The sequence below is a fragment of the Agromyces sp. G08B096 genome (genome assembly GCF_040267705.1).
Classification (GTDB): domain Bacteria; phylum Actinomycetota; class Actinomycetes; order Actinomycetales; family Microbacteriaceae; genus Agromyces.
The window spans coordinates 55,736-111,079 of record NZ_CP158374.1; the positions used below are offsets into that span (position 1 = coordinate 55,736).

Annotated in this window: 54 protein-coding genes, 1 tRNA gene and 2 pseudogenes (2 of these 57 only partly in view); 35 read left to right on the forward strand and 22 right to left on the reverse strand. The window is 71.9% G+C overall.

The features are described from left to right. Window positions 1-1,036: the 3' portion of a dihydrolipoamide acetyltransferase family protein gene (locus ABIQ69_RS00275; RefSeq protein WP_350348400.1), read on the forward strand. It extends 437 nt beyond the left edge of the window; the window shows 1,036 of its 1,473 coding nt (coding positions 438-1,473); the start codon falls outside the window, past its left edge; it ends in the stop codon at window positions 1,034-1,036. Between the two features lie 35 nt (window positions 1,037-1,071). On the opposite strand, the gene ABIQ69_RS00280 is transcribed toward ABIQ69_RS00275, so the two are convergent. Beyond that, entirely contained in the window at window positions 1,072-1,557 is a 486-nt protein-coding gene (locus ABIQ69_RS00280) for a GNAT family N-acetyltransferase (protein WP_350348401.1), read from the reverse strand. A gap of 116 nt (window positions 1,558-1,673) precedes the next feature. Between ABIQ69_RS00280 and ABIQ69_RS00285 the strand changes: the two genes are divergently transcribed. From ABIQ69_RS00285 to ABIQ69_RS00350, 14 genes and pseudogenes are all read left to right on the forward strand, one after another. Further along, entirely contained in the window at window positions 1,674-2,753 is a 1,080-nt protein-coding gene (locus tag ABIQ69_RS00285; RefSeq protein WP_350348402.1) for a metal ABC transporter substrate-binding protein, read from the forward strand. Between the two features lie 5 nt (window positions 2,754-2,758). Beyond that, the gene (locus ABIQ69_RS00290) at window positions 2,759-3,526 is read left to right on the forward strand and encodes a metal ABC transporter ATP-binding protein (protein WP_350348403.1); all 768 of its coding nucleotides are present in this window, start codon (window positions 2,759-2,761) and stop codon (window positions 3,524-3,526) included. After that, the gene (locus tag ABIQ69_RS00295) at window positions 3,526-4,407 is read left to right on the forward strand and encodes a metal ABC transporter permease (RefSeq protein WP_350348404.1); all 882 of its coding nucleotides are present in this window, start codon (window positions 3,526-3,528) and stop codon (window positions 4,405-4,407) included. Before ABIQ69_RS00290 ends, ABIQ69_RS00295 begins: the two co-directional genes overlap by 1 nt. Continuing rightward, window positions 4,407-5,249, forward strand: coding sequence for a metal ABC transporter permease (locus ABIQ69_RS00300; protein WP_350348405.1), 843 nt, complete (start codon window positions 4,407-4,409; stop codon window positions 5,247-5,249). Before ABIQ69_RS00295 ends, ABIQ69_RS00300 begins: the two co-directional genes overlap by 1 nt. Beyond that, a complete protein-coding gene (locus tag ABIQ69_RS00305) occupies window positions 5,246-5,656 on the forward strand; it encodes a transcriptional repressor (RefSeq protein WP_350348406.1) in 411 nt (136 codons plus the stop codon). Before ABIQ69_RS00300 ends, ABIQ69_RS00305 begins: the two co-directional genes overlap by 4 nt. Before the next feature lie 132 nt (window positions 5,657-5,788). Continuing rightward, window positions 5,789-7,156, forward strand: a complete 1,368-nt coding sequence (locus ABIQ69_RS00310) for a glutamate decarboxylase (protein ID WP_350348407.1) — start codon at window positions 5,789-5,791, stop codon at window positions 7,154-7,156. 90 nt (window positions 7,157-7,246) lie between these two features. Continuing rightward, window positions 7,247-7,870, forward strand: a complete 624-nt coding sequence (locus tag ABIQ69_RS00315; RefSeq protein WP_350348408.1) for a hypothetical protein — start codon at window positions 7,247-7,249, stop codon at window positions 7,868-7,870. Window positions 7,871-7,873: 3 nt separating this feature from the next. Then, window positions 7,874-8,080, forward strand: a pseudogene (locus ABIQ69_RS00320) (DUF6578 domain-containing protein); the annotation flags it as partial. 25 nt (window positions 8,081-8,105) lie between these two features. Continuing rightward, window positions 8,106-8,390, forward strand: coding sequence for a hypothetical protein (locus ABIQ69_RS00325; protein WP_350350085.1), 285 nt, complete (start codon window positions 8,106-8,108; stop codon window positions 8,388-8,390). A gap of 143 nt (window positions 8,391-8,533) precedes the next feature. After that, on the forward strand, window positions 8,534-8,770 hold the full coding sequence (gene rpmB, locus ABIQ69_RS00330; protein ID WP_350350052.1) for a 50S ribosomal protein L28: 237 nt from the start codon (window positions 8,534-8,536) through the stop codon (window positions 8,768-8,770). Further along, window positions 8,770-8,937 (forward strand): 50S ribosomal protein L33, encoded by a 168-nt coding sequence (rpmG, locus tag ABIQ69_RS00335; protein WP_021760158.1) that lies wholly within the window; start codon window positions 8,770-8,772, stop codon window positions 8,935-8,937. The genes rpmB and rpmG overlap by 1 nt, the downstream gene beginning before the upstream one ends. A 3-nt stretch (window positions 8,938-8,940) precedes the next feature. Next, window positions 8,941-9,246 carry a 30S ribosomal protein S14 gene (gene rpsN, locus ABIQ69_RS00340; RefSeq protein ID WP_350348409.1) on the forward strand — a complete coding sequence of 102 codons (306 nt, stop codon included), beginning with the start codon at window positions 8,941-8,943 and terminating at the stop codon, window positions 9,244-9,246. Window positions 9,247-9,473: 227 nt separating this feature from the next. Then, window positions 9,474-9,761 carry an HU family DNA-binding protein gene (locus tag ABIQ69_RS00345; protein ID WP_153683521.1) on the forward strand — a complete coding sequence of 96 codons (288 nt, stop codon included), beginning with the start codon at window positions 9,474-9,476 and terminating at the stop codon, window positions 9,759-9,761. A 118-nt stretch (window positions 9,762-9,879) separates the two neighbouring features. Then, window positions 9,880-11,874: a cytochrome c oxidase assembly protein gene (locus ABIQ69_RS00350; RefSeq protein ID WP_350348410.1), complete on the forward strand. Its 1,995-nt coding sequence runs from the start codon at window positions 9,880-9,882 to the stop codon at window positions 11,872-11,874. Between the two features lie 22 nt (window positions 11,875-11,896). Here ABIQ69_RS00350 and ABIQ69_RS00355 read toward each other — a convergent pair whose 3' ends face one another. After that, entirely contained in the window at window positions 11,897-12,943 is a 1,047-nt protein-coding gene (locus ABIQ69_RS00355; RefSeq protein ID WP_350348411.1) for a hypothetical protein, read from the reverse strand. Between the two features lie 139 nt (window positions 12,944-13,082). Here ABIQ69_RS00355 and ABIQ69_RS00360 point away from each other — a divergent pair, with 139 nt between their 5' ends. The 5 genes from ABIQ69_RS00360 (at window position 13,083) to ABIQ69_RS00380 (ending at window position 17,872) form a co-directional block, all read left to right on the forward strand. Then, a complete protein-coding gene (locus ABIQ69_RS00360) occupies window positions 13,083-14,417 on the forward strand; it encodes an AAA family ATPase (RefSeq protein WP_350348412.1) in 1,335 nt (444 codons plus the stop codon). A 32-nt stretch (window positions 14,418-14,449) separates the two neighbouring features. Then, window positions 14,450-15,733, forward strand: a complete 1,284-nt coding sequence (locus tag ABIQ69_RS00365) for a serine hydrolase domain-containing protein (protein WP_350348413.1) — start codon at window positions 14,450-14,452, stop codon at window positions 15,731-15,733. 42 nt (window positions 15,734-15,775) lie between these two features. Further along, window positions 15,776-16,618: a class II glutamine amidotransferase gene (locus tag ABIQ69_RS00370; RefSeq protein ID WP_350348414.1), complete on the forward strand. Its 843-nt coding sequence runs from the start codon at window positions 15,776-15,778 to the stop codon at window positions 16,616-16,618. Window positions 16,619-16,736: 118 nt separating this feature from the next. After that, window positions 16,737-17,177, forward strand: a complete 441-nt coding sequence (locus tag ABIQ69_RS00375; RefSeq protein ID WP_350348415.1) for a hypothetical protein — start codon at window positions 16,737-16,739, stop codon at window positions 17,175-17,177. Window positions 17,178-17,233: 56 nt separating this feature from the next. After that, complete coding sequence (locus ABIQ69_RS00380; RefSeq protein ID WP_350348416.1) at window positions 17,234-17,872, forward strand: SDR family oxidoreductase; 639 nt, start codon at window positions 17,234-17,236, stop codon at window positions 17,870-17,872. A 43-nt stretch (window positions 17,873-17,915) separates the two neighbouring features. On the opposite strand, the gene ABIQ69_RS00385 is transcribed toward ABIQ69_RS00380, so the two are convergent. From ABIQ69_RS00385 to ABIQ69_RS00410, 6 genes are all read right to left on the reverse strand, one after another. Further along, window positions 17,916-17,989 (reverse strand) — tRNA-Gly (locus tag ABIQ69_RS00385). Window positions 17,990-18,029: 40 nt separating this feature from the next. Continuing rightward, on the reverse strand, window positions 18,030-18,422 hold the full coding sequence (locus ABIQ69_RS00390; RefSeq protein WP_350348417.1) for a hypothetical protein: 393 nt from the start codon (window positions 18,420-18,422) through the stop codon (window positions 18,030-18,032). Beyond that, the gene (locus ABIQ69_RS00395) at window positions 18,422-20,047 is read right to left on the reverse strand and encodes a carboxylesterase family protein (RefSeq protein WP_350348418.1); all 1,626 of its coding nucleotides are present in this window, start codon (window positions 20,045-20,047) and stop codon (window positions 18,422-18,424) included. Before ABIQ69_RS00395 ends, ABIQ69_RS00390 begins: the two co-directional genes overlap by 1 nt. Before the next feature lie 183 nt (window positions 20,048-20,230). Next, window positions 20,231-23,068 (reverse strand): AAA family ATPase, encoded by a 2,838-nt coding sequence (locus ABIQ69_RS00400; protein ID WP_350348419.1) that lies wholly within the window; start codon window positions 23,066-23,068, stop codon window positions 20,231-20,233. A gap of 60 nt (window positions 23,069-23,128) precedes the next feature. After that, window positions 23,129-23,563 carry a nuclear transport factor 2 family protein gene (locus tag ABIQ69_RS00405; protein ID WP_350348420.1) on the reverse strand — a complete coding sequence of 145 codons (435 nt, stop codon included), beginning with the start codon at window positions 23,561-23,563 and terminating at the stop codon, window positions 23,129-23,131. Next, on the reverse strand, window positions 23,560-24,228 hold the full coding sequence (locus tag ABIQ69_RS00410) for a VOC family protein (RefSeq protein ID WP_350348421.1): 669 nt from the start codon (window positions 24,226-24,228) through the stop codon (window positions 23,560-23,562). The genes ABIQ69_RS00405 and ABIQ69_RS00410 overlap by 4 nt, the downstream gene beginning before the upstream one ends. Before the next feature lie 245 nt (window positions 24,229-24,473). Here ABIQ69_RS00410 and ABIQ69_RS00415 point away from each other — a divergent pair. From ABIQ69_RS00415 to ABIQ69_RS00440, 6 genes and pseudogenes are all read left to right on the forward strand, one after another. Beyond that, window positions 24,474-25,348: pseudogene (locus tag ABIQ69_RS00415) on the forward strand (SDR family NAD(P)-dependent oxidoreductase). A 28-nt stretch (window positions 25,349-25,376) separates the two neighbouring features. Continuing rightward, on the forward strand, window positions 25,377-26,627 hold the full coding sequence (locus ABIQ69_RS00420; protein WP_350348422.1) for a low temperature requirement protein A: 1,251 nt from the start codon (window positions 25,377-25,379) through the stop codon (window positions 26,625-26,627). Further along, the gene (locus ABIQ69_RS00425; RefSeq protein ID WP_350348423.1) at window positions 26,579-27,760 is read left to right on the forward strand and encodes a low temperature requirement protein A; all 1,182 of its coding nucleotides are present in this window, start codon (window positions 26,579-26,581) and stop codon (window positions 27,758-27,760) included. The genes ABIQ69_RS00420 and ABIQ69_RS00425 overlap by 49 nt, the downstream gene beginning before the upstream one ends. A 9-nt stretch (window positions 27,761-27,769) precedes the next feature. Next, window positions 27,770-28,375: a dCTP deaminase gene (gene dcd / locus ABIQ69_RS00430; RefSeq protein ID WP_350348424.1), complete on the forward strand. Its 606-nt coding sequence runs from the start codon at window positions 27,770-27,772 to the stop codon at window positions 28,373-28,375. A gap of 21 nt (window positions 28,376-28,396) precedes the next feature. Beyond that, entirely contained in the window at window positions 28,397-28,765 is a 369-nt protein-coding gene (locus ABIQ69_RS00435) for a cupin domain-containing protein (protein WP_350348425.1), read from the forward strand. Between the two features lie 76 nt (window positions 28,766-28,841). Continuing rightward, on the forward strand, window positions 28,842-29,192 hold the full coding sequence (locus ABIQ69_RS00440; protein WP_350348426.1) for a hypothetical protein: 351 nt from the start codon (window positions 28,842-28,844) through the stop codon (window positions 29,190-29,192). Window positions 29,193-29,195: 3 nt separating this feature from the next. Here ABIQ69_RS00440 and ABIQ69_RS00445 read toward each other — a convergent pair whose 3' ends face one another. Together ABIQ69_RS00445 and ABIQ69_RS00450 are read right to left on the reverse strand one after the other, a co-directional pair. Then, complete coding sequence (locus tag ABIQ69_RS00445; protein ID WP_350348427.1) at window positions 29,196-29,981, reverse strand: hypothetical protein; 786 nt, start codon at window positions 29,979-29,981, stop codon at window positions 29,196-29,198. Between the two features lie 80 nt (window positions 29,982-30,061). Continuing rightward, on the reverse strand, window positions 30,062-30,970 hold the full coding sequence (locus tag ABIQ69_RS00450) for an alpha/beta hydrolase (RefSeq protein ID WP_350348428.1): 909 nt from the start codon (window positions 30,968-30,970) through the stop codon (window positions 30,062-30,064). Between the two features lie 113 nt (window positions 30,971-31,083). Here ABIQ69_RS00450 and ABIQ69_RS00455 point away from each other — a divergent pair, with 113 nt between their 5' ends. Next, entirely contained in the window at window positions 31,084-31,767 is a 684-nt protein-coding gene (locus ABIQ69_RS00455) for a TetR/AcrR family transcriptional regulator (RefSeq protein ID WP_350348429.1), read from the forward strand. 66 nt (window positions 31,768-31,833) lie between these two features. On the opposite strand, the gene ABIQ69_RS00460 is transcribed toward ABIQ69_RS00455, so the two are convergent. After that, a complete protein-coding gene (locus ABIQ69_RS00460; RefSeq protein ID WP_350348430.1) occupies window positions 31,834-32,616 on the reverse strand; it encodes a hypothetical protein in 783 nt (260 codons plus the stop codon). Continuing rightward, a complete protein-coding gene (locus ABIQ69_RS00465) occupies window positions 32,613-33,407 on the reverse strand; it encodes a GntR family transcriptional regulator (protein ID WP_350348431.1) in 795 nt (264 codons plus the stop codon). Before ABIQ69_RS00465 ends, ABIQ69_RS00460 begins: the two co-directional genes overlap by 4 nt. 145 nt (window positions 33,408-33,552) lie before the next feature. Between ABIQ69_RS00465 and ABIQ69_RS00470 the strand changes: the two genes are divergently transcribed. The 5 genes from ABIQ69_RS00470 to ABIQ69_RS00490 all read left to right on the forward strand — a co-directional run bounded on the left by ABIQ69_RS00470 (window position 33,553) and on the right by ABIQ69_RS00490 (window position 41,039). Next, window positions 33,553-34,614 (forward strand): ABC transporter ATP-binding protein, encoded by a 1,062-nt coding sequence (locus ABIQ69_RS00470; protein WP_350348432.1) that lies wholly within the window; start codon window positions 33,553-33,555, stop codon window positions 34,612-34,614. A gap of 61 nt (window positions 34,615-34,675) precedes the next feature. Further along, the gene (locus ABIQ69_RS00475; RefSeq protein WP_350348433.1) at window positions 34,676-35,863 is read left to right on the forward strand and encodes an ABC transporter substrate-binding protein; all 1,188 of its coding nucleotides are present in this window, start codon (window positions 34,676-34,678) and stop codon (window positions 35,861-35,863) included. Next, window positions 35,863-36,780, forward strand: coding sequence for an ABC transporter permease (locus tag ABIQ69_RS00480; RefSeq protein ID WP_350348434.1), 918 nt, complete (start codon window positions 35,863-35,865; stop codon window positions 36,778-36,780). The genes ABIQ69_RS00475 and ABIQ69_RS00480 overlap by 1 nt, the downstream gene beginning before the upstream one ends. A gap of 10 nt (window positions 36,781-36,790) precedes the next feature. Further along, window positions 36,791-37,591 carry an ABC transporter permease gene (locus ABIQ69_RS00485; RefSeq protein ID WP_350348435.1) on the forward strand — a complete coding sequence of 267 codons (801 nt, stop codon included), beginning with the start codon at window positions 36,791-36,793 and terminating at the stop codon, window positions 37,589-37,591. A gap of 172 nt (window positions 37,592-37,763) precedes the next feature. Then, complete coding sequence (locus ABIQ69_RS00490; RefSeq protein ID WP_350348436.1) at window positions 37,764-41,039, forward strand: ExeM/NucH family extracellular endonuclease; 3,276 nt, start codon at window positions 37,764-37,766, stop codon at window positions 41,037-41,039. A gap of 69 nt (window positions 41,040-41,108) precedes the next feature. Here ABIQ69_RS00490 and ABIQ69_RS00495 read toward each other — a convergent pair whose 3' ends face one another. Next, window positions 41,109-41,468 carry a DoxX family protein gene (locus ABIQ69_RS00495; protein ID WP_350348437.1) on the reverse strand — a complete coding sequence of 120 codons (360 nt, stop codon included), beginning with the start codon at window positions 41,466-41,468 and terminating at the stop codon, window positions 41,109-41,111. Between the two features lie 78 nt (window positions 41,469-41,546). Here ABIQ69_RS00495 and ABIQ69_RS00500 point away from each other — a divergent pair, with 78 nt between their 5' ends. Then, a complete protein-coding gene (locus ABIQ69_RS00500; protein WP_350348438.1) occupies window positions 41,547-42,098 on the forward strand; it encodes a TetR/AcrR family transcriptional regulator in 552 nt (183 codons plus the stop codon). Between the two features lie 79 nt (window positions 42,099-42,177). Here ABIQ69_RS00500 and ABIQ69_RS00505 read toward each other — a convergent pair whose 3' ends face one another. Continuing rightward, the gene (locus ABIQ69_RS00505; protein ID WP_350348439.1) at window positions 42,178-42,921 is read right to left on the reverse strand and encodes a hypothetical protein; all 744 of its coding nucleotides are present in this window, start codon (window positions 42,919-42,921) and stop codon (window positions 42,178-42,180) included. 389 nt (window positions 42,922-43,310) lie between these two features. Between ABIQ69_RS00505 and ABIQ69_RS00510 the strand changes: the two genes are divergently transcribed. Beyond that, a complete protein-coding gene (locus ABIQ69_RS00510) occupies window positions 43,311-43,634 on the forward strand; it encodes a MarR family winged helix-turn-helix transcriptional regulator (RefSeq protein ID WP_350348440.1) in 324 nt (107 codons plus the stop codon). 63 nt (window positions 43,635-43,697) lie between these two features. Here ABIQ69_RS00510 and ABIQ69_RS00515 read toward each other — a convergent pair whose 3' ends face one another. The 6 genes from ABIQ69_RS00515 to ABIQ69_RS00540 form a co-directional block, all read right to left on the reverse strand. Further along, a complete protein-coding gene (locus tag ABIQ69_RS00515) occupies window positions 43,698-44,792 on the reverse strand; it encodes an ABC transporter ATP-binding protein (protein WP_350348441.1) in 1,095 nt (364 codons plus the stop codon). Then, window positions 44,789-45,889, reverse strand: a complete 1,101-nt coding sequence (locus ABIQ69_RS00520) for an ABC transporter permease (protein ID WP_350348442.1) — start codon at window positions 45,887-45,889, stop codon at window positions 44,789-44,791. The genes ABIQ69_RS00515 and ABIQ69_RS00520 overlap by 4 nt, the downstream gene beginning before the upstream one ends. A gap of 1 nt (window position 45,890) precedes the next feature. Beyond that, entirely contained in the window at window positions 45,891-46,871 is a 981-nt protein-coding gene (locus ABIQ69_RS00525; RefSeq protein WP_350348443.1) for an ABC transporter permease, read from the reverse strand. Continuing rightward, on the reverse strand, window positions 46,868-47,941 hold the full coding sequence (locus ABIQ69_RS00530) for an ABC transporter ATP-binding protein (protein ID WP_350348444.1): 1,074 nt from the start codon (window positions 47,939-47,941) through the stop codon (window positions 46,868-46,870). Before ABIQ69_RS00530 ends, ABIQ69_RS00525 begins: the two co-directional genes overlap by 4 nt. Before the next feature lie 82 nt (window positions 47,942-48,023). Then, complete coding sequence (locus tag ABIQ69_RS00535) at window positions 48,024-49,682, reverse strand: ABC transporter substrate-binding protein (protein ID WP_350348445.1); 1,659 nt, start codon at window positions 49,680-49,682, stop codon at window positions 48,024-48,026. A gap of 51 nt (window positions 49,683-49,733) precedes the next feature. Continuing rightward, on the reverse strand, window positions 49,734-52,295 hold the full coding sequence (locus ABIQ69_RS00540) for a glycoside hydrolase family 3 C-terminal domain-containing protein (RefSeq protein ID WP_350348446.1): 2,562 nt from the start codon (window positions 52,293-52,295) through the stop codon (window positions 49,734-49,736). Window positions 52,296-52,475: 180 nt separating this feature from the next. On the opposite strand from ABIQ69_RS00540, the gene ABIQ69_RS00545 reads away from it, so the two are divergent. Then, window positions 52,476-53,117: a TetR/AcrR family transcriptional regulator gene (locus ABIQ69_RS00545; protein ID WP_350348447.1), complete on the forward strand. Its 642-nt coding sequence runs from the start codon at window positions 52,476-52,478 to the stop codon at window positions 53,115-53,117. Between the two features lie 24 nt (window positions 53,118-53,141). On the opposite strand, the gene ABIQ69_RS00550 is transcribed toward ABIQ69_RS00545, so the two are convergent. Next, on the reverse strand, window positions 53,142-53,564 hold the full coding sequence (locus ABIQ69_RS00550; protein ID WP_350348448.1) for a hypothetical protein: 423 nt from the start codon (window positions 53,562-53,564) through the stop codon (window positions 53,142-53,144). 39 nt (window positions 53,565-53,603) lie between these two features. Beyond that, window positions 53,604-55,344 carry the 3' portion of an alpha/beta-hydrolase family protein gene (locus ABIQ69_RS00555; RefSeq protein WP_350348449.1) on the reverse strand. 2 nt of this gene lie beyond the right edge of the window, so 1,741 of the gene's 1,743 nt are visible here — the last part of the coding sequence; its start codon straddles the right edge of the window (only 1 of its three bases is visible, at window position 55,344); it ends in the stop codon at window positions 53,604-53,606.

Sequence of the window (55,344 nt, forward strand, 5' to 3'; positions counted from 1 at the left end):
GGGCCCGTCGCGGAGCCGCCGCCGGCGGCACCCGTCGCCTGGCGGCGCGCACGAGAAGCTCGCCGCTTCGGTGCCGTCGACGCCGCCCGTCGTCGAGCAGGTCGTGCCGGAGGCCGCGCCGGCACCCGCCGGCACGGCGGCCGCCCGGCCGCTGCAGGGAGCCGCGCCGCACCACGTGCCGGTGATCGCGAAGCCGCCGATCCGGAAGCTCGCGAAGGACCTCGGCGTCGACCTGTCGAAGGTCATGCCGACCGGGCCGATCGGCGATGTGACGCGCGAAGACGTGATCCGCGAGGCGACGCAGGCCAGTGTGTTCCGAAACATCCAGACCCCCGAGACGCCCGCCGATCGCGAGAGCCGTATCCCGGTGAAGGGCGTGCGGAAGGCCATCGCCAACGCGATGGTCCAGAGTGCATACTCCGCGCCACATGTATCCGTCTTCGTCGACGTGGATGCCACGCGCACGATGGAGTACGTGAAGCGCCTGAAGGCGTCGCCCGACTACGCGGGTGTGAAGGTGTCGCCGCTGCTCATCATGGCGAAGGCGATCATCTGGGCGGTTCGCCGCAACCCGACGGTCAACGCGCAGTGGACCGACGAGGAGATCGTCGTGAAGCACTTCGTGAACCTCGGCATCGCCGCAGCGACGCCCCGTGGGCTCATCGTGCCGAACGTCAAGGAAGCGCAGGCCATGACGATGGTCGAGCTCGCCACCGCCCTCGAGCAGCTGACGCTGACCGCCCGCGAGGGCAAGACCCAGCCGGCCGAGATGCAGGGTGGGACGATCACCATCACGAACATCGGGGTGTTCGGCATGGACACGGGCACGCCGATCCTGAACCCGGGCGAGGTCGCCATCGTGGCGCTCGGCACGATCAAGCAGAAGCCCTGGGTGGTCGACGGCGAGGTACGACCCCGCTACGTGACCACGATCGGCGGGTCGTTCGATCACCGCGTGGTCGATGGGGACGTCGCGAGCCGGTTCCTCGCGGACGTGGCCTCGATCATCGAGGAGCCGGCGCTCCTGCTGGAATAGCGCTGCCGGCGCAGCTGAGGGGCGCTGCCGACCCCTCAGAGGCGGCACTCGTAGACGATGGCGTCGCCCGACCGGGCGACCTCCGACAGGCCGGCGGCCTCGAGCGCGCGCCGCGCGGGTACGTTCGCGATCTCGGCCTCGGCGCGGGCGAGCACTCCCCCGGCGTTCCGGATCAGCGCGAGCGCTTCGAGGACGGCGTGCACCGCGAGCCCCTGGCCCCTCACGGCCGGGACCAGCCCGAAGGCGAACTCGACCGCACCGTCGTCGCCGACCGGGCCGAAGATGTTGACGCCGCCGATGGCCGCGCCGTCGGCGCCCCGCCGCACGAGGTAGGGCCCGAAGGGCGCGGGATCGCCGCCTTCGCGTACGGCGGCCACGTACTGGTCGATGAGCTCGGGCTCGTCGATGAAGGAGTACCCCCCTTCCCAGCCGTCATGCGGATCGACCTCGCCGGAGCGGATGCGCTCGGCGTCGGCGAGGGTGAACGGATGCAACGTGAGGGGGGACGTCGTCGTATCCACGTGCCTCACCTTCTCACCTCCCTCCGACGTACGCCAGCGCTGTCCACAGCATGACGGCGCGCGACGTCATGTTTGCTGGTTTTGACAATCATTATCAATAAACCTACGCTGAATGCATGCGCCGAACCCGCCGACCCGTCCCCATGCCCGCCCGCGCCGGTCTCGCGACCGCTGCCGTCGCCGCCGCGGCGCTCGGCCTGGCGGGATGCGCCGGGGGAGAGGCATCCGCTCAGGGCGACGGGCCGCAGATCGTCGCCACCACGACGCAGGTGGGCGACTTCACGCGCACCCTCGTGGGGGAGCAGGGCGAGGTGACGCAGCTGCTGCAGGCCGGACAGAGCGCGCACTCGTTCGATCCGTCGGCGGCGCAGCTCCGTGCGCTGGCCGACGCCGACGCGCTCGTCGTCAACGGCGCGGGGCTCGAGTCCTGGGTCGAGGACGCGGTCGAGGCCTCGGGCTTCGACGGGGTGCTCGTCGACGCGAGCGAGGGCATCGAGCTCGCCGCCACCGAGGAGCACGACCACGACCACGCCGGTGCGGACGATGCGACCGACGAGCACGAGGGCGAGAGCGCCGAGGAGCACGCCGAACACGCCGACGAGCACGGCCACGACCATGGTGCCGGCAACCCGCACATCTGGACCGACCCCGCCCTGGCGGAGACGATGGTCGAGAACATCGCGCACGGCCTCGCCGAGGTGCCCGGCCTCGACGCAGACGAGCTCGAGGCGAACGAGGCCGACTACCTCGCCCAGCTCGAGGCGCTCGACGCCTGGATCGCGGAGAACGTCGAGCAGGTGCCCGTCGCCGAGCGTCTGCTCGTGACCAACCACGACGCGTTCACCTACTTCCTCGACGCGTACGACATCACCTTCGTCGGCAGCGTCATCCCGAGCTTCGACGACAACGCCGAGCCGAGCGCCGCCGAGATCGACGAACTCGTCGAGCGCATCCGCTCGACGGGCGTCGCGGCCGTGTTCTCCGAGGCATCCATCTCGCCGAAGGCGGCGGAGACGATCGCCCGCGAGGCGGACGTGACCGTCTACTCCGGCGAGGACGCCCTCTACGGCGACTCGCTGGGCGTCGCCGGCAGCGAGGGCGAGACCTACATCGGCAGCCAGCTGCACAACGTGCGGCTGATCCTCGAGTCGTGGGGCGTCGAGCCTTCCGCGGTGCCCTCGGCACTGCAAGGATGACCCGCATGAGTCGTGCCGCTCCAGTCCTTCGCCTGCGGGGTGCCGCCTACACGCACCCGGGCGGCGCGGGCGTGCGCGGGCTCGACTTCGACATCCTCCCCGGTGAGGCCGTCGCCCTGATCGGCCCGAACGGCGCCGGCAAGTCGACGCTGCTCGGCGGGCTGCTCGGCCTCGTGCCGCGCACGGCGGGTGTCGTGGAATACGGCGGCGCGTCGCATGCCTCGATCGGCATGATCGGGTTCCTGCCGCAGTCGGCCGAGCTCGACCCCGACTTCCCGATCAGCCTCGAGCAGGTCGTGATGCAGGGTCGATACCGGCGGCTCGGGCTGTTCCGCTGGCCGGGTCGCGCCGATCGCGAGGCCGTGCGCGCCGCCCTCGACGCCGTCGGCCTCACCGAGCTGGCGCCGCGGAGGTTCGGCGATCTGTCGGGCGGGCAGCGCCAGCGCGGACTCCTCGCCCGGGCGCTCGCCTCCGAGCCCAGCCTGCTGCTGCTCGACGAGCCCTTCAACGGCCTCGACCAGCAGAACCGCGACGCGCTCATCGAGACCCTCCGCGGCCTCAAGGCTCGCGGGGTCGCGGTGCTCGTGTCGACGCACGACCTCGAGCTCGCGCGCGTGGTGTGCGACACGGTCGTGCTCGTCAACGGCGAGCAGCTCGCGCACGGACCGGTCGACGAGGTGCTGACGCTCGGCAACCTCCAGGAGTGCTTCGAGGGCACCGAGATCGAGATCGACGAGCACACGCTCGTCGTGCCCGGTCACGAGGGGTACTGATGGGCGGTCCCCTCGCGGGTCTGTGGGACTCGCTGTTCGGCGCCTTCGAGCTCGCCTTCATGGCCAGGGCCCTCGGCGTCATGCTCGTGCTCGCCGTCGTCGCGGGCGTCGTCGGGGTGCTGGTGAACCTCCGCGGACTCGAGTTCATCAGCGACGGCCTCACGCATGCCGTCTTCCCCGGCCTCGCCATCGGCCTCGCGGTCGGCGGCACGTCGGGCCTGCTGCCGGGAGCCGCGGTCGCCGCGCTCGCCGGCGCCCTCATCCTCACCTGGCTCGCGCGATCGGGCGTGGCATCCGATGCGGCGATCGCGATCGTGCTGACCGCGACCTTCAGTGTCGGCGTCATCGTCGTCTCCCGCAGCGACGACTACGCGGGCGAGCTCGAGGCGCTGCTCTTCGGCCGGGTGCTGACCATCCCGCCCGCGGAGGTCGTGCCGCTCGTCGCCGTCAGCGTGCTCGCGCTGCTCGGCGTGGGGCTCACCCTCAAGCAGCAGCTGTTCCGCGCGTTCGACGCCCGCGGCAGCCGCGCCTCGGGCGACTCGGGCCTCGCGCTCGACCTGGTGCTGAACTGCGCGGTGGCCCTCGTGGTCGTGGCGGCGGCTTCGACCGTCGGCACGCTGCTCGTGCTGGCGCTCCTCATCGTGCCCGGCGCGGTCGCCCGGCTCGCCACCGATCGGCTGTGGCTGCTGTTCCCGGTGGCTGCGGCGTTCGCGGCGGTCGGCGCGTGGCTCGGCCTCGCGGCCGGATACGGGGCATCCGTCGGCGGGGGAGTGGACCTGCCCGCCGGCGCCACCATCGTCGCCGTGTTCGTGATCGGCTACGCGCTCGCGCTGGTCATCGCGTGGGCGGCGGGCCGCACCGCGACGGTGAGGACGCGCTGATGGGCTACTTCGAGCGTGCGCTGCTCGCCGCCGTCGTCATCGGGGTCGGCGCCGGCTACGTCGGCGCGCTCGTGGTGCTGCGCCGGCGGACCTTCTTCGCCCAGGCGCTCACCCACGCGACCTACCCCGGCGCCGTGGCGGCGGCCGCCCTCGGCGTCAGCGTGCCGCTCGGCGCCGCCGTCGCCTCCGTGCTCATCGTCGCGATCATGACCGGCATCGCGCGCATTCGTCGGCAGGGGGCGCAGGTCGCGGCGGGCGTCGTGCTCACGGGCGGCTTCGCGGCCGGCGCACTGCTCCAAGCCGCGATCCCCGGGCTGCCCGTGCAGCCCGAGTCGCTGCTCGTCGGGTCGATCCTCACCGTCACCGACGCCGACATCCTCCTCGCCGCCGGCGTGGCGGTCGCGGCGATGCTCCTCGTCGCGGCCTTCGGCCGGCGCATCGTGTTCTCCACGTTCGACCCGGCCGGGTTCCGCGCCGCGGGCTTCCGCGAATGGCCGGTCGAGCTGCTCGTGCTCGCGCTCATCGCCGCCTCGGTCGTGAGCTCCCTGCCCGCGGTCGGGGCCATCCTCGCGATCGCCCTCATCGCCGCGCCGGCCGCGGCGGCCCGGCTCGTTGTCCGCTCCTACCGGGGCGTGCTCGTCGCGGCACCCGTCATCGGCGCGGCATCCGGCATCGTGGGCGTGCTCGCCTCGCGAGCGCTCGACGTCGCGGCCGGTCCCGCCATCGCGCTCGCCGCGACCGGATGCTTCGCCATCGCGCTGGTCGTCTCCCAGCTGCGGCGGCTACCGTGGAGGGGACGGGCCATCCCCGTCGAGACCGCGGAGGAAGCGCGCATCGCATGAAACGCAACACCTGGCAGCGCGAGGCCGTTCGAGAGGCCCTCGACGGCACCGAGGGCTTCATCAGCGCGCAGGCGCTGCACTCGGCCCTGCACGCGAGCGGGTCCCCCATCGGCCTGGCCACCGTGTACCGCGCGCTCGGCGACCTCGCGTCGACCGGCGAGGCGGACTCGCTGCAGTCGCCCGAGGGTGAGGCGCTCTACCGCGCGTGCAGCACGACCGGCCACCACCACCACCTCATCTGCCGCAACTGCGGCCTCACCGTCGAGATCGGCGCCGACGAGGTCGAGGCCTGGGCGAAGCGCGTCGCCGCGGAGCACGGATTCACCGGCGCCGCACACGTCGTCGACGTCTTCGGGCTGTGCGCCAACTGCACGAGACTGCAGGCCGGCGACGCGGCCGACGCCTGACTTCACCCGAACAGGGTGATTCCCGGCGGCGCCCGACGGGACTAGCGTCGGCACCGGATGCCTCCGCGACCCGCTCACGCCCATCGCGTGCCCGGACGCCGGTCGCGGTCGGCACGGTGAAGGGGGATCACCATGAACGAAGACACCGAGCTCGAGCCCACGTTCACGCGCATCGGCGAGGCGACGACCGCGCGCTACACCCGGCTGCCGGACGAGTCGATGCTGCCGCAGACGGCGTACCGGGTCGTGCACGACGAGTCGATGCTGGACGGCAACGCGAGACTGAACCTCGCCACCTTCGTCGGCACGTGGATGGACGAGTACGCGGACCGCCTCTATCGCGACGCGTTCGACAAGAACATGATCGACAAGGACGAGTACCCGGCGACGGCCGCCATCGAGGAGTACTGCTGGCGCATCCTCGGCGACCTCTGGAACGCGCCCGTCGCCGACGACGTCATCGGCACCTCGACGATCGGGTCGTCGGAGGCGTGCATGCTCGGCGGCCTCGCGCTGAAGCGGCGCTGGCAGCACGCCCGCCGGGCGGCCGGCGCGTCGACCGAGAAGCCGAACCTCATCATGAGCTCGGCCGTGCAGGTGTGCTGGGAGAAGTTCTGCAACTACTTCGACGTGGAGATGCGATTCATCCCCACGACCGACGAGCATCCGCTGATGGACGGCACCGGCCTCGAGGACGTCGTCGACGAGAACACGATCGGCGTCGTCGCGCTCATGGGCGTCACCTACACGGGTGCGTACGAGCCGGTCGCGAAGATCGCGGCGAAGCTCGACGAGATCCAGGCGAAGACAGGGCTCGACATCCCCATCCACGTCGACGGCGCCTCGGGGGCCATGGTGGCGCCGTTCCTGCAGCCCGACCTGGAGTGGGACTTCCGCGTGGAGCGGGTGCAATCGATCAACACCTCCGGCCACAAGTACGGGCTCGTCTACCCGGGCGTGGGCTGGGTGGTGTGGCGCTCGATCGCGGCGCTGCCCGACGACCTGGTGTTCCGCGTGAGCTATCTGGGCGGGTCGATGCCGACGTTCGCCCTGAACTTCTCGAGGCCCGGCGCGCAGGTGCTGCTGCAGTACTACCGGTTCATCCGTCTCGGCCGGCCCGGGTACACCGCGATCCAGCAGGCGTGCCAGGACGTGGCGACCTACCTCTCGAGCGGGATCGGCGCGCTCGACGCGTACGAACTGCTGACCGACGGCACCGACATCCCGGTCTTCGCCTGGCGGCTGAAGGCGGGCCACACCGACAAGTGGACGCTGTACCACCTCTCGGAGCGGCTGCGCATCAAAGGATGGCTCGTGCCTGCGTATCCGCTCTCCGGCGACCAGTCCGACCAGACGGTGATGCGCATCGTCTGCCGCAACGGCCTCAGCCGTGACCTGGCCGAAGACCTGCTGCGCGACGTGCGCGAGGAGACGGAGTTCCTCGACTCGCTCGAGAGTCCGATGCCGCATCCGGGGCTCGGCCCGACGTTCCACCACTGAACCGTGCCGTCGAGCGCATCGAGCACGCGGGGTGCCGCGGGCGCCCCGGGTCGCCGCGCCCGTCGGCTGCGCCGGGAGGCGTGGGGGTTCATGGCCGGCTCCGCGTGCTTCTTCGTCGGCGCACTGCCCTGGTACGCCGCCTGGGCCGGCGCGGTCTGGACGAACGTGACCTTCTTCGCCGGGTCGCTGCTGTTCACCGCGGCCGCGTTCGTGCAGCTGAGCCTCAGCGGGCGCCGCCCGCCGCGCGGAGGCACCAACCGCGCCGATCGCGCGGACTGGTGGGCGGCCGCGATCCAGTTCGCCGGCACGCTGCTGTTCAACGTGTCGACGGCGGCGGCGCTCGCCGCGGCGATGACCCGGCCGGACGCCGTGGGCGCAGGGTGGCGGCCGGACGCCTGGGGCTCGGCCGCCTTCCTCGTCTCGAGCGGCCTCGCGGTCGCGGCGACCCGCGACCGCGGCCGGCTCTGGGATCGCGACGCACGCACCTGGCACGGCACCGGCCTCAACCTGATCGGCTCGATCGCGTTCGGCGTCTCCGCGATCGGCGCGTACGTCCGGCCGGCGACGGATGCCCTGCTCAGCGAGCCCTGGGCGAACGGCGGCACCGCGATCGGCGCCCTCTGCTTCCTCGTCGCCGCTGCACTGTCGCGACGCCCGATCGAACCGGATGCCACGGAGGATGCAGGCTCGGGCAGCCGACCTGGCAGCATCTGACGGGTGGATGCACTCGTCTGGATCTCGGAGTGGGAGTTCGCGTGCTGCGGCGAGCCCTTCGAGCTCGGTGGGCGCGTGGAGTGGACGGTTGCCCCGGCTCGCGCCGGGTTCCCGGGGCTGGAAGAGGTACTGGGGCCTGAGCTCGCCCGCGAGGTGACGCACCTCGAAACGCACCACGAGGTCGAACCGCTCCCCGACCGGCGGATCACCGGCCGCGTCGAGCGTCGAGGACCCGGTGACGTTCCACATCGTCGCCGACACGCTGCGGTTGCGCGAGCTCGACCGGCTCGACCGGGAGCACGCGGCCGAGATCGGGGCGGAGCATCCCATGACGCTGCTCGACGGCTCGCCGTTGCCCGAGGTGCGGCCCGAGGCATACGAACTGATCAGCAGCACCTTCGTCGGCGGAGGCTGGTACGCCGCCATCCGGCGTGGACCGCATCCACCCCGCCGCGTCCGCGGCGTCGCAGGATTCCTCGTCGACCTCGCACTCGATTCCGCCCGCCACCGGCCGGTCTGATAGACTCGACGTTTGGCTGGGCACTTCCACTGCCCAGACCGTGGACGAATCCCTCGTATCTAACCGGCCAGCCGGTGGGATGCGTCTGCAGACAAGAGACCTTGGGAGGGGCATCCGCCCCTCGGTACTGGAGGAAAGAACCAATGGCAGCAGTGTGCCAGGTGACCGGAGCCGTTCCCGGCTTCGGCCACAACATCTCGCACTCGCACCGCCGGACGAAGCGCCGCTTCGACCCGAACGTGCAGAAGAAGACGTACTACGTGCCGTCGCTTCGTCGTAACGTCACCCTGAACGTGTCCGCCAAGGGCATCAAGGTGATCGACGCGCGTGGCATCGAGGCCGTCGTCAAGGACATCCTGGCTCGGGGGGTCAAGCTCTAATGGCCAAGCAGCAGGACATCCGTCCCATCATCAAGCTTCGTTCGACGGCCGGCACCGGGTACACCTACGTGACCCGCAAGAACCGTCGCAACAACCCCGACCGTCTCGTGCTCAAGAAGTACGACCCCGTGGTGCGCAAGCACGTCGACTTCCGAGAGGAGCGTTAGTCCATGGCCAAGAAGAGCAAGATCGCGCGCAACAACCAGCGCCAGGAGGTCGTGGACCGCTACGCGGCGAAGCGCGCCGAGCTGAAGAAGACACTGGTCGACCCGAACGCGACCGACGAGGCCCGTGAGGCCGCCCGCGTCGGCCTGCAGAAGCTGCCCCGCAACGCCTCGCCGGTGCGCCTGCGCTCGCGCGACGCCATCGACGGCCGCCCCCGCGGCGTGCTGTCGAAGTTCGGCATCTCGCGTGTCCGCTTCCGCGACATGGCCCACCGTGGCGAGCTGCCCGGCATCACCAAGTCGAGCTGGTAAGCACGAACTCCTGAAGAGGGGCGTCCCGTACGGGGCGCCCCTCTTCTGCGTCCCGGTTGCGACACGCCGTCGCGGGAATGCCCGAACGGCCCGGAAATCCGCGTGATTCCGGGGAACTCTGCTACATTCAAGGCGGCCTGATCGGCCGCGGGGGCGGTTGGACGATCGTTCCCGAGTTCTTCAACAAAGTGCTGTGTGATGCAGCGAACGTCCGAGGAGGACATTCAATGGCTGACAAGTCGCTGAACAAGACCGAGCTCGTCGCGAAGATCGCCGCGTCGACCGGGCAGAGCCAGGCCACCGTCGACTCCGTGCTCGGCGGGCTCTTCGAGGCGCTCGCGGAGGCCGTCGGCTCGGACACCAAGGTCTCGATCCCGGGTTGGCTCGCCGTCGAGCGCACCTCGCGCGCCGCGCGCACGGGCCGCAACCCGCAGACCGGTGCCACCATCGAGATCCCCGCCGGTCACTCGGTCAAGGTCTCGGCCGGCTCGAAGCTCAAGGCTGCCGCGAAGTAGTCTTCGACTCGCGAGAGGGCGGGCGGCTTCGGCCGCCCGCCCTTCGTCGTCCCCGGCCGCGCTTCGCCGCCCGCCACCCGCGGACCGGGCTCCCAGCCCGCTCGCCTAGGCTGGTGCGGTGCCCCGCTCCGTCCGCGTGCTCGGCCCTGCCGTGCTGCTCGCCGTCGCCGTTCTGGCGACCGTCGCGGGCCTCGTCGTCGGCGGCGGCGCCGCCCCGTTCCAGCTCCAGGACCCGGGACCCGTGGCCAGGTGGGGACTGCCGATCGCCAAGCTGATCGTCAACCTCGGCGCGGCCGGCATGATCGGCGCGCTCGTGCTCGCCGTCTGGGCGCTCACCCCGAAGAAGCCCGAGTTCGACGCGGCGCTCGACGTCGCCGCGGCATCCGCTGCCGTCATGACGGTCGCAAGCGCCGCGACCGGGCTCTTCACTTTCCTCGTCGTCACGGGGGAGTCCGTCGACCTCGGCGACGCGTTCGGGCAGAAGCTCGGCCAGTTCCTCACCTCCATCCCGCTCGGCCAGGCCTGGCTCGCGACGACGCTCATCGCCGCGGCGGTCACCGTGCTCTGCTTCGCGGTGCGCAACCACACGGCGCTCGTCTTCGTGACCGTGCTCGCGGCCGCGAGCCTCGTGCCGCTCGCGCAGCAGGGGCACGCGGCCGGTGCCGCCGGCCACAACGCTGCGATCACCGCGCTCGGCCTCCATCTCGTGTTCGCCGCCGCCTGGCTCGGCGGACTGCTGACCCTCGTGCTGCTGCAGGGCAGGCTCGCCGATCGGCTGCCGGTCGTGCTGGCGCGGTACTCGACGGTGGCGCTGATCTCGTTCATCGTCGTCGCTGTCTCGGGGTACGCGAGTGCCGCCCTCCGGATCGGGGACTGGCCGCAGCTCGCCACGCCGTACGGACTGCTCGTGGTCGGCAAGGTGGGCGCGCTGATCGCGCTCGGCCTGTTCGGTGCGCTCCAGCGGCGCTGGCTGATCGCGCGGATCTCCCGTGCGACCGCGGCCTCCGCCGGTTCGGATGCCTCGACCGGCGGACGCGGCACGTTCTGGCTGCTCGTGGTGATCGAGCTCGGCTTCATGGGCCTCGCATCCGGGCTCGCCGCCGCGCTCGCACGGACGGCGACGCCCGTCCCCGAGGATGCCGCGGGCTCGCTCGCCCGCACCCCCGCGGAGATCCTCACCGGCGAGCCGCTGCCGCCCGCTCCCGACTGGTTCCGGTACGTCACGGAGTGGAACCCCGACCTGATCTGGCTGCTCGCCGCGGGCTTCGGCATCTTCTTCTACCTCGCGGGTGTGCGCCGGCTCCGCCGCCGCGGGGACGCGTGGCCCGTATACCGCTCCGTGCTCTGGGTCGCCGGCCTCCTGCTGCTCGCCTACGTCACCTGCGGCGGCATCAACGTGTACGAGCAGTCGCTGTTCTCGGCGCACATGCTCGGGCACATGCTGCTCACGATGGCGATCCCGGTGCTCCTCGTGCCCGGTGCGCCGGTGACGCTCGCGGCGCGAGCCATCCACGCCCGCAAGGACGGCAGCCGCGGCGGTCGCGAGTGGATCCTGCTGGCGGTGCACTCGCGGTTCGCGCAGATCATCGCGAACCCGATCGTCGCGGCGGTGCTGTTCGCCGGCTCGCTCTGGGTCTTCTACTACTCGCCGCTGTTCCGCTGGACGATGCTCGACCACATCGGCCACGAGTGGATGGTCGCGCACTTCCTCATCACCGGGTATCTGTTCGTCCAGTCGCTGATCGGCATCGACCCGGTGCCCTACCGGCTGCCGTACGCCTTCCGGCTCGTGCTGCTGCTCGGCACGATGGCGTTCCACGCCTTCTTCGGCCTCTCGATCATGATGAGCGAGAGCCTGCTGCTCGCCGACTGGTACGGCGCGATGGGGTGGGGCACGGATGCGCTCGCCGACCAGCAGGTCGGCGGCGGCATCGCCTGGTCGATCGGCGAGATCCCGACGGTCGCGCTCGCGATCACGGTGGCGATCCAGTGGTCGCGCAGCGACGAGAAGGAGTCGAAGCGGCGCGACCGCCACGCCGATCGCACGGGCGATGCCGAACTCGAGGAGTACAACGCCAGGCTGCAGGCGCTCGCCGACCGCGATCAAGCCTGACCGGCGGCAGCGCCGACGCCGCTTACTTCAGCTGCACCGAGATGGAGCCGTCGGCGCGGATCCGGGCGTCGAGCGAGACCGTGAAGGTCTGGTCCTCTTCGAGGGTGAAATAGTCGCCGTCGAAGAGCGACTGCAGCTCGACTGAGATGTGGGCGACGCCGGCGGTCGGCGGCATCTCGAACGCCGTCTCACCGGGGATGAGGGTGACGACCGGGTACGCCGAGATCGACCAGGCGGGGTCTTCGACGACGCGTTCGTCGATCTCCATGCCGAACGGGCAGTCGGTGGGGAAGAGCGTGGGCTGTGTCGCGCACTGGTCGAGGAACTGATCGAGCTGAGCCTGCACGCGTTCGACGAACGCGGGCGTCGCCTGCGCGTCGACCGTCACGCCCGCCCGCGTGGAGGGCTCGACGGCGAGGTCGACGGGCTGCGCCGTGAGCAGGGTGTCGTCGTAGTCGAACTCGTAGACCGCCGGGGCGATCGCGAGGTACGGCGCGGTCTGGGTGAACGCGGCGAGCTCGTCGCCGGTCTTGCGCGCCCTCGTGTCGAGGGTCAGCGAACCGACGGTGAAGAACGGGTTGTGCGCCGCGGTCACGTCGACGACGGCGAGCGGGCTGGTGGCGAACTCCCATCGGTTGAGCACCCCGTAGAGCGGGGCGATCGGCTGCACTTCGAACGTCGTCGACACGATCGCGGCTTCGAGCCGGTAGTTGGCGGTGACGCTGTGGCTGCCGTTCTCGTGCGCGACGTCGTCGGTGATCGTGATGTCCTCGGGGCCGGCCTTGACCACGCCGGAGCGGAGCATCGCGGTCGAGACGTCGGCGGGGAGGCCGAGCTCCTCGAGTGCGGCGGCGTCGAGCGCGACGCCGGGCGTCGTGGCGGCGATGGTGATCTCGTCGTCCGCGACGGCGTGCAGGTAGCGCTCGACGAAGGCGGGGGCGCCGTACAGCGACTGGTTCAGCGCGCCCAAGGCCGCGAGGAAGGCGCCGACGACCAGGACGCCGAGTCCGCTCCAGCCGAGGACGGCGAGCCACGACACCCGTCCCGCGCGCTGGCTCCGGCTCCCCACCCGCCCAGTCTATGTCGGCGCCGACGCCCGAAGCGGACGATGGCCCCCGTCTCCGGGCGGCGGTCGATCCGGCTCCGGCTCCCTCCCCAGGTCGGCTTCGCGCCCGGGCCGCCACCGGGTGACGGGGTTACAGTTGACCGTGCCCGACGTGACCCTCACCCCCGAGCAGGCGGCGGTCTTCCACGCCATCGAGCACACCCGGGAACACGTCTTCGTCACCGGCCGTGCCGGCACCGGCAAATCGACGCTGCTCACCCACCTCAACTGGCACACGCAGAAGCAGATCGTCATCTGCGCGCCGACGGGCGTGGCCGCGCTGAACGTCGGCGGCCAGACCATCCACTCGCTGTTCCGGCTGCCGATCGGGGTCATCGCCGACCACGAGATCGAGCAGAACGACACCGTCCGGAAGATCCTGAACGCAATGGACACGCTCGTCGTCGACGAGGTGTCGATGGTGAACGCCGACCTCATGGACGCGATGGACCGCTCCCTCCGGCAGGCGAGGCAGCGCCCCGCCGAACCATTCGGCGGCGCCCAGGTCGTGCTCTTCGGAGACCCGTACCAGCTCGCACCCGTGCCTGGCGATGGCGACGAGCGCCGCTACTTCCAAGACACCTACCGCTCGCTCTGGTTCTTCGACGCGAAGGTGTGGGACGAGGCATCCCTTCGCATCTACGAGCTGGGCGAGGTGCACCGCCAGCACGACGACGCGTTCAAGCACATGCTGAACGCGGTGCGGCACGGCATGGTCACCGCCGAGATCGCCGGCGTGCTGAACTCCACGGGCGCGCGTCGTCCGCTGCCCGAGCACGGCGCGATCACGCTGGCCACCCGGAACCACGCGGTGACCCGGATCAATCGCACCCAGCTGCACCGCCTGCCGGGTCAGTCCCTCGCGAACGAGGCCGAGGTCAACGGCGACTTCGGCGGCCGCGCCTTCCCCGCTGACGAGCGGCTCGAGCTGAAGGTCGGCGCGCAGGTGATGTTCCTCCGCAACGACACCATGGTGCGCGGCGACGGTCCGCGCTGGGTGAACGGCACGATCGGCACGGTGACCTCGCTGAATCGCGAAGTCCGGGTCGAGATCGGCGGCGTCGAGCACGAGGTCGAGCCTGCGGTCTGGGAGAAGTACCGCTACACCTGGGACCCGACTCGGAAGAAGCTCGAGAAGCAGATCGTCGCCGAGTTCAGCCAGTTCCCGTTGCGGCTCGCCTGGGCCGTCACGATCCACAAGTCGCAGGGCGCGAGTTACGACACCGCGATCGTCGACCTCGGTTCACGGGTCTTCAGCCCGGGCCAGACGTACGTCGCCCTCAGCCGGCTCACGAGTCTCGAGGGGCTGTACCTCGCCCGGCCGTTGAAGCCGAGCGACATCATCGTCGACCCGAACGTCGAACGGTTCATGTCGGGCGCGGTGCGCGACATCGGTCGCCCGCCGGTCGCAGCGGGCTCCGCGGGGCCCCCGGGGTAGAATCGCACCGGACACACGGCTAGGGGGGCTTGGTGGACCGTTTGGGGGAGCGACGCCGCCGCGGGATCGCGACGGCGATCGCCGGCGCCGTGGTCGCGGCGGTCGGGTTCACCGGCTGCACCGGCGGCACGGTCGATCCGGCCGTGCAATTCGATGCGGTGGATGCCTCGATCCCGGGCGATTCCGCGACCGCCCTGCAGCAGGTGCTCGACGAGGCGGTCGCGCTCAGCGGCTCGAGCGGCGGCCTCGCGACGGTGCTCGCGCCGTGGGCGGGCGACTGGACGGGCGTCTCGGGCACCGATCGTTTCGGCGACGACGCCGAGCCGGTCTCGCCAGACGGCACCTTCCACCTCGCGGGGGTGACGACGGAGATGACCTGCCTCGTGCTGCTCCGCCTCGCCGACGCCGGGGTGGTCGAGCTCGACGACCGCGTGTCGACCTACGTCGACGACATGCCCGGTCTCGACGGCATCACCCTCGAGCAGCTGTGCCGGCACACGTCGGGCCTCGCCGACTACTACCCGAACCTGCGGCCGCACTTCATCCAGAACCCCGAGCGACCGTGGGCGACGATGGAGCTCATCTCGGCCGGGTTGGCGATGTCGCGGACGGCCGCACCGGGCGAGGCCTACTCGTATTCCCGTACCGGCATCCTGCTGCTCGCCGTCGCGCTCGAGCGCGCGACGCACCGCGGCTTCGGCGACCTGCTGCGCGAGCAGGTGATCGGCCCGCTCGGCCTCGACGACACCGGCATCCCCGACCCGAAGGACGTCGCGCACGAGGGCGCGCTCGGGGCCTTCGCCGCGGGGACCGCGCCCGATGGCAGCCCGGACTGCGCGGCGCGGTACGACGACTCCCGCCAGTCGAGCTCCATGGGCGGCGCGGCCGCGGGCGCGATCTCGTCGCTCGACGACGCCGCGAGGCTGAGCCTGGCGTTCGCGACGGGGTCACTCGTCAGCGAGGGCACGCTGCGCGCGCAATGGACGACTGCGCCGGTGCCCGGTGCGGAGCCATGGGTCGGTCAGGGTCTCGGCGGCGTGCAGTACGGCGCGCTTCGCGGCACCGCGAGCGAGACCGCGGGCGCGCTCACCGCCGCGTTCACCGATCCGGACAGCGGCCTGACCGTCGTCGTCGCGCTGAACAACTCCAGCTCCGGCCAGGACTTCGTGCGCGAGGTCGCCTTCGCGCTCGCGTCGCTGGCCTCGAAGCTGCCGCCTGCCGCAGACTCCGCGCAGCCGCTGATCGAGCTGCCCTGGTCGTTCGAGCAGGCGAAGGAACGGATGGCGCAGCTCGCCCGCTGCTCCACCACGCAGTAGTCCGCCGGGACGGCCGGCGGCATCCGATGGAGGAGGCCGATCATGTGCCGATGGCTCGCATACACGGGGGAGCCGATCCACCCGGCCGTACTGATCCTGGAACCGCGGCATTCGCTGGTCGCGCAATCGCTGAACTCGCCGCTCGGGGCCGAGACGGTGAACGGCGACGGGTTCGGCGTGGGCTGGTATCCCGACACGGAGGTGCTCGAGGTGCAGCCGGCGCTGTTCCACAGCATCGAGCCGGCGTGGCATGACGAGAACCTGCGGGAGCTCACCTGGGCCATCGACTCGCCGCTGTTCTTCGCGCATGTGCGCGCGGCCGCGGGCCCGCCGATCCAGCAGACGAACTGCCACCCGTTCCGTCATGGGCGGTGGCTGTTCATGCACAACGGCGCGATCGCCGAGTTCTCCCGGATGCGGCGGGAGCTGATGCTGGCACTCGATCCGGAGCTGTTCCCGCTGGTGCACGGCACCACGGACTCCGAGGTGGTCTTCTACCTGGCCGTCACGTTCGGGCTCGAGCAGGACCCGATCCGCGGCCTCGCGCGTGCGTTGCGCCAGATCGAGCAGGTCGCCGAGCGGCTCGGCATCCGGGATGTGGTGCAGGGCACCTTCGCCGTGTCCGATGGCGAGACGACGTGGGCGTTCCGGTACTCGACGGCGCACCGGAGCCGCACGCTGTTCTACTCGGTCGACATGCCGACGCTGCAGGAGATGTACCCCGACGTCGAGCGGCTTCGCCTGTTCGGGGCGAAGGCGCGGGTGGTCGTGTCGGAGCCGCTCACCGACCTGCCCGGGGCGTTCGTCGAGGTCGACGAGTCGACGGTCGTCATCCTCGACGCGGAGGGCTTCCGGGAGGAGCCGTTCCTCAGGGATGCGGCGTGACGGACGACGCGGTGTGAATCGATCAGGAACGAAGAAGCGGACGCCGGATGCCTCGCCGTAGCCTGACGTCAGGCGCCGCGAGGGGCGCCGGAACCGCTTCGGGAAAGGAATGCGCATCATGGCCGAGACCAAGACCTCCGACGGGCTGAGCAAGGAAGAGCGCGACGCCGTCAAGCAGCGCGCCAAGGAGCTGCGCGAGCAGGAGAAGGCGGGCAAGAACCGCGAGGCGGGGCTGAAGTCGGTGCTGGAGGCGATCGCGCAGCTCGAGCCCGAGGACAAGCCGCTGGCCGAGGGCCTGCATCGCGTGGTCTCCGAGGTCGCGCCGCAGCTGGTGCCGAAGACCTACTACGGCATGCCGGGCTACGCGAATGCCGAGGGCAAGATGGTGGTCTTCATCCAGCCGGCGAAGAAGTTCAAGACCCGGTACGCGACGATCGGCTTCGAGGACCGCGCGAACCTCGACGACGGCGACTTCTGGCCGGTCGGCTTCGCCGTCCGGACGTGGTCGCCGTCGGTCGAGGAGCGCGTCAGCGAGCTCGTCCGCCGCGCGGTCGGCTGAGCGCTGCGCTCCCGCGACGTCGCGCCGCCATCACGAGCAGCAGCGCCCCGGCCGCGGTGAGGGCGGCCGCGGCGGTCACCGCGGCATCCCCCTCGACGCCGGTCTCGGCGAGCGTCGGGCTCGCGCCGCCCGTCGCGCGCATGGACGCGCCGGAGACGGAGGCCGTCTGCGCCGCAGGTGCAGGAGCGGGTGCCGGTGCGGGTGCCGGGCCCGGCTCAGGGTCGGGGTCGGGATCCGGGAAGATCGGCCTCGAGGCGACCGCGAGGCGCTGGCAGGAGGCCTACCGGTCGAACGTCCTCTCCGCGGTGCTCGTCACCGAAGCGCTCCTGCCGTTCATCTCGCGACCCGGCGGCCGGATCGTCGCCGTGAGCTCCGTCTCCGGACGGAAGGGGGCCGGCTCCTACGGCGCCGCGAAGGCGGCGCTGAACTGCTGGGTCGTGGACCTGGCCGGTGAGCTGGCCACGCAGGGGATCACCGTCAACGCCGTCGCGCCGGGATACATCCCCGAGACCGGCTTCTGGGAGGGCCGGCGCGATCCCGACGAGGTCGCGTACCGCCTCGCCAAGGTCGCGATGGGCAGGCCGGGAACCCTCCCGGAGGTCGCCGCGGCGATCGCCTACTTCGCATCCCCGGACGCCGGGTTCACCACCTGCCAGATCCTGGGAGTCGACGGCGGCACGCTGCTCGCGCTGTGAGTGCGGGTCGAACCCGTGCGGCACGAACGATGCGGGGATGGGATGGAGCCGATGACGGGAATCGAACCCGCGCTGTCTGCTTGGGAAGCAGAAGTTCTACCATTGAACTACATCGGCGTGCGGCATCCGTGGATGCAGCGGTGACCATCGTAGCAAGTCACGCCGGGTCACGAGGGCCGCGGGCGAGGGCCTGGAGATCGACCGCTCCGAAGGGCCCGACCGGGAAGCCGCCGATCACCGGACCCGGGATCGCGCCGGTCCACGCGGTGGGTACGGCGAACCAGTCGACCACCGCCTCGAGCACGGACCGTCGAGCTGCCCGCGGTGGACGGCCCCGGCCCTCCGTGCGCCGGCCCGCGGCGGCCGAAGCCGCCGCGAACCGGAGCCACAGGAGGTCGAGCTGCTCGGGGCTGAGGCGCTCGAACGCCGCGAGCTCGGCCTCGGCGGCGTCCGCCGCACCCCGCTGACGCGTCCGGAGCATCCCCTCGTACTCCTCCACCGCGCGGAGGTCGCGCCGTGCCGCGCGGCGGCGCCGCAGCCCCGCCCGCATCAGCGGGCCCCGAAGAGGGCGACCCCGGCCCACAGGCCGCAGTGATGGTCGGCCGCGAAGCGCGGCTCGACCTCGGGCGCCGGCGTCTCGAGCGAGAGCACGCGGGGATGCCGCAGCTCGAACTCCGGCCAGGCGACGGCATCCGTCGCGGGCGACCCGGTGCGGGCGAACTGCACCCACGCCTCCCGCATCGCCGACGCGAGCTGCTGCTGCTCCGCGGAGAGCTCACCCGGGATCGGCGCAATCGGCAGGTCGAAGAGGTACTGCAACTCCGACTGGTGCGTCGCGGCCGTCGGCGCGCCGAGCGTGTCGGGCACGAACCGCTCGGGCGCCGCGGCGTCGTTGAACTCGTACGCGAACGTCGGCACGTAGCGGGATGCCGCCGCGTCGAGCACGATCGCCGGGCAGGAGAAGTTCGCGTCGGAGTTCAGCACGCTGAACGCCTGCGCCGCCGAGGGGTACTTCTTCAGCGGGTAGGCCGACGCGATCCGTGCGGCCGTCTTCTGGTCGACGCCGAAGTTCGCCGCGATCGTCGCCTCGTAGTTCGACGCGTCGATCGGGCCGGGCAGGACGGTCGTCGCCCCCTTCGTGACGCTCAGGCCGAGGTTGGTGAAGATGCGCTCCTCCTGCGTGTTGACGCCGTTCACGATCGGCACCCGGTTGAATCGGCCCGTCGCGATGGCGGTGCCGACCGACTCGCGCAGGACGGTGCCGTCGACGTAGCCGGGGGTGATCGAGAGCGGCTGGTTCGCGACGAGGGACTCGACCGGCACGCTGCGAAGGCACTCGGCGGACTGGTCGTCGCAGCCCAGCGCGGTCGCGCTCGCCTGGCCGTCGCGCTCCGCGTCGGCGAGCGACTTCTGCACGAGGGCGAACGCCCCGCTCTGGATCACCGCGCGGTGGAACAGCCCCTTCGCGGTGGGCGAGGCGAGGTGGGCGAGCACGGAGAGCCCACCGGCCGACTGACCGGCGATGGCCACGTTGCCGGGGTTGCCGCCGAAGGCCGCGATCTCGGACTGTACCCAGCGCAGCGCCGCCTGCTGGTCCATGAGGCCGTAGTTGCCGTTCGCGCCGCCGGGCTGGTTGGCGAGGGCCGGGTGCGCGAGGAAGCCGAGCAGGCCGAGCCGGTAGTCGACCGTGACGACCACGGCACCCGCGTCGGCGAGCTTCGCCGGGTCGTAGTCGGCGCCCTCCCCGATCTCGAAGCCGCCGCCGTGGAACCAGACGATGACCGGCAGCGGCCCGTCCGCGAGGCCGGCCGGGACGGTGACGTTCAGGTAGAGGCAGTCCTCGCTCGACCCGCTCGGACTCGGCGGCGCCTGGGGGCAGACCGGCGGGAACGTGTCGGCGGCGCGCGTTCCGGTCCACGACTCGACGGGCTGCGGCGGCCGCCAGCGGAGTTCGCCGGTGGGTGGGGCAGCGTACGGGATGCCGCGGAACTCGGCGCCGGTCGCCGTTGCGACGCCCTCCAGCGCTCCGGCCGACGTGGTGACGAGGGTCGGTGCCGCGGCGCCGGCCGTCGACGCGGCCTGCACGGTCACCGCCTGCGCCCGGGCGGGCTGGGCGACGGAGGCCCAGCAGGCGAGGAGGACCGCGATGGCGCCGATGACGGCGGCGATCGGCACGGCGGATCGACGGACGCTGCCGTCGGTGCTCGCGATCGCGCGTGGGGCTCGATTTCGATGGATGGTGTGCATGCCGTCCACGCTGCCGCCGGAGGCCCGTCCGAAGCGCCCGTGACCGTCACCGGTGGTCACCCGGGGTGTACCCGGGGCGGACCCCGGGGATGGCGCGACGGGCGCGGCCGCTTAGCCGGCGACCGGTGCGCGGACGCCGAGCGCTCGCGCGAGCTGACGTCTCGACGTGACCCCGAGCTTCACGAACACCTTCCGCAGATGCCACTCCACCGTCCGCGGGCTGAGGAAGAGCTGCTCGCCGATCTCGGGATTCGTGCTGCCGCCGGCCGCGAGCACGGCGATCTGCCGCTCCTGCGCGGTGAGCTCGTCGACCGGCCCCGCGGACGGGCGGTGGACGACCTCGCCCGTGGCGGCGAGCTCTCGGCGCGCCCGCTCCGCGAGCCCCTCCGCCCCCATCGCCGCGAACAGCTCGTGCGCGAGCCGCAGCTGCTCCCTCGACTCGACGCGGCGGTTGCGCCGGCGGAGCCACTCGCCGTAGAGGAGGTGGGCCCGGCCGAGCGCCGTGCGCACCCGGGTGCGGGCGAGCCGCTCGATCGCCTCGAGGTAGTGCGGTTCGGCGGTGTCGTCGTCGGCGAGCAGGGCCGTCGAGCGGGCGGCCAGGCCGAGGGCCCAGTCGGTGCCCGAGGCGGCGGCCTGCTCCACGAGTCGCACGAGCGCCTCGGTCGCCCGCTCCGGCGACCCGGATCGCACGGCCGCCTCGATGCGCTCGGGCAGCGCCCATCCCGACAGCCCGAGATCGAACGGATGTCCCGCCGCCGGCTCCATCGCGGCGAGGGCCTCGGGATACCGTCCGAGGGCGTTGTAGAGCAGCGCGTCCTGCCAGGCCACGGTGATGAACCACTGCCCTTCGCCGCGCGCGACGATCTCGGGCCGGAGCTCCTCGGTGACCGCCCGCTTCGTCTCCTCGTCGCCGCTGAACGCGGCGAGCCAGCCGCGCCGGGTCATCGAGGCCGGCGTGCCGGTCGCCTCGATGATCGGCTGCAGCTCGGCCGCGAGGGCAACGGCCTCCGGGGTCCGGCCGGCCAGCAGGAGCGCCGAGGTGCGCTCGGCCATCGCGAGCGGCAGCAGCCAGAACGCCCCCTCGCTGCGCCCGAGGTGCACGGCGCGCGCGGAGAGCCGCTCGAACGCGTCGTCGTCGAGCAGGGCGCGGGCGACGACGTTCGCGAGCGGGAGCCAGCGGAGGACGGTGTCGGATGGGCCGGCGTCCTCGCCGAGGCCACGGCGCGGGTTCGGCTCGTACTCGGCCGGCGCCGCATCCGACTCCGCCGCGGCGACGAGCCGGCCCAGCGCCGCGCGGAGCACGGGTGCCGCGGCGGGGTAGCCGTCGGTGACGAGGATGGCGAGGCCGCGCAGTGCCGAGGCCGCGGCGCGGGGCGGCTCGGCGGTGAGGCCGGCGGGCTCCGCGCGGAGGATCGCCGCCGCGACCTCGCCGAGCCCGTCGCCCTGCGCGAGGGGCCCGGAGGCGAGCGCCGCGATGAACGCATCGGCGTAGGTCGCGAGGGCCGTCTCGCCGTCGTGCGGCTCGAGCAGCCGCGCGGCCTCCAGCAGCAGTGCGGCGGCGTCGCGGCCCCGCGTCGTGTTCGAGGCGACGTGTGCGCGCACCAGCACGATGCGGGCGCGCTGGTGCTCGTCGAGGAGTGCGGGGTCCGCCTGTTCGAGCAGACGCAGCGCTTCGGGCATGGCTCCCGCGCGGAAGGTGTCCTCCGCGGCCATGAGCGAACGGCGCGATCGCATCTGCGGGTCGGGGGTGAGCTCGGCGCCCCGGGCGTGGAACTTCGCCCCCGCGGCGAGTCCGCCCCTGGCCTGGGCGCGCCGCGCGGATCTGACGAGTTCGGCCGCGATCTCCTCGTCGAACCCGAGCGCCGCCTCGGCGAGGTGCCAGACCCGCCGGTCCGGGTCGGCGGCCCCGTCTGTCGCGCCGGCCAGCGCGCGGTGGGCGGTGCGGCGCTCCTCGACGGTGCTCGAGCGCACGACCGCGGAGCGCACGAGCGGATGCCGGAACCGGATGCGCGCCCCGACCTCGATGAGCTGGTCCTGCAGGGCGGGGGTGAGGCGCTCCGCGTCGAGGCCGAGCGCTTCGGCGGCCTCGAAGACGAGCGCCGGATCGCCGATCGGCTCGAGCGCGGCGACGACGAGCATCGAGCGGGTCTCGGGCGGCAGCGCCAGCACGCGCGCGACGAAGCTCTCCTCGATGCGGCCGGTGAGCGCCGCGGGCGCGGCGAGCCCGTATCCGCCGGCGATGTCGGCGGCGTGCAGACCCCGGGGCAGCTCGATCAGGGCGAGCGGATTGCCCCGGGTCTCGGCGATCAGGCGGTCGCGTACCTCCGCGTCGAGCGGGCCGGCGATCACCGCGTCGAGCAGCTGCCTCGCGTCGGCATCCTCCAGGCCGCTCACGACGAGATCCTCGATGCCGGCGAACGCGTCGCCGACGGGTTCGCGCACCGCGAAGACGAGGCCCACGGACTCGGCCACGAGACGGCGGGCGACGAAGGCGAGCACCTGCGCCGAGGCGTGGTCGAGCCACTGGCCGTCGTCGATCAGCCCGATCACCGGCTGCTCGGTCGCGGCCTGCGAGAGCAGTCCGAGCACCGCGAGCCCCACGAGGAAGCGGTCGGGTGCGTCGCCTGCCGTGAGGCCGAACGCGACGCCGAGGGCGGCCGCCTGGGGAGCGGGCAGGCCGTCGATGCCGTCGATGACGGGCGCGCACAGCTGGTGCAGCCCGGCGTAGGCGAGTTCCATCTCGGACTCGATTCCGGTGGCGCGCAGCACGCGCAGCCCGGTCGCGCGCTCGGCGGTGTCGTCGAGCAGCGCCGTCTTGCCGACGCCGGCCTCGGCGCGGATCACGAGCGCCCGGCTCTGCCCGCCGCGCAGGCTCGCGATCAGCCGGTCGAGCGCCTCGCGCTCTCGCCGTCGTCCGAGCAGGGTCGTGGCGGGCGAGAGGCGCTCCATGGAGGCCGATCCTACGCGGTCGGCGGGCCCGGGACGCGCCCGGGCCCGCACCGCGTCGACTCATCCATCTTCCAGCTCGAGCTGGACGTCGACGGCCCGCACCAGCCACCGGTCGAGCGTCCGCTCGTAGGTCTGGTGCAGCGTGGCGTGACCGCGGCCCCGCCGCGCCCGCGCCGGCCGCCGCACGACGTACTCGACCGACCACACGCCCTCCGCCCGGTCGTCCGAACGGATCGTGAACTCCGCGCCCCCGGTGTGGACGACGAGCGTCGCGTCGCCCAGCAGCTCGTCGAGCGCGGAGCCGACCTGCGGGCTGGTGGCGAAGCACGCCAGACCGCCGTCCTCCCGGTAGACCCGCAGCTGGCCCGAGACGGTGAAGCACCGGTCGAGGGCGTCCCGGTCGCGATCGGTCACGGCGCGGCACATCCGCGCCTGCAGCGACCGCAGCTCCTCGATCGCGATCAGTCGGGCCAGCTCCGCGGACGGGTCGGTCACGCCGGAAGGTCCTTCCCGGCGGCCGCGCGGACGAGGTACTCGGCGTACCACTCGGGCCAGTCGGGGTCCTCGTGGCCGATCGCGGCCTCGTGGCGGCCGTGCGCCTCTGCCGCGGCGCGGAGCGCGGTGGCGAGCTCGGCGGGCGAGTCGTAGCGGGTCTGCACGATCCGTCCGGGGATGCGCTGGGTGACCTCCTGGACGATCCACTCGTTGCCGTCGGGGTCGTGGAAGGAGACGAACGAGCCGTAGGAGCGCCGCTCCGGCGCGTGGCCCTCGACGCGCGCGGTCGATCCGCCGTGGTGGAAGACGCCGGTGGCGTCGTGGAACACGGGGCTCGGGTCGGCACCGGCTGCGGCGAGCGTGTCGCGCGCCGCGTCGATGTCGGTGACGACGAGCTGCAGCCCGCGGACCGAGCCCGGCTCGGCGTCGGTCACGCCGGTGCCGAAGATGATCGACGTGGGCGAGCCGGTCGGGGTGAACTCGACGACGCGGTAGTCGGGCGCGACCGGCAGGTCGACGTCGAGCGTCCACCCGAGGCCGGCGTAGAACGACTTGGCGCGCTCGACGTCGGAGACGGGGAGCACGACGACCTCGAGCTTCATGGCGGGGGCGGTGCCGCGTGCCGTGGGTTCGGTGCGAGCGGACGCGGTGTCGGTGGTGGTCATCTCGGTGTTTTCCTTTCCTCGTTCCGGCGGAGGTCCGCCGGGGTGATGCCTCGACGATGCCTCCGGGGCCGGGCACACCGCGCCAGTGGATCCCCCTGGCGCAGGCACGGGATCGCCGCGTGCCCGCAGCCGCCTCGGGCACCCGGGGGTCGACCCGGGTGCCGCACGGGCGCCGCGCGGCGCCCATGCGCGGAGCATGGCTGTCGAGGGCGCCACTGAACCGGGGGCGCCGGAAAGGGAAGCGGATGTCTCACACGGAAGGGTCGCCCGCCTCGCGGGTCTGGTTCGTCACCGGCGGCTCGCGCGGGCTCGGGCGCGAGCTCGTCGTCGCGGCGCTCGAGCACGGCGATCGGGTGGTCGCCACGGCGCGGGATGTCGCGGCGTTCGACGCGCTCGCCGCGCAGGCCGGCCCGGAGCGGCTGCTGGCGGTGCAGCTCGACGTCACCGATCCCGCGGCGGCCCGCGCCGCGGTGGCCCGGGCGGTGGACCGGTTCGGCCGGATCGACGTCGTGGCGAACAACGCGGGCTACGCGACAGCGCGCCCATCGAGGAGATGGCCGAGGCCGACTTCCGGGCGCAGATTGAGACGGACCTCTTCGGCGTCGTGCACGTCACGCGTGCGGCCCTGCCGGTGCTGCGCGAGCAGCGCTCCGGCCTGTTCCTGCAGTTCTCGTCGGTGGGCGGCCGCGTCGGCGGGACGCCGGGCATGGGCGCCTACCAGGCGGCGAAGTTCGCGGTCGAGGGCTTCTCGGAAGTGCTCGCCGCAGAGGTCGCTCCGTTCGGCGTCCACGTGGTGATCGTCGAGCCGGGGGCGTTCCGCACGGAGTGGCAGGGCAGCTCGATGCGGATGCACTCCGTGGGAGCGGAGTACGAGTCGACGGTCGGGGCTGTGCACGGCTTCCGCGTCGACAGCCAGGGTCGGCAGCCGGGCGATCCGGTGCGGGCCGCGAGACTGCTCGTCGAACTGGCCGACGGCACGCACCTGCCGCGCCGGCTGCCGCTCGGCGCGGCGGCGGTGGAGCAGATCATCGCGAGCGAACGGCGCCGCCTCGACGAGACGGTGGCGTGGGCGGAGGTGAGCCGCGCCGCGGACTACCCCGAGCCCGAGCCCGAGGCCTGAGATGAGCGGCGACGAGACGGGACGGGCAGTGCCCCGACGAGTCATCCGCGCGGGCGACCGGGTGACGATGTTCGAGATCTTCTTCGACCTCGTCTTCGTGTTCGCGCTGATGCGGGTCATCGCACTCGTCGAGGCGGATCCGGGCCCCTCGTCGCTCGGCCGGGGGCTGCTTCTGCTGCTCCTGCTCTGGTGGGCGTGGTGCGCGTTCATCTGGCTCGGCAACCGGGTGCGACTCGATCGCGGGCCGGTGGCCGGGGCGAGCCTGCTTGCGATGGCGGCGCTGTTCGTCGCCGCGGTCGTCATCCCGTCGGCGTGGGATGCCCCGGCTGACGGGCTCGCCCCGTCGGTGGTGCTCGCCGTGGCCGTGGTCGTGGTGCGAGCGAGCTATCTCGGGACGTTCCTCGGCTCCTCCCGTGAGGACACCCGGCTGCGGACGCAGATCCTCATCGACGCGGTGCCGCAGAGCGTGTCGGCCGTGCTGCTCGTCACGGGCGCGATCGTGGGCGGCGACGGCCAGACCGTGCTCTGGGCGATCGCGTTCGCCGTGGACTTCGGAGTCGGCTGGCTCGCGTCGCGGTACAACGGATGGCGCGTGGGCAGCCCGCGGCACTTCGCCGAGCGGCACGAGCTCGTCCTCATCATCGCGCTCGGCGAGACCGTCCTGTCGGCAGGCGTCGGCCCGGCCGCGGGGGAGACGACCTGGCTCGCGCTCGCCGCTGCCCTCATCGGCTTCCTCGTCGTGGTCGCGCTCTGGTGGAGCTACTTCCGCGGGCCGGCGGCGGCCGCACGGGCGGCGATGGCGGCGGCGCCGGTGCCGCGGCGACCGGCGATCGCGCGGGACGCGTACACGCTCGGCCACCTCCCGCTCGTGCTGGGCGTGATCGTCGTGGCGGTCGGCCTGCGTCTCCTCCTCGAAGCGCTCGTCCACGCACCCGCGGAACCGGTGGGCCGGACGGCGGTGCTGGCCGTGTTCGGCGGCCTCGCGACGTACTTCGGCGGGCTCGGCGTGTTCGCCCGGGTCGCCACGGGCAGGGGGCGCCGCCTCCCGTTCGTCGCCGCGGCGGTGCTGCTCGGTGCCGCCTGGCCGACGGCCTCGCTCCCCGCGCCCGCGCTGCTCGCCCTCACCGCGCTGATCGCGCTCGCGGCGGCGATCGCGATCGCGGCGGAGGAGCGGCGTCATCATGCGGTGATGCGCGGTGGCGCATCGCCCGCCGATGGCATGCTTGGCGCATGCGGCTGGATGTCTCGCGCCCGGTCTTCACGGCCTCGCCACGGGTGACCACGTTCGAGTTGTTCTTCGACCTCGTCTACGTCTTCGCGTTCACCCAGGTGAGCCGGCTGATGGCCGAGACGCACAGTGCGCTCGGGATCCTCCAGGCGCTGATCGTGCTGGCCCTGCTGTGGTGGACGTGGTGCTCGTACGCGTGGCTCGGCAATCACGCGGCGGCCGACCAGCCGCTCGTCCGGGTGGGGATGACCGTGGCGATGGTCGCGGTCTTCATCGCGGCGCTCACGATCCTGGAGGCCTTCCACGATCTGCCGGGCGGGTGGGACGGTCCGCTGGTGCTCGCGCTCGCGTACGTGCTGGTGCGTGTGCTGCACATCGGCCTCTATCTCGTCGTCGCGGGTGACGACCGCAGGCTCCGCCGCCAGGTGCTCCGCACCCAGTCGGTCGCGATGTTGCCGGCCGCCGCGGCGATCGTCGCGGGCGCTCTCGTGGGCGGGGCGGCCCAGACCTGGATCTGGCTGGCCGGGTTCGCCTGGGACTTCGCCTTCACCTGGCTGAGCTCGCGCGGCGGCGGCGACTGGCGGATCCGGTCCGTCGGCCACTGGGCGGAGCGGCACGGCCTCATCGTCATCCTCGCGCTCGGCGAGTCGATCGTGGCGGTCGGCGTCGGCGTCGCGCGCGAGCCGATCGACGGGTCCATCATCGCCGGCACGGTCCTCGCGGTGGTCATCTCGGTGCTGCTGTGGCAGGCGTACTTCGCGCGGCTGGCCGCGGCCGGCGAGGCGGCGCTCGAGCACCGGCCCGAGGAGACGCGCGCCGGGCTCGCGGTGAACGCGTACACGTACGGGCACCTGCCGATCGTCGCGGGCGTGATCCTCGCCGCGCTGGGTGTGGAGGACGCGATGGCGCACATCCACGACGTCGAGCCGTTCGGCTGGTTCGGGGCCTCCGCACTGGGCGGCGGGCTCGCGCTGTACCTCGCTGCGACGGTGCTCGTGGGCCGGCTCGTCGGCCTGCCCGTGCTCGGGTGGCGCATCGTGGCGGTCGTCGTGCTCGTGGCATCCGTCCCGCTCATCGCCGTGCTGCCGCCGCTCGCCGCGCTCGCCGTGGTACTCGTCGTGCTCGCGGCGGCAGCGCTCGTCGAGGCGTTCGCGGCCCGCCGCGCCGTGGCCGCCGCTCGCTAGGCTGATCGGGTGCTGCTCTCCGACCGCGACATCCGTTCCGAACTGGGCCGCGAGCGCATCCGGCTCGACCCCTACGACCCGGCGATGGTGCAGCCGTCGTCGATCGACGTCCGGCTCGACCGGTACTTCCGGCTGTTCGACAACCACAAGTACCCGTTCATCGATCCCGCAGAGGACCAGCCCGAGCTGACGCACCTCATCGAGGTGCGACCCGACGAGGCGTTCGTGCTCCATCCCGGCGAGTTCGTGCTCGCCTCCACGTTCGAGGCGGTCACCCTGCCCGACGACGTGGCGGCACGGCTCGAGGGCAAGAGCTCGCTCGGCCGACTCGGGCTGCTCACGCATTCGACGGCGGGATTCATCGACCCGGGCTTCACCGGGCACGTGACCCTCGAGCTCAGCAACGTCGCGACGCTGCCGATCAAATTGTGGCCGGGCATGAAGATCGGGCAGATGTGCTTCTTCCGGCTGTCCTCGCCGGCGGAGAAGCCCTACGGGTCCGCCGACTACTCGAGCCGGTATCAAGGCCAGCGGGGGCCCACGGCGTCGCGCTCGTTCCAGAACTTCCACCGCACCGATGTCGGCGTGACCGAGGCGGGCGCCGCGGGCCGTTGAGCCCGGCCGTACGATTCATCCATGAGCGAAGACGTGCGGAACGTCCGCGATGCCCTGGCGACGATCTCCGAGCACTGGCAGCCGCACCGGCTGACGAGCATCAACGACTACGACGTCAAGCTGGTGAAGCTGCAGGGCGAGTTCGTCTGGCACAGTCACCCAGAGACCGACGAACTGTTCCTGGTGCTGAGCGGTGAGCTCACGATCCAGCTGCGGGATCGCGACGTCGTGCTCGGTCCGGACGACGTGTTCGTGGTGCCGCGGGGCGTGGAGCACTGCCCGAAGGCGGCCGGCGAGGTGCACGCGTTGCTGGTCGAGCCGAAGGGCACCGTCAACACCGGCGACGCCGGCGGCGCGATGACCTCCGAGCTCCGGGAGCTCGCCGACTGACGCTGGCGCACGAGCCGATCCAGGGCATACGGTGGCGGTACCGGCGTCCAGCCGGCCTTCGGGGGGAGGAGCCATCATGGGAGAACGTCCGGTCGGCGTCACCATCGTCGCCGTCATCGCCTGGATCTCGGGCGCACTGCAGATCATCGGCGGCATCATCCAGGTGCTGCCCGGCGGCGACAACTTCTGGGCCGGCGTCTGGGCGATCGTGCTCGGCGCCGTCACCATCATCGTGAGCCTCGGACTGTTCCGCGGTTCGAACACGGCGCGCATCGTCGTGACGATCGTATTCGCGCTCAACCTGCTGTCGGCGTTCTTCCTGCTGTTCTCGCCGTTCACGTTCTGGTCGGCGCTGTTCTCCGGCATCCTCGCGCTGGTCGGCATCCTGCTGCTCTACACGCGGCCCGCGAACGCCTTCTTCCGCTGAGTCCTACCCGGTCGAGGCGGCGGTGACCGTGTCGCGCGCCTCGGCGACCGCGACCGCGACCGTGCCGTCGTGGTCCACCGCGACAGCCGCGAGGGCCTCGAGCTGGGCGAGCGCGTCGTGCGCAGCCTGCGGCTCGTCGAGGCGGACGAGCAGTTCGACGAGGTAGCCGAGCGCTGCGGCGCGATCCGCGTCCGGGATGTCGCCCGCTCGGCGGAGCGCGCCGGCGAGCACCTTGCGCGCCTGGGCCGCGTCGCCGTGGGAGTCGCCGATGACGACGGCGTTCTCGAGCGCCTTCGCGACGGGTGAGCCCGCCGTGCTCGTCCAGCTGGTGGTCGTGCCGTCGGAGGCCGGCGGCTCCTGTTCGGCGCTCCGGGTGACTCGGATCCAGTTGCCGGCCGGGTCGATGAGGCTGAATCCGCTGAGGCCGCCGTTGTTCGCCCGCTCCCGCGCCCGCGTGATGCGGGGCGCTCCGGAGACGGGCACGGTGCCGTAGAGCGCACGGAGCCCGGCCCGGAACCGGTCGTTCAGCGGGCGCGGGTCGGGAACCGCGATGGCGCACGTCGAGTGGCTCCCGTCGGGGTCCCAGTCGGGCAGGCCGTAGTAGTGCAGGTCGATCGCGCCGGCGCCGAGCGCCACGTACGGGTTCGGGCGGATCTGCCGGTACCGGATGGAGAGGCCGAGTGCGCTCCAGAACGCGGCGAGCTGGTCGATGTCGCCGCACGGCAGCACGGCGACCATCTTCGCCCGCTCGACGGCCGAGTCGAACGGATCCACGTCGATCGTCCCCACAGCGTCAGGGTACGCCGGAGTGACGACCGCGCGCCGCGCGGCCCGCGGGTGGTCACGCCCGGGGGCGCCCCGCGCCGTACTCAGACCCGTGACTGGTGCGCGGCGCGCCCGAGCCCGGCCGCGTCGACCGCGGCGAGGCCGCCGGTCGCGAACGCGGTGACGGCGTCGAGCGCGGCATCCGACCCGATGACCCGGGTGTGACCTGAGCCGCTGGTGAGCACGAGCCGGGAGCGCTCGCCGTGGGCGGCGTGCACGCGCTCGGCCTCGGCGACGGCGACCTCGCGGTCGCCGCGGTCGTGCACCACGAGCAGCGGCACGTCGGCGGGGAGCGGGTGCGCGGCGGCGTCGAAGCGATCCCAGACGTCCGCTTCGGGCAGGCCCGGCATGACGCGGGCGACGAAGGCAGAGCCGAGTGCGTCGGCCGTCCGGCCGCCGAGCTGCAGGCCTCCGGCGAACGCGTCGACGAGGTGTCGCGCGCTCGACATGCCGGCGATCGCGACGACGCCGCCGGCGGCGGTGCCCTCGCGGACGGCGGTCAGCGCGGCCAGCGAGCCGAACGAGTGCCCGACGATCGCGTGGAACCGGCCGTGCCGCGACTGCAGCGCCTCGATGGCGGCGAGCCAGTCGCGGATATCGGTGCGCCGGCCGGGGGAGTCGCCGTTGGCGGGCGCGTCGAAGGCGACGAGCCGGAACCCCTCGGCGCGGAGCTCGCGGATGACGGGTGCGAACTGCGAGGCTCGCCCCCGCCAGCCGTGCGCGAGGAGGATGGTGTCGGCCCCCGAGCCCCACTCGTAGGCGGCGAGGTCGCGGCCGCGGACCCGGATGGTGGACCGGCGCGCCTGGTCGTGCACGCCGGCGTCGTGGGCGCGGACGGTCTGGGTGGGCAGCGACCTGGTGAACAGGGGCAGCGCGATGCGCGCGGCGAGGGCTGGCGAGCGTCGCTCGGCGGCGCGGGCGGCGGCGATGCGGGCGGTGACGGCGGGATGCATGGGGCCTCCGATCGGCGCGGGTGCGGGGCATCCGGACCCGTGGGAATGAATACGAACGGTCGTACGTGAACTCCAGCGCCCACTATACGCACGATCGTGCGTAAAATCGAGGGATGACGCAGACGGATGCCTCGACCGACGGCCGGCGGGTCCGCGGCGATGCCTCACGGCGCGCGGTGCTCGCCCACGCCGTCGACCTGGCATCGATCGACGGCCTCGACCAGATCTCGATCGGCCGCATCGCGAGCGCCGCGAACGTCAGCAAGTCGAGCGTCGCGACCCTCTTCGGCAGCAAGGAGCAGCTCCAGCTGGCCGCCGTCGCCACGGCCGGCCAGCGGTACCTCGAGACGGTGACGGAGCCCGCGCGTGTGCAGCCGCACGGTGTGCGCCGGGTCGTCGCCCTGCTCGACCGGGTCGTCGCCTACTCGCAGGACCGGGTCTTCCCCGGCGGCTGCTTCTTCTCGGCGTCGGCCGCCGACTTCCACGCCAAGCCGGGCGCGGTGCGCGACGCCATCGCCGCGCAGCTCGAGGGCTGGCTCGCCTACTTGGCGCACCAGATGCGCCTCGCGATGCAGCAGGGCGAGCTGCCCGGCATGACCGACCCCGACGGGCCCGAGCAGCTCGCGTTCGAGTTGCAGGGCACCTTCGAGTGGATGAACCTCATGGCGGTCATCCACGACGACGATCTGCCGTACCGTCGTGCCCGCCGCGCGTACCGCGACCGGCTGCTCGCGCTCGGCGCCGACCCGGCCGTCGCCGAGCTCGTGCTCACCCCGGGCGCGGCGCTGCGCGCCTGACCCGGGGGCCCTGCGGCCGCCGGCCGTCCCGGCCGCGGACCCCACGACCCTCGGCCGGCCTCCGGCTCACGCCTCCAGCACGAGCGCGAGCGACGTGTCGCCGCACGGCACCACCGTCTCGCCGCCCGGCAGGCGGGCGGCCTCCGACGGCACGCCCTCGCGCTCCCGGAGCGGCGCGAGCGCGGCCGCGAGCCCGTCGAGCCTGAGGAGGGCGCCGGTCGCGCGCCGGGAGTCGGTCGAGGCGGCGATACGCCCCGACGCGTTCACCAGTGTGCACGGATGCCCCGACTCCCGCAGCACAGGCAGCAGCACCTGCTCGAGCCTCGCGACGTACAGGTCGACGCCGACGACGCCGACGAGTTCACCGCCGACCATGACGGGGGTCGTGATCGTGACCGTGTAGTCGTCGGTGCAGAGGTAGTCGACGTACGGCCCGGTGAGGTGCCGGGTGCCGGTGCGCACGGGCACCCGCCACCATTCGAGCGTCGTGTAGTCGCGGAACTGCTCGGCGTCGGGGTCGCTCTCGGCCTCCAGCCGGCGCACGCCCGTGCCCTGGCCGAACGTGTTCGCGACGCCGAGCCACCAGGCGAGATGCCAGGGCCGGTCGGCGAGGAACCCGGGGGCGGCCACGAAGCCCGCGCCCGTGATGAGCCCGCCCGGCTCCTCGAGGGCCCCGCGCACGAGGGCGTCGACGACCGGGTCGAGGGTCGCGGCGAGCGGCGGCGCCGGCCCGTCGAGGACGGCGGCGAGCCGGTCGCGCCAGCCGTCGACCATGGCGAAGACGGGGTCGATGGTCGAGGCGATGCGCGCCGCGACCTGCCAGGCGGCGACGTCGACGGTGACGGTCATGGCCTCGCTCCTTCGGGTTCCGGGTGGCCGCCGTGGGTGTCGGCGGATGCCTCGAGCCTGGCCTTCTCCTCCACGAGCCAGTCGACCGCGTGCTGGATGTGCGCGGTGGTCGACCGCCTCGCCGCCTCGGGATCGACGGCGCGGATCGCCTCGATCACCTCGAGCCGGGCTCGCCTGCTGCGGTCACGGTACTCCTGTTCGCGCAGGCACAGCCAGAGCAGGGGTCCGGCCTCGGCCTGGAGCCGGAGCTCCTCGCGCACGAGCCGGGGCGATTGGCTGACCGCCGCGATCTCGAGCTGGAACCGGCCGACCGCTCGGCGCGCCCCGCCCGCGGTGGCGAGGTCGGCGCGCGCGTCGAGGTCGACGAGGCTCTGCAGGTCGTCGTCGCTGGCGCGGTCGGCGGCGACCTCCGCGGCCATGCCGGCGATCGCGGCCGAGTGGAGGGCGAGGTCGCGCAGTTCGATGCGGCTGGCGGCCCGCAGTCGCTCGTCGATCATCCGGAGCGACGTCTCGCGGTCGTAGGTCACGAAGCTGCCGCCGTCGCGGCCGCGCCGGGTGCGCACGAGACCGTGCTCGCGGAGGGCTTCGAGCGCCTCGCGCGCGGTGACGACGGCGACGCCGAGGCTGCGGGCGAGCTCGGACTCGCTCGGCAGTCGTTCGCCGTCGCGGAGGACCCCGGCGACGATCGCATCGGTGAGGCGCTGCTCGACGAGCGCGGCGCGTCCGGCGCCGTCGAGCGGCGAGAAGACGACCGCGCGGGTGGCGTCGGCGCGGCCCGTGGCCTGCGGCATCCGGCCCTCCAACGACGCTGGGGAATCTGTGACACGACCGTAACACGAGGGTCTGGACAAAGACATATGGATCCATATGATTACTTGACATCTGGAACCGAATGTTTCGGATGCTTCACCGTCGAAGGCCCCCGAAGGAGCAGGCATGCCCGACCAGTCCCCGGCGATCCGGCTGACCGGACTCACCAAGGAATTCGGCGCCGTCACCGCGGTCGACCACGTCGACCTCGAGATCGCGGCGGGCGAGTTCTTCTCGATGCTCGGGCCCTCCGGCTCGGGCAAGACGACCGTGCTGCGCCTCATCGCCGGCTTCGAGCAGCCGACCGGCGGCACCATCGAGCTGTTCGGGCAGGACGTCACCCGACGCGCCCCGTTCGAGCGCGACGTGAACACCGTCTTCCAGGACTACGCACTCTTCCCCCACATGAACGTGCTCGACAACGTCGCCTACGGCCTGCGCGTCCGGGGCATCGGCAAACGCGAACGGAACGAGCGGGCCATGAAGGCGCTCGCGAGCGTCCGACTCGAGCAGATGGCCGGCCGGAAGCCCTCGCAGCTGTCGGGCGGCCAGCGCCAGCGGGTCGCCCTCGCCCGCGCCACCGTCGTCGAGCCGAAGGCGCTGCTCCTCGACGAGCCCCTCGGCGCGCTCGACCTGAAGCTCCGCGAGCAGATGCAGGTCGAGCTGAAGCAGATCCAGCGCGAGCTCGGCATCACCTTCATCTTCGTCACGCACGACCAGGAGGAGGCGCTCACGCTGTCCGACCGCATCGCCGTGTTCAACGCCGGCCGCATCGAGCAGCTCGGCACGCCGGCCGAGCTCTACGAACGACCCGCCTCCCGGTTCGTCGCCGACTTCGTCGGCACCTCGAACCTCTTCGACGACGCCCGCTCCCTGGCTCTGCTCGGCCGCGAGGGCCACCACTCCGTCCGCCCCGAGAAGATGACCGTCACCGCCGCCGGCCTCACCGGCGACGGGGTGCGCAACGCCCCCGGCACCGTCGTCGAGGCGATCTACCTCGGCAGCGGCATCCGCCTCGTCGTCGACCTCGACGACGGCACCCGGGTGAGCGTGCTCGAGCAGAACGACCGGGGCCGCGTGCACGACGACGAACGCGGCGACCGCGTCGTCGTCTCCTGGCACGACGACGACGTCGTGCCGCTGGGCCGCGACCGCGAGCGGGCGCTGCTGCCCGGCATCGCGGGCTGACCCGCGCAGCGGGCCGACCCGCGAGACCACCCATGCACCACCCACAGAACAGGAGAGAACCATGATGCGAATGCGAACCGTGCGCCGCGGCGCGACGGTGGGCCTCGCCCTCGCCTCGGTCGCCGTGCTCACCGCGTGCGGCACCGCCGGCAGCGGCGGCGGCGACGGGGGCGGGGAAGCGGCCGCCGAGCTCGGCGAGATGGAGGGCCAGGTCTCGATCCTCGCCTGGCCGGGCTACGTCGAGGACGGCTCGAACGACCCCGCCGTCGACTGGGTCACGCCCTTCGAGGAGGAGACCGGCTGCACCGTCACGTCGAAGACGTACGGCACCTCCGACGAGGCGTTCAACCTCATGAAGACGGGCGAGTACGACGTCGTCGCCGCCTCCGGCGACGCATCGCTGCGGCTCGTCGCCGCGGGCGACGTGGCCCCCGTCAACACCGACCTCATCCCGAATTACGAGGGCATCTACGACTTCCTCAAGATGCAGTCGTGGAACTCGGTCGACGGCGAGGCGTACGGCGTGCCGCACGGATACGGCGCGAACCTGCTGATGTACAACACCGAGGTCTTCCCCGAGGCACCGACGTCCTGGTCCGTCGTCTTCGACGGGGCATCCGCCAACTCCGGCAAGGTGACCGCCTACGACTCGCCGATCTACATCGCCGACGCGGCCGTCTACCTCATGGCCCACAACCCCGAGCTCGGCATCGAGAACCCGTACGCGCTCGACGAGGAGCAGCTCGCGGCCGCCGTCGACCTGCTGAAGCAGCAGCGTCAGCACGTCGGCGAGTACTGGTCGGACTACCTCAAGGAGATCCAGGCCTTCACGACCGGCGACACCGTCGTCGGCACGAGCTGGCAGGTCATCCAGAACGTGCTCGAGGGCGAGGGTGCGCCGACCGCCGTCGTGCTGCCCGAGGAGGGCGCCACGGGCTGGTCGGACACCTGGATGATCGCCTCGAAGGCGAAGAACCCGAACTGCGCGTACGCATGGCTGAACTACATCGCGAGCCCCGAGGCGAACGCCGCGGCGACCGAGTACTTCGGCGAGGCGCCGTCGAACGAGGCCGCGTGCGAGTTCCGGTCCGAGGGCTCGTGCGAGGCGTTCCACGCCGGCGACGAGGAGTACGCCTCGCAGATCTGGTACTGGTCGACGCCGATCGAGGAGTGCCTCGACGGGCGCACCGACGTGAAGTGCACCGACTACGCGGCCTGGACCCAGGCCTGGCAGGAGATCAAGGGCTGATGTCCACCGCCCGAGTGGAGCTCGACCCCCGCCGCACGACGCCCAGGCGCCGTGGGGCGGGGGCGGGCTCCGCCTTCCTCGCGACGCATCCGCGGGCGCGCCTCGCACTGCTGCTGACGGCGCCCCTGTTCTGGCTGGGGCTCGTCTACATCGTCGCGCTCGTGCTGCTGCTGGTCACCGCGTTCTGGTCGGTCAACAGTTTCACGGGCGAGATCACGACCGAGTTCACCCTCGACAACATCGTCGAGGTCGTCACCGGTTCCCTCTACCAGACGGTCACGCTCCGCACGGTCGGAGTGGCGCTCGCGGTGACCCTCATCGACGTGGCGCTCGCCTTGCCGATCGCGTTCTTCATGGCGAAGGTCGCGTCGCCCCGCATGCAGCGAGTGCTGCTCATCATGGTGCTCACCCCGCTCTGGGCGAGCTACCTCGTGAAGGCGTACGCGTGGCGGTCGGTGCTCTCGCAGGACGGCATCCTCGACTGGCTCGTCTCGCCGTTCGGCGGGCAGACGCCCGGCTACGGCCTGCCCGCCACGATCGTGACGCTCAGCTACCTGTGGCTGCCGTACGTGATCCTGCCGATCTACGCCGGACTCGAACGCGTGCCCGACTCGTTGCTCGAGGCATCCGGCGATCTCGGCGGCCGCACCTGGCGGACGCTCCGGCACGTCGTGTTCCCGCTCGCCCTGCCGGCGATCATCGCGGGCACGATCTTCAGCTTCTCGCTCTCGCTCGGCGACTACATCACGGTGAACATCGTCGGCGGCACGAGCCAGATGCTCGGCAACCTCGTGTACACGAACGTCGGCGCCGCCAACAACCTGCCGCTCGCCGCCGCGATCGCGCTCATCCCGATCGTGATCATCTTCGGCTACCTCTTCCTCGTGCGCCGCACCGGCGCACTCGACAACCTCTAGGGGCATCCGGATGCGTCTCAGCTCGGCCTCCCGCGTCACCCTCGGCGTCGTGACGGCTCTCATCCTCGTCATCGTCTACGTGCCCCTGTTCGTGGTGCTCGTGAACTCGTTCTCGACCTCGACCTCGCTCTCGTGGCCGCCCCCCGGCTTCACGCTGGAGTGGTGGGGGCGCGCGTTCCAGAGCCAGGGCGCGCTCGACGCGATCTGGACGAGCGTGGGGGTCGCCGTGTGCGCGACCGCGATCTCGCTCGTGCTCGGCACGCTCATCTCGCTGGCCCTGCAGCGGTTCTCGTTCTTCGGCCGCGACGCGATCAGCCTGCTCGTGATCCTGCCGATCGCGCTGCCCGGCATCATCACCGGCATCGCGCTGAACAACTTCTTCCGCACGATCATGGGGGTGCCGCTGTCGATCTGGACCGTCGTGATCGCCCACGCGACGTTCTGCATCGTGACCGTGTTCAACAACGTCATAGCGCGGCTGCGGCGGCTCGGCACGAGCCTCGAGGAGGCGTCGTCCGACCTCGGGGCGGGGGTCTGGACGACGTTCCGGCTGGTGACCTTCCCGCAGCTGCGCTCGGCGCTGCTCGCGGGCGGCCTGCTCGCCTTCGCGCTGAGTTTCGACGAGATCATCGTGACGACCTTCACCGCGGGATCGGGCGTGACGACGTTGCCGATCTTCATCCTGAACAACATGTTCCGGCCGAACCAGGCGCCGATCGTCGCGGTCATCGCGGTGGTGCTCGTCGTCGTGTCGATCATCCCGATCGCGATCGCGCAGCGGCTGTCGCGGGCCGAGGACGTGCGCCGATAGGGGGAACGCGGCGTGCGAGTGCGCAGATGTGCGGGGTGGGATGCCACTGCCGCACATCTGCGCACGTTCACCCGCTCTTCGTCCGGCGGCTCTTCCGCGTCGCGGATCGCTCGCCTAGCCTGACCCGAGACAGGGGGTCGCTGGGACCCGTGTCCGAGCCTCGGGAGAGCGCATGCACCGTTCCGTCCGTCGTGTCAGCGTGGCCGTCGCTGCCGCCTCACTCCTCGCCGCCGGGGTCGTCGCCACGACGCCGGCGGTCGCCGCCGAAGGGGGCGGTCTGATCATCAGCGAGGTGATCGAGGGCAGTTCGAACAACAAGGCCGTCGAGCTCGCGAACCTCACGGGCGAGGCGGTCGACCTCGCCGCCGACGGGTATTCGCTGGCTCTGTACTTCAACGGGGCGGCGACGGCCGGGCTCACCATCCCGCTCACGGGCACCGTCCAGGCGGGCGGCACGCACGTCGTCGCCCACGCGTCCGCGAGCGCGGCGATCCTCGCGGCCGCGGCGCAGACCAACGGCTCCGGCTGGTTCAACGGCGACGACGCCATCGTGCTGCGCGCCGGAGACGCGGTGGTCGACTCGTTCGGGCAGGTCGGCGTCGACCCGGGCACCGAATGGGGCACCGGCCTCGTCTCCACGGCGGACAACACGCTCCGTCGTGCCGCGAGCGTCTGCGCCGGCGATCCCGTCGTCGACGACGCGTTCGACCCGGCGACCCAGTGGACCGGCTTCGCCGTCGACACCTTCGACGGCCTCGGCGCGCACGAGGCCGACTGCGACGGCACGACGCCCGAACCGGTCGCGCCCGTCATCAACGAGTTCTCCGCCAGCACCACGGGCGATGACGAGGAGTACCTCGAGATCCTCGGCGAGCCCGGGGCCGACCTCACCGGCTACACGGTGCTCGAGGTCGAGGGCGACACCGCCACGACCTCGCCCGTCGGCCTCGTCGACGGCGTCTTCCCGCTCGGCGTCTCCGACGGCGACGGCCGCCAGCTCATCGACCTCGCCAACGGCGACCTCGAGAACGGCACCGTGTCGCTGCTGCTCGTGACCGGCTTCACCGGTGCGGCCGGCGACGACCTCGACGTCGAGAACGACGGCGTCCTCGACGTCGGCCTCGCCTTCGAGGTCGTCGACGCTGTCGCCGTCACCGACGGCGGCGCGGGCGATGTCACCTACGGCGGGGTCGTGCTCGGCGTCGCCTACGACGGCCTGCCGTTCGCGCCCGGCGGCGCCTCGCGGATCCCCGACGGAACCGACACCGACACGGCCGCCGACTGGGTGCGCAACGACTTCGACCTCGCCGGCATCCCCGGCCGGGCCGGCACGCTCATCGACGGTGAAGCGGCCAACACCCCCGGCGCCGAGAACGCCACCGAGGTCGTCGTCGAGCCCGAGCCCGGAGCCGACGCCTCCTGCGAGGCGCCGTTCGTGACGATCGGCTCCGTCCAGGGCTCGGGCGACGTCTCGCCCGCCGTGGGCGACGTCGTCGAGCTCGAAGGCGTCGTCGTCGGCGACTTCCAGGACGGCGGCTTCGAGGGCTACTACATCCAGGACGCCGGTGACGGGGATGCCTCGACCTCCGACGGCATCTTCGTGCACGTGCCCGCCGGCCCCGGCGTCGCCGCGGGCGGCATCCCCGTCGCCCCGGGCGACACGGTGCACGTCGTCGGCACGGTGAGCGAGTTCTACGGCCTCACCGAGGTCACCGCGACCGGTCCGCTCGCCGTCGAGGTGTGCGGCACCGGCGCGGAGCTGCCCGCCCCCGTCGAGCTCGCCCTGCCCCTCGCTCCGGCCGACCGCGAGCCGTACGAGGGCATGCGGGTCACCCTGCCGCAGACGCTCTCGATCCTCGAGACGTTCGAGTACGGCCAGTTCGGCCTGATCACGATGGGCACCGAGCGGCACAACCAGCCGACCGCGGTGTTCGAGCCCGGCTCGCCCGAGGCCGTCGCGCTCGCCGAGGCCAACGTCAACGACTCCATCGGGCTCGACGACGGCCGCAGCATCCAGAACCCCGACCCGGCGATCCACCCGAACGGCGACGTGTTCACCCTCGAGAACTCGTTCCGCGCCGGCGACCACGTCACCGGTGCGACGGGTGTGCTCGACTACCGGTTCGACCAGTGGTCGGTGCAGCCGACGCAGGGCGCCCAGTTCGAGTCGGTGCTGCCGCGCGAGAGCCTGCCCGACGTGGGCGGCGACCTGAAGGTCGCGAGCTTCAACGTGCTGAACTACTTCACGACGCTGAACTCGCGCGGCGCCAACACGGCCGAGGAGTTCGAGCGGCAGCAGGCGAAGATCGTCGCAGCGATCTCCGAGATCGACGCCGACGTCGTCGGCCTCATCGAGATCGAGAACAACGGCGGCGTCGCGGCGAACGCGCTCGCCGAGGCGCTGAACGACGTGATGGGAGCCGGGACGTACGACGTCATCGAGACGGGGGTCCTCGGCACCGACGTCATCACCACGGCGCTCATCTACAAGCCCGCCGTCGTCCAGCCGCTCGGCGCGCACGCCGTGCTCGATACGAGCGTCGACCCGCGGTTCCTCGACGACTTCAACCGTCCGGCGCTCGCGCAGACGTTCGCGTCGATCGAGACCGGCGACGAGGTCACCGTCGTGGTGAACCACCTGAAGTCGAAGGGCTCCGACTGCAACGACGTCGGCGACCCCACAGACCCGAACGGGCAGGGCAATTGCAACGGCGTCCGCACGGCGGCGGCCGAGGCGATGGTCGACTGGCTCGCCGGCGACCCGACCGGCCAGGGCGCCGGCCGCGAGCTCATCATCGGCGACCTGAACTCCTACGACCACGAGGACCCGATCCAGGTGCTCACCGACGCGGGGTACACCGACCTCGAGAAGCGGTTCAACGGCGAGGAGGCGTACTCGTACGTCTTCGACGGGCAGCTCGGCTACCTCGACTACGCGCTGGCGGGCACCGGCCTCGTCGACGATGTGACGGGGGCGACCGCCTGGCACATCAACTCCGACGAGCCGAGCATCATCGACTACGACATGACGTACAAGCAGCCCGCCCAGGACGCGCTGTTCGCGCCCGACCCGTACCGGTCGAGCGATCACGACCCCGTCATCGTCGGCATCGAGCTGACCCCGCCCGACACGACGGCGCCGACGCTCGACGTCGACGCCGACCCGAACCGGATCTGGATCCCGAACAACAAGTGGCGCACGGTGACCGTCGACGTGGATGCCGCGGACGACTCGGGCGACGTGACCGTCGAGCTGGTGGCGGCCGAGGCGCGCGGTTCGCGGAAGGCCGCGATCGAGCAGATCTCCGACACCGAGTTCCGGGTGAAGGCGGTGCTCGGCGCCTCATACACCTTCGAGTACCGCGCGACGGATGCCTCGGGCAACGTCACGACCGACACCACGCGCGTGAACGTCGGACTGAAGGGCATCTGGCCGTTCGACTTCTGACCGGAGTCGGGTGATGCGCTGACGAGGGCCGCGGGAGACCGCGGCCCTTCGTCGTGCGACGGTCCGCGGTCAGACGAGGAAGCACCAGACCAGCACGGCGACGCAGAGCACGAGCATGCCCGTCGCGTTGAGGAACAGGTTGCGACCGAAGTCGCGCGCCCGGATGTGCATGGCGATCGCCACCACGAAGTAGGCCACGAGGGCTGCGGCGGTGAGCGCTCCGAGCCACGGCACCCAGACGCCGAGCACGAGCCCGGCCGCTGCGGCGAACTTCAGCGGCGGCATCACCCACCACCAGCGTTCGGGCCAGCCCACGTCGCGGAAGCACTGGGCGATGAACGCCACGGGCTTCGAGCAGAGGATGCCGTCGCCGAGCTGGATCACGGCGAGCACGAGCACGGGCCAGACGGGGTCGGGCAGCGCGGTCATCGGTGCGTCTCCTTCGCGTCGAGGCGGGCGTCGGCCCGCGGGCTCTGACCATACCATACCGTATGGTACGGTGAAGCTATGTCCACGAAAGACGACTGGCTCGACGAAGGCCTCCGCGTGCTTGCGGCCGAGGGGGCGCCCGGCGTGCGGACCGACCGCATCGCGGCACGGCTCGGCCTCACGAAGGGGTCGTTCCACCACCACTTCCGGGGGGCCGCCGACTATCGCAGGGCCCTGCTCGACCGCTACGCCGTGCGAACGCTCGAGGCGCTCGAAGACGCCGTGGGCGAGGCATCCGCGCTGCCGCCGCTGGAGGCGTTCGCCGCGCTGCGGGACCGAGCCGGCGCTGTGCTCGACCAGCCGCTCGAAACGGCGGTGCGTGCCTGGGCCTTCCAAGACGACGATGCCCGAGCGACGCAGGCGCGCGTCGACACGGCGCGACTGGAGGCGCTCACGGAACTCTGGAGCCGACTGGTCGATGATCCGGAGTCGGCTCGAACCGCCGCGCTGCTACCCCACCTCGTGATCGTCGGCGCCGCGATGACGCTGCCGAGCGTGGGTCGCGAGGAGCTCTCGAAGGTGCTCGACCTGCTCGTCGGCCTCGTGCCGCACACCGCAGCCGACCTCTGACGACGACGAGCCTCCCCGGCGGTGGGGCCGGGGAGGCTCGGTCGGGTTCGGACAGGCCCGCTCCCAGGAGACGGGAGAGTCAGTCGTGGTGAGGACGGTTGGCGTCGTGGGGTCCGTGCCCGTCGTGGAGGTGGACGTGGACGTGCACGTCCTGGCGGCCGGCGCCGTGGCGGTGGCCGGGGCGGCCGTCGAAGCCGTGGCCCCCTCCGTGATGCGGCCGACCGTGCTCGTCGCCGTGGCCACGCTCGTGGCCGTGGCCGTGCTCGCCGCGGTGGCCCCAGCCGGCGTGGCCCTGCGCGCGCTCGCCGAACCCGTGCCCGAATCCTCCGCGGAAGCGCCGGCCGCCGCGGCGGCCGCGCGGCAGGGGCTGGGACTCGTCCCAGCCGAGCTCGCGGGCGATGGTCTCGAGGGTCGCGACCGTGGTCTCGAAGTCCTCGGGGCTGACGGCGCCGACGACGCGCTCGCGCAGCGCGCGGACGTCGCCGAGCAGGCGCTCGCGGGCCTCCTCGCCGTCCGGCGTCAGCCGGGCGGGGATGCCCCGGACCCAGCCGCGCTCGACGAGGCGGTGCAGCTTCTCGGGGTGGTCGCGGAGCCGTGCGGCGAGGTGCGCGTCGTCGGCTCGGCCGGCGAGCAGGTTGAGGGCCCGCCAGTCGCGGCGGGTGAGGCCTTCGGCGGCGAAGAGGTCGGCCATCGCCTCTGAGAGGCGGCGGTCGACGACCTTCAGCCAGAAGCCGAACGGGCGGCGGGCGTCGGAGTCATCCGAGTCGTGGCTCAGGCCGTCGTGGTGGTCATGGTTCTCGGGGATCTGCTGATCGGTGGTCATGGCGTGGTTCCTTCCTCGGTGCGCCCGTCGGGCGCCCGGCGCGCGATGCGCGGTGAGCAATTGCATGTCTTATGACATATATATGTACAATGACATGCATGTCCGACCCGAGTCAAGCGGCACCCGGCGAATCCTCAGCTTCAGGCCCGGTCGCTGCCGTCGAGGCGGCACTCGGAGCACTCCGCGGCGCCGGACGTCGGGGCCCCGGCGGTCCGTTCGCAGGTGCGCCGTTCGGGCCGCCCGCGTTCGGAGCGGGGACCTGGGCCGGCCGGCCGGGCGGCCCGCGTGCGAGCAGCCACGATGCACGCGATCCCCACGACCAGCACCACGGTCATCACCCGCCCCATCACGGGCATCGCGGCCCAGGCGCACGCGGCGGTCATGCCGCGATGCGCCTGCTCGGCGCCCTCGTCGCGCAGGGTCCGGGGTCGATCAGCGAGCTCGCCGCGAGGATCGGCGTCGATCAGCCGCGGACGAGCCGCCTCGCGCAGGCCGCGATCGCCGCAGGCCAGGTGCGGCGCGAGGCGGATCCCGCAGACGCAAGGCGGAGCATCCTCGTCATCACCGACGCCGGACGCGCCGTGCTCGACGCCACCCTGACCCAGCGCCGCGCCGCGGTGGAAACCGCCCTGTCAGGTTTCACCGACGGCGAGCGTGCCGAGTTCGCCCGGCTGCTCACCCGCTTCGTCGAGGCCTGGCCGCGCGAGCCCTGACCGGGCGCGTCCCGCCCAGCATCCGGCCGAGGCTGCCCTGGACCGAGACCGAGACCGGTCGCGCTAGCGCGCGAGCTCGCCCGGCACCTCGCGCGGCTCGAACCCTGCGGCCGCGACGCGTTCGGGCTCGTGGCGGAGGCAGGCGACCCGTCGACGCGGGTCGTCGTCGGCGATGTGCGGCGGGGTGAGCTGCGGGTCGAGGGTCGCGCACGGGTCCCACGCGAACGCGCAGCGATCGCGGAACGGGCAGCCGCCGCCGAGCTTCGCCAGGTCGGGCGGCGAGCCGGGGATGCCCTGCAGCTCGCGCCGCGGACCGCGGAGCGGCGGGAACGAGTGCAGCAGCGCCGACGAGTACGGATGCCTCGGCCGCCGGTAGACGTCGAGCGACGCGGCATCCTCGACGATCTCGCCCGCGTACATGATCGCGATGCGGTCGGCGATCTCGATCAGCAGCGACACGTCGTGCGTGATGAAGATCACGGAGAAGCCGAGGCGGTCGCGGAGCTCGGCGATCTGCTCGACGATCTGGCGCTGCATGACGACGTCGAGGGCGGTCGTCGGCTCGTCCATGATGAGCACCTGCGGTTCGAGCGCGAGCGCCATCGCGATCATCACGCGCTGGCGCATGCCGCCCGACAGCTGGTGCGGGTACGAGCGCAGGCGGTCGGGCGAGATGCCGACGAGCTCGAGCAGCTCGGCCGCGCGGTCGAGCGCCTCCGCCTTCGACGTTCCCGGTCGGTGGGCGAGGATGCCGTCGGCGATCTGCCGCCCGATGCGGAACACCGGGTTCAGCGAGTTCATCGCGCCCTGGAACACGATCGCGAGGTCCTGCCAGCGGGACGCGCGGAGCGCGGCGTCGTCGAGGGCGAGGATGTCGGTGCGCCGGCCGTCGCGGTCGGTGAACAGCACCTCGCCGCCGGTGATGAGACCGGGCGGCGGCAGCAGGCGCGTCGCGGCGTAGGCGAGCGTCGACTTGCCGCACCCGGACTCGCCGGCGAGGCCGAGCACCTCGCCGCGGCCGAGGGTGAGCGACACGTCGCGCAGCACGTGGACGGGATCGCCGTCGTAGCCGTAGTCGACGGACAGGTTGCGGATCTCGAGCACGGGGTCGGCGACGGGCGCGGCGGACGGCGTCCCGGCGGGGGTGAGGAGCGTCATGCGCGGGCTCCGTTCGAGGACGAGGTGGACGAGGACGACGACGGGGAACCCGCTCGGCGCGAGGCATCCGCCTCATGCACGACCGGGGTGAACCCGATCCGCGGGCGGATGCCGCGCCGCCGCAGCGACCTCGCGTTCAGGCCCGTCGAGCGCAGCCGCGGGTTGACGAACTCGTCGATGCCGAAGTTGATGAGGGTGAGCGCCATCCCGAGCAGCGCGATGCAGAGCCCGGCGGGGACGAACCACCACCAGGCGCCCCGCTGCAGCGCGAGCTGCGCCTGCGCCTGGTAGAGCACGGTGCCCCAGTTCCACTCGCCGGTGTTGCCGATGCCGATGAACGACAGGGTGATGAGCGAGAGCACCGCGAAGCTCACCGTGCCGACGAAGCCGGAGGCGATGATCGCGGTCAGGTTCGGCAGGATCTCGGCGGTGATGATGCGCCAGGTGCGCTCGCCGTTCGCCCGGGCGGCCTCGACGAAGTCGCGCCGTCGGAGCGACAGCGTCTGGGCGCGGAGCACCCGGGCGCCCCACGCCCAGCCCGTGATCGCGATGACGAGGGCGACGGTCACGCCGCCGACCGAGGGCAGCTGCCCCGCGATGATGATGATGAGCGGCAGCTGCGGGATGACGAGGAAGACGTTCGCGAGCACCGACAACGACTCGTCGCCCAGCCCGCCGACGTACCCCGCCGTGACGCCGATGATCACGCCGATCGCGGTGGCGACGATGCCCGCGACGAAGCCGACCACGATGACCCCGCGCGTGCCGACGACGATCTGCGAGAAGACGTCCTGACCGAGGTGCGTGGTGCCGAACAGGTGCTCCCACGACGGCGGCTGCAGCACGTCGCTGCTCCGCGCGCTCGGGTCGTACGGCGCGATCCACGGGCCGATGACGGCGATGACCAGGAAGAACGTGAGGATCGCGAGCCCGGTGAGCGCTTTCGCGTTCCGCACGAAGAGGAACTTGCGGGATGCCCCGGGCACCCCGCGCCCCCGCCCGCGCGAGCGCGCCGCGGCGACCGCGCCGGTCATCGGCGTCTGCGAGGGGGTTTCGAGCTCCCGGCCCTCCTCGACGATGCTGGTATCGATCGTCATGTCAGCCCTCCTGCCTGGTGCGCGGATCGAGGATCCCGTAGACGACGTCGGCCACGATGTTGGCGAGCAGCACCGCGATCGTGATGACGAGGAAGATGCCCTGCATGAGGGGGTAGTCCTTCGCCGCGACGGCCGTGAACAGGTAGTAGCCGATGCCCTGGTACGAGAAGACGATCTCCATCACGAGGGTGCCGCCGACGATGAAGCCGAGCGAGAGCGCGAAGCTCGACACCTGCGGCAGGATCGCGTTGCGCGCCGCGTAGCCGAACATCACGCGGCGCTCGGAGAGCCCCTTGGCCTGGGCGACGGTGACGTAGTCCTCGCTGGAGACGGTGACCATCATGTTCCGCATGCCGAGGATCCAGCCCGAGATGGAGGCGATGACGACCGTCGTCGCGGGCAGGATCGCGTACCAGATGACCGAGCCCACGAACTCCCAGCTGAACGCCGGCACGAGCGACCGGTCGTAGCTGCCGGAGGCGGGGAACCACCCGAGGGTGACCGAGAAGATCGAGATCGCGATGAGCGCGAGCCAGAAGTACGGCACCGCGGAGAAGAACGTGGAGATGGGCAGCAGCGAGTCGGCCCAGGTGCCCCGGCGCCAGCCGATGCCCGTGCCGATGAGGGTGCCGATCGTGAAGCTCAGGATGGTCGCGACGCCGACGAGGCCGATGGTCCACGGCAGCGCCTGCGCGATGACCTGCGCCACCGGGGTCGGGAAGTAGGTGAACGAGATGCCGAGCTCGCCGCGGAAGAGCAGGCCCCAGTAGTCGAGGTACTGCTGCCAGAGCGTGGTGTCCTGGTCGAGCCCGAACAGGGTGCGGAGCGACGCGATCGCATCGGTGGAGATGCGGCCCTGGTTCTTCGCGATGAGCGCGCTCACCGGGTCGCCCGGCATGATCCGCGGGATGAAGAAGTTGATGGTGACCGCTGCCCAGAAGGTGATCACGTAGAAGATCGCGCGGCGGATGAAGAACCTCATGCGGATGCCTCCACGCCCGTCGCCGTCTCGCCGATGAGCGCCGCGCGATCGCCGTAGGCCTCGAGCACCGAGCCGAGGTCGGGCCGGTCGGGCCGGTCGGAGTAGCCCCAGCAGGCCGCCTGGCGGCCGTCGCCGACGGCGAGGAGCGGCGGCGTCTCGGTGCGGCAGAGCTCGACCGCGAACGGGCAGCGCGGGTGGAAGCGGCATCCGCTCGGCGGCTTCACGAGGCTCGGCGCCTCGCCGCGGGCGCCGTGGGCGCGCGCCTCGAGGTCGTCGGGGTCGGGCGCCGAGCGCACGAGCAGCTGCGTGTACGGATGCTTCGGATCCTGGGTGACCGACTCGGAGTCGCCGGTCTCGACGATGCGGCCGGCGTACATGACCATCGTGCGGTCGGCGAAGTAGCGGGCCGAGGCGATGTCGTGCGTGATGTAGAGGATCGCGATGCGGAGCCGGTCGCGGAGGTCTTGGAGGAGGTTCAGGATGCCGAGGCGGATCGAGACGTCGAGCATCGAGATCGGCTCGTCGGCGAGCAGCACCTCGGGGTCGGCGGCGAGGGCCCGGGCGATGGCGACGCGCTGGCGCTGGCCGCCGGAGAGCTCGTGGGGGAACTTGTCGAGGTAGCGTTGGGCGGGCTTCAGCTGCACGCGGTCGAGGAGATCGACGAGGGCCTGCTCGAGCTCGGCGCCCCGGAGCCGCCCGCGGTGGATGCGCAGGCTCCGGGTGAGCACGTACCGCACGGTGTGCACGGGGTTCAGCGACCCGAACGGGTCCTGGAAGATCATCTGCACGCGGCCGACGTAGCGGCGGAAGGCGCGGCGCCCGCGTGCGGTGGCGTCCTCGCCGTGCAGGAGCAGCCGGCCGCCGGTCAGCGGCATGAGCTGGGCGAGCAGCCGGGCGATGGTCGACTTGCCCGAGCCCGACTCGCCCACGAGGGCGAGCACGCTGCCGCGGCGGAGCTCGAAGCTCACGTCGTCGACGGCGTGCACGACGTCGCGCGAGCCGACGCCGCGCAGCTTGAAGTGCTTCCGCAGCTCGACCGCCTGGAGGACGGGGATGTCGTCGTCAGTCATGCCTCACCTGTGGGGATGCTCGGGGGTGGTGCGGCGGGCGCTGCGCGCCCGCCGCACCGGGTGGATCGGTGCCGGGCCGACGTTACTTCGTCGGCTCGAGCTTGGAGAGGATGAGCGCCGCCTGCGGCCCGGTGGGCTGCGGGTTGGCGTAGGGGTCCTCGGCGGTCGGGAAGCCCGTGTAGTTCACCGTGGAGTACTGGGCGACGGCGGGGCGGGACCAGATGATGATGCCCGGGACATCCTCGACGAAGTGCTTCTGCACGACGTCGAGCGCGGCCTGGCGCTCCTCGTCGGTCGTCGCGGCCTTGTAGGTCGCGAGCGCCTGGGTGACCTCGTCGTTCTTGTAGCGGCCGAAGTTCCAGTTCGCGGTCTCGCCGAGCGGCACGTAGGAGGCGCCGTCCATGATGTTCGCGTACATGTTCCACGGCGTGGAGCCGCCGTCGGTCCAGTGCAGCGACGCCTGGAAGTTGCCGAACGGGATGGTGTCGTTGAACCAGGTGTCCTGGACGATGGGCTCGACCGTGGCCTCGGCGCCGAGCTCGGCGGCGCCCTCGGCGATGATGCCGAGCGCGTCGAGGTAGTCGGTCCAGCCGCTCGGGTTGGTGAGCGTGAACGAGACGGGTTCGCCGTCCGGGTCGACGAGCTGCTCGCCCTGCCAGGTGTAGCCGGCGTCGGTCAGCACCTGCTTGGCGCCCTCGACGTCGACCTCGAGCTCCTGGCCCTGGTACTCGTCGGAGATGAAGGCGTCGCCAGACGGCTGCGGCAGGCCGGTGACGCTCGTGATCTCGGGCCACACGCCGTAGCCGGCGGTCTCCGAGATGTCGCCGCGGTCGACGACCATGTTGAGCGCCTTGCGGAACGCGACGTCGTTGAACGGCTTCGTCTCGGTGTTGAGGTACAGCACGTCGACGCCGAACCCGCCGCCCGCGACCTGGGCGTAGTGCTCGGGGTTCTTCGCGATGAACGTCTCCTCGTAGTCGGGGATGAACGTCCAGCCCCACTGCGCCTCGCCGGTGGTGAGGGCGGTCGTGAGCCCCGCGTTGTCGTTGAAGGCGTCGTAGCGGAGCTGCGCGACCTTCGGCTTCTCGCCCCAGTAGTCGGGGTTCGGCTCGAGCGTCACGGCCTGCGGGGTGAAGGTCTTCAGCTTGAACGGGCCGGTGCCGATCATCTCGTCGTCGGTCCAGTTCACCGCGTCCTGGTCGGCCCAGAGGTGCTCGGGCACGATCAGCAGCTTGTAGAGCTTCACCTGGTTGACGTACTGCCCCGTGGTGAAGTTCACCGTGATCTGGTTGCCGTCGACGGTGATGTCGCCGTACTGGTCGGGGAAGTCGATGTTCAGCTCGGGGTTGTCCTTACGGAGCTGGATGGAGAACGCGATGTCCTCTGCGGTGAAGTCCTCGCCGTCGGACCACTTCACGCCCTCGCGGGCGGTGATGACCGCCTGGGTGGAGTCGGCGTTCCACTCGACCGACTCGGCGAGCCACGGCGTGGGCGGCGCGGTCGGGTCGATCTCGTTGACCTGCATGAGCGACTCGTAGACCGCGAAGGCGTAGCCGAGCGAGAGCGAGGCCGAGCCGGTGGCCAGCGGGTTGTGGTTGGGCTGCTGCGGTCCGTTGGGCATGCCGACGGTGAGCACCTTGGTGCCCGTGTCGCCACCGCCGCCGGCGTCTCCGCTGCAGCCCGTGAACACCAGGCCGGCCGCGACCAGGACGGCCCCGGTGGCCAGGATGCGCTTTCGCATGTCAATGCCTCCTTGCATTCGATCCATTGTGAGTGAGCAGGACGCTCGGTATTACTGGGATGCCCCGTCCTCGACCGGCACCGGGGCTGCGAGTCGCAGGTCCCGGCTGGAGCGGCCGATGCGGAGGCGGTACTCCCCGGGCGGCAGGTGCCACTCGGAGCGGTCGACGTCCCACACCTCGAAGGCGCGGCGCGCGATCTCGATGCGGACGGTGGCCTCGGCGCCGGGGTCGGCGTCGACGACGGCGAAGCCGGCGAGCCAGCGAAGGGGGCGGGCGTAGCCGACCTCCTCGGCCGGCGCCGCGGGAGCCTCGAGGTACGCCTGCACGACCTCGCGGCCCGGGCGAGCGCCGGTGTTGGCGATCACCGCTTCGGCGATGACGAAGGGGGATGCCCCGTCCGCGGCTTCCTCGATGCGCACCGAGCGGTACTCCCAGTCGGCGTATCCGAGGCCGAAGCCGAACTCGCGTGCGGGGGTGCGGTCGAGGCGGTCCCAGCCGCGGTGGCCGACGTGCACGCCCTCGGTGTAGTCGATGACGCCGTCGACGGGGATGCCGTCGGGCACGGGCACGTCGGCCTCGCGGGCCGGCAGGGTCCACGGGAGTCGGCCGCTCGGCTCGATGGCGCCGGTGAGGACGGCGGCGAGCGAGGCGCCCGCCTCCTGGCCGGGCAGCCACCACCAGAGCGCGGCGGGCACCTCGTCGAGCCAGGGGAGGATGACGGGCGCGCCGGCGTTCACGACGACGACGGTGCTCGGGTTCGCGGCGGCGACGCGGCGGACGAGCTCGTCCTGCCGGCCGGGCAGCGCGAGCGTGGGGCGATCCCAGCCCTCCGACTCGGTCTCGGGGTTGGTGCCGATGACGACGACCGCGAGGTCCGCGGCGGACGCTGCAGCGACCGCGAGGTCGAGCTCCTCGTCGATCGACGGCCCGGGGGCCCGGTAGCGGAAGTGCAGGCGGACGAACCGCCCGTACGACTCGCCGTCGACGACCTGGAGGTCGGCCTCGACCCGGACCCGTCGGGGCTCGCCGAGCTCGACCGGCGTCTCGACGTGCGCCGGGTTGCTGTAGCTGGAGTCGAGGATGACCTCGGCGCCGACCTCGCGGTCGGAGCGGCTCCGTTCGACGCCGTCGACGACGATGCGGTGCGCGCCGACCGGACCGAGGTCGACCACGTGCACACCGGGCTCCTCGAGCGCGAGGTCGACGGTGAGGCGCACGCGGGCGGTGCCTGCGCGGGTCACCGGGAACCAGAGGGCCTCGGCGTCGGGGAGCACGAGCCGGCCGAGCACGTCGCCCTCGTCGCCGAGCTCCTCGATGAGGATCCCGGGCTCGCCCTCCGGCGTGCGGAGGAGGCCGGCGGGCACGAGCGGCGCCTTCACGGTGGTGGGGCCCCCGCGGTGCCGGGTGATCTCGGCGCCGGGGTACGCCTCGCGGAGCGCCGCGAGCGGGTCGGACACGTGCGGCGGCGTGACGAACGCGCTGCCGCCGCCCTGGGTGAACGGCTCGACGGCGTTGTGGCCGATGAGGGCGATGCGGCGCGGGGCATCCGTACCGGTCGGCGCGACCGGCAGCAGGCCGCGGTCGTTGCGCAGCACGACGGTCGATCGGGCCGCCGCCTCGCGGAGCAGCGCGACGGTCTCCTCGCCGGCGGGGTCCTCCGTGGCGCCGTGCGCGTCGTACGGCTCCACGGTGCCGGGGATGCCGCTGAGCGCCCCGACTCGCTCGGCGAGGCGCAGGATCCGCGCGACCTTGTCGTCGATGACCGCCTCGGGCACTCGCCCGGCGCGGACCTCGGCGAGCAGGGCGTCGCCCCAGGGCCCGCCGGGGCCGGGCATCACGAGGTCGAGCCCGGCGAGCGCGGACTCGGCGGTGTGCTTGGTGGCGAGCCAGTCGCTCACGACGACGCCGTCGAAGCCCCACTCGCCCTTGAGGAGTCCGTCGAGCAGCGGGCGGTGCGCGGTCGCGGTGGCGCCGACGCCGTCGCGTTCGATGCCGTTGTAGGCGGCCATGATCGTCCAGACGCCGGCCTCGACGACGGCCTGGAACGGGGCGAGGTAGACCTCGCGGAGGGTCTGCTCGTCGATGCGCGCGAGGTACTCGGTGCGATCGGTCTCGGTCTCGTTGCCGACGAAGTGCTTCACCGAGGTGCCGATGCCCTCGGCCTGGATGGCCTGCACGAACGCGACGGCCAGCCGCGCGGTGAGCAGCGGATCCTCGGAGAGGCACTCGAAGTGACGACCGCCGACCGGGCTGCGCTGCAGGTTCACGACGGGAGCGAGCACGATGTCGATGCCCTTGCGCCTCGCCTCGGCGGCCATGAGCGCGCCGAGCTCGGCCTGGAGCCGTTCGTCCCATGTGGCGGCCGTAGCGCTCGGCGAGGGCAGCTGCGCCGACGGCAGGCCGTCTTCGCCGGTGCCGCGCACCCCGATCGGGCCGTCGGAGACGGTGATGGTCCGAAGCCCGACCTGCGGCAGTTCGGGGAGGGTCCAGGTGGCCGCGCCGGTGAGGAGCCGGACCTTGTCCTCCAGCGGGAGGGTGGCCGCGAGGGCGGCCGGGTCGGGTGCCCGGTCGGGGGCGATCGTCTCGCCGGGGGCGGTCGTGGTCGAGCTCACAGCACTCCGTTCAGGCTCGTCGTTGAGGTGACGCCGAACATCGTGACACACTTACTGACTTGTAAGTAAGTCTGCGCATTACGGTTCGGTAACGCCGACGGTTGGCAGCATCCGGCGAACGCGTGGAATGCTGCACTCGACGCGCGGGTCGGAGCGGCGCGCACGGGAGGGAACGGCGAATTGGTCGACACGACGCAGGGCGAACCCCGCGGCAAGGCCGCCGCGGAGCGCGTCCAGCGACCGCAGGCGCGCACGCTCGAACGACGCGAGGCAGTGCTGAAAGCCGCCATGAAGGTCTTCGGCGCGCACGGTTACCACAAGGGCGCGCTCGTCGAGGTGGCCGAAGAGGCCGGGATGACCCACGCCGGGGTCCTGCACCACTTCGGCTCGAAGGAGGGCCTGCTGATCGCGATGCTGAAGTACCGCGACGGCGAGGAGGCCGCCGGTGTGCCCGCCCGCGCCCAGACCGAAGGGCCCGCGTTCCTCCAGCACCTCGTCGACACCGTCGACGAGAACACCCGCCGCCGCGGTGTCGTGCAGGCCTACACCGTGCTCTCCGGCGAGTCGGTCGCAGATGGGCACCCCGCGCACGACTACTTCCACGAACGCACGCACATCCTCCGCGAGAAGATCGCGGGCGTCTTCGGCGAGGTCACCGGCAGCACCGACGAGCAGGCGCTCGCCGACGCGGCATCCACCCTCATCGCCGTCATGGACGGCCTGCAGCTGCAGTGGCTGCTCGAACCCGAGGCCGTCGAGATGCCGCGCCTCGTCGGCACCGTCATCGACGAGCTCATCGCCCGGCTCAGCCGGGCCGAGTGACCTCGGCGGCCGCTCGAACCTGCCTCAGCTGCGTCGGCGACCGGGCCCTGCGGCGATCAGGTCCCTCCCGTGCACCGTGATCGCATAGATCACGAGGATGTCGAGGCTGAGCACGATGAGCGACCACCAGGGTTGCACGGGCAGGAGGGCGAGCTGGCCGATGGCGTTGAACGTCACGAGGATGACGGCCGCGACCCTCGCCCACGCCGCCCCCGAGAACAGCGCAGCGCCGACCAGCACGAGCAGCGCACCGCTGATGACATGCCACCAGCCCCAGCCCGCCACGTCGAACAGCAACAGCGCACCCGTCGGCGCCTGCAGATAGGCGCTGTCGGGCAGAGCCAGTGCGATGAAGCCGTACAACATGTCGAAGCTTCCGGCGAGGATCAGCATGATCGCTGCGAACACTCCCCATCCGGCCCAGCCGGACACCTTGACATCGCTCATTCGGATTCGCTCCTTCATCGTGAAACGGTCGCCTGCCGGCTACTCGAGGTACCGGCCGGTGGGCTGGGTCGGGGCGTATGCCTCGATCCTCGCCTGGATGCGGTCGATGGCGTCCTGCGGGAGGTCGGCGTCCCCCGAGACGGAGCGCCAGCCGTCGACATAGACATCGCCGTAGTTGTGGCCATGGCTTGCCGGAACGTGGTCGCTCGCGAACTTGTCGATCACGAGCTGCACCGCAGTGACCAGCGGGATCCAGACCATCGAATCGCTCACATCGGGCGCCCGTTGCCCGGGTTCCAGCCATTCGGGGCTCGCCCAGATCAGCTCCGGCCCCAGCCAGGTGACGGGATCGGTGCCGTGCTGGAGGTACGCGACCCGCGGTTCGTCCCACCGGCCTTCGATCGCGTCGAAATCGCCGTGCTCCGACAGCCACCGCACTTCGCGGCCGTCGTCGACCACCGGCTTCCAGGCAGGGCTCCCGACGTCTCGGCGGGCGGTGAGCTCGCGCCACATCGCCGAGTGGTTCGGGCTGCCGGCGAACAGCGCGCCCGACGTGCCGGCGCGAAGCGCCGAGAGATCACTGAACGTCGCCTGCGCCCCGTGAGCCCCGAGGCTCAGTCCGTACAGGTACAGCCCGGGGCGATCCGAGGGAGGCAGTGAGATCCATCGCTCGTGGACGGCCCGATACAACTCCCTCGACGACGCCACCGGTGCGTCGGGGTCCAGCAGGAACGACACGAAGCTCGGTTGGTGCGAAAACTGGATGGCGGCGATCGCCGTGTCACCGCCGTGAAGGTACTCGACGGCATCCACGGCTTGCGGCTCCAACCACCCCGACCCGGTCGTCGTCGCGACGACGAGCACCTCACGATCGAACCCGCCGGTTCGTTCGAGTTCTCGAACGGCCATCGCGGCACGCTCCTCGACGGTGGGCGCATTGGCGACGCCGACGTACACCCTGACCGGCTCGACGGCGGCGGCGCCCGTCATCGCCCGGATGTCGTCGGCGGTCGGCCCGCCGGCGAGGAAACTGCTGCCGTGCCGACCGACCTGGTCCCAGCGCACTTCCGACTCCGGGCCGGCCGATCGGAATCCGCTGTCGGGCTCGACGACGCCGTCAGCCACCTGACCATTCGTGGCGAGATACACGCGATCCAGGGCGAGGAACGCCAGAGCGAGCGCCCCGATGGTCACGGCCAGGAGGCCGACCACGGTGACGGCGGCGCCCCAGCCTCGGCCAAGGCGTCGCGCCAGGACCCGGAAGAGACGACGGATGCCGCGGCCGATGGCGATGCCGACGATGACGACCGGCACGAAGCCTGCCAGGAACAGCACGACGTCGAAGGCATCGACGACGGGCACCTCCACCGCACGACGCACGTCGTTCTGCCAGTGCAGCGACGCCGCGGCGAAGGCGATCAGCAGCCCGCCGAGGATCACGCCCGCGATGCTTCGGAGAACGACCCGGGCTCGACGACTCGGCGACCACGGCCGAAGCCGCGCGATCACGCTCGAGCATGCCGCCCCGACCGAGTACCCGGCCAGAAACGCGACCCCCGAGACGATGCCCTGGGCGAGGTCGGTGCGGGGCATGAGCGAGGGAGTCATCGCGACCGCCGCGAGGATCAGCCCGCCGATGAGGCCGCCGAAGTCGAGGTGCCACCATCTCCGGGCGCGATTCGCCCGTGGATCCTGGGCATCGCTTCGCGCTGCCCGCTCGCGGACTCCGACCGTCGTCGACGCGTCAGGAGCGGACGTGGCGGTCACCTCCTGGTCGACC

Excerpts from the sequence above, each read along its gene's own strand:
- ABIQ69_RS00285 (WP_350348402.1), top strand. The coding sequence starts at position 1,674 with ATGCGCCGAACCCGCCGACCCGTCCCCATGCCCGCCCGCGCCGGTCTC.
- ABIQ69_RS00290 (WP_350348403.1), top strand. The coding sequence starts at position 2,759 with ATGAGTCGTGCCGCTCCAGTCCTTCGCCTGCGGGGTGCCGCCTACACG.
- ABIQ69_RS00295 (WP_350348404.1), top strand. The coding sequence starts at position 3,526 with ATGGGCGGTCCCCTCGCGGGTCTGTGGGACTCGCTGTTCGGCGCCTTC.
- ABIQ69_RS00300 (WP_350348405.1), top strand. The coding sequence starts at position 4,407 with ATGGGCTACTTCGAGCGTGCGCTGCTCGCCGCCGTCGTCATCGGGGTC.
- ABIQ69_RS00305 (WP_350348406.1), top strand. The coding sequence starts at position 5,246 with ATGAAACGCAACACCTGGCAGCGCGAGGCCGTTCGAGAGGCCCTCGAC.
- ABIQ69_RS00310 (WP_350348407.1), top strand. The coding sequence starts at position 5,789 with ATGAACGAAGACACCGAGCTCGAGCCCACGTTCACGCGCATCGGCGAG.
- ABIQ69_RS00315 (WP_350348408.1), top strand. The coding sequence starts at position 7,247 with ATGGCCGGCTCCGCGTGCTTCTTCGTCGGCGCACTGCCCTGGTACGCC.
- rpmB (WP_350350052.1), top strand. The coding sequence starts at position 8,534 with ATGGCAGCAGTGTGCCAGGTGACCGGAGCCGTTCCCGGCTTCGGCCAC.
- rpmG (WP_021760158.1), top strand. The coding sequence starts at position 8,770 with ATGGCCAAGCAGCAGGACATCCGTCCCATCATCAAGCTTCGTTCGACG.
- rpsN (WP_350348409.1), top strand. The coding sequence starts at position 8,941 with ATGGCCAAGAAGAGCAAGATCGCGCGCAACAACCAGCGCCAGGAGGTC.
- ABIQ69_RS00345 (WP_153683521.1), top strand. The coding sequence starts at position 9,474 with ATGGCTGACAAGTCGCTGAACAAGACCGAGCTCGTCGCGAAGATCGCC.
- ABIQ69_RS00370 (WP_350348414.1), top strand. The coding sequence starts at position 15,776 with ATGTGCCGATGGCTCGCATACACGGGGGAGCCGATCCACCCGGCCGTA.
- ABIQ69_RS00375 (WP_350348415.1), top strand. The coding sequence starts at position 16,737 with ATGGCCGAGACCAAGACCTCCGACGGGCTGAGCAAGGAAGAGCGCGAC.
- ABIQ69_RS00390 (WP_350348417.1), bottom strand. The coding sequence starts at position 18,422 with ATGCGGGCGGGGCTGCGGCGCCGCCGCGCGGCACGGCGCGACCTCCGC.
- ABIQ69_RS00400 (WP_350348419.1), bottom strand. The coding sequence starts at position 23,068 with ATGGAGCGCCTCTCGCCCGCCACGACCCTGCTCGGACGACGGCGAGAG.
- ABIQ69_RS00410 (WP_350348421.1), bottom strand. The coding sequence starts at position 24,228 with ATGACCACCACCGACACCGCGTCCGCTCGCACCGAACCCACGGCACGC.
- ABIQ69_RS00425 (WP_350348423.1), top strand. The coding sequence starts at position 26,579 with ATGCGGCTGGATGTCTCGCGCCCGGTCTTCACGGCCTCGCCACGGGTG.
- ABIQ69_RS00435 (WP_350348425.1), top strand. The coding sequence starts at position 28,397 with ATGAGCGAAGACGTGCGGAACGTCCGCGATGCCCTGGCGACGATCTCC.
- ABIQ69_RS00440 (WP_350348426.1), top strand. The coding sequence starts at position 28,842 with ATGGGAGAACGTCCGGTCGGCGTCACCATCGTCGCCGTCATCGCCTGG.
- ABIQ69_RS00450 (WP_350348428.1), bottom strand. The coding sequence starts at position 30,970 with ATGCATCCCGCCGTCACCGCCCGCATCGCCGCCGCCCGCGCCGCCGAG.
- ABIQ69_RS00455 (WP_350348429.1), top strand. The coding sequence starts at position 31,084 with ATGACGCAGACGGATGCCTCGACCGACGGCCGGCGGGTCCGCGGCGAT.
- ABIQ69_RS00460 (WP_350348430.1), bottom strand. The coding sequence starts at position 32,616 with ATGACCGTCACCGTCGACGTCGCCGCCTGGCAGGTCGCGGCGCGCATC.
- ABIQ69_RS00465 (WP_350348431.1), bottom strand. The coding sequence starts at position 33,407 with ATGCCGCAGGCCACGGGCCGCGCCGACGCCACCCGCGCGGTCGTCTTC.
- ABIQ69_RS00470 (WP_350348432.1), top strand. The coding sequence starts at position 33,553 with ATGCCCGACCAGTCCCCGGCGATCCGGCTGACCGGACTCACCAAGGAA.
- ABIQ69_RS00475 (WP_350348433.1), top strand. The coding sequence starts at position 34,676 with ATGATGCGAATGCGAACCGTGCGCCGCGGCGCGACGGTGGGCCTCGCC.
- ABIQ69_RS00480 (WP_350348434.1), top strand. The coding sequence starts at position 35,863 with ATGTCCACCGCCCGAGTGGAGCTCGACCCCCGCCGCACGACGCCCAGG.
- ABIQ69_RS00485 (WP_350348435.1), top strand. The coding sequence starts at position 36,791 with ATGCGTCTCAGCTCGGCCTCCCGCGTCACCCTCGGCGTCGTGACGGCT.
- ABIQ69_RS00490 (WP_350348436.1), top strand. The coding sequence starts at position 37,764 with ATGCACCGTTCCGTCCGTCGTGTCAGCGTGGCCGTCGCTGCCGCCTCA.
- ABIQ69_RS00495 (WP_350348437.1), bottom strand. The coding sequence starts at position 41,468 with ATGACCGCGCTGCCCGACCCCGTCTGGCCCGTGCTCGTGCTCGCCGTG.
- ABIQ69_RS00500 (WP_350348438.1), top strand. The coding sequence starts at position 41,547 with ATGTCCACGAAAGACGACTGGCTCGACGAAGGCCTCCGCGTGCTTGCG.
- ABIQ69_RS00505 (WP_350348439.1), bottom strand. The coding sequence starts at position 42,921 with ATGACCACCGATCAGCAGATCCCCGAGAACCATGACCACCACGACGGC.
- ABIQ69_RS00510 (WP_350348440.1), top strand. The coding sequence starts at position 43,311 with ATGCGCCTGCTCGGCGCCCTCGTCGCGCAGGGTCCGGGGTCGATCAGC.
- ABIQ69_RS00515 (WP_350348441.1), bottom strand. The coding sequence starts at position 44,792 with ATGACGCTCCTCACCCCCGCCGGGACGCCGTCCGCCGCGCCCGTCGCC.
- ABIQ69_RS00520 (WP_350348442.1), bottom strand. The coding sequence starts at position 45,889 with ATGACGATCGATACCAGCATCGTCGAGGAGGGCCGGGAGCTCGAAACC.
- ABIQ69_RS00525 (WP_350348443.1), bottom strand. The coding sequence starts at position 46,871 with ATGAGGTTCTTCATCCGCCGCGCGATCTTCTACGTGATCACCTTCTGG.
- ABIQ69_RS00530 (WP_350348444.1), bottom strand. The coding sequence starts at position 47,941 with ATGACTGACGACGACATCCCCGTCCTCCAGGCGGTCGAGCTGCGGAAG.
- ABIQ69_RS00535 (WP_350348445.1), bottom strand. The coding sequence starts at position 49,682 with ATGCGAAAGCGCATCCTGGCCACCGGGGCCGTCCTGGTCGCGGCCGGC.
- ABIQ69_RS00550 (WP_350348448.1), bottom strand. The coding sequence starts at position 53,564 with ATGAGCGATGTCAAGGTGTCCGGCTGGGCCGGATGGGGAGTGTTCGCA.